This window comes from Streptomyces sp. NPDC051740 (assembly GCF_044453165.1).
Taxonomy (GTDB): domain Bacteria; phylum Actinomycetota; class Actinomycetes; order Streptomycetales; family Streptomycetaceae; genus Streptomyces; species Streptomyces atrovirens.
The window spans coordinates 57,672-107,228 of sequence record NZ_JBITCL010000024.1 but is presented as its reverse complement, the minus strand read 5'-3'; the positions used below and the strand labels follow the sequence as shown (position 1 = coordinate 107,228).

The following is a 49,557-nucleotide window of genomic DNA, read 5'->3' as shown; positions in this document are numbered from 1 at the left end:
CACCCCCCAGGTCATCGACTTCGACAGGGGGACACAGTCATGCCGGGCCCGGAGGCCAGCGGCCCCATTGCGGAGCCGCGAAGAACATAACGGGGAGGCGGGGGCCGCCCGTGGGTCCGGTCGGCCGGGGACGCAGGGCCCCGCCCACGGAACCCGCCAGTGCTCAGGAGGCACACGACGCCGCGAACCCCCGGAACGAATGCCGACCGGAAACCGACGGCCCCGCCCACGGAACCCGCCAGTGCTCAGGAGGCACACGACGCCGCGAACCCCCGGAGCGGGTCAGGAGTCGGTGAAGGTCTCGCCCCGTTCGGCCTTGCGCAGCAGCAGTTCGGGCGGGGCGAAGCGCTCGCCGTGCTTCGCGGCCAGCTCACGCGCGCGGGCCACGAAGCCGGGCAGGCCGCCCTCGTAGCCGTTGATGTACTGCAGCACGCCGCCCGTCCACGGCGGGAAGCCGATGCCGAGCAGCGAGCCGATGTTGGCGTCCGCCACCGAGACCAGCACGCCCTCCTCCAGGCAGCGCACCGAGTCCAGCGCCTCGACGAAGAGCATCCGCTCCACCATCTCGGTCAGGTCGGCGGGCTGCTTCGCGGGGTCCGTGAAGTGCTCGCGCAGCCCCGGCCAGAGCCCGGCGCGCCTGCCGTCGACGTAGTCGTAGAAGCCCGCGCCGCCGGACCGTCCGGGGCGGCCGAACTCGTCGATCATGCGGTCCACCACCGCGTCCGCGGGGTGCGGCTCCCAGGAGCGGCCCGACGCCTCGGCCGCGCGGCGGGTCTCCTCGCGGATACTGCGCGGGAGGGTGAGGGTGAGTTCGTCCATCAGGCCGAGGACCTTGGCCGGGTAGCCGGCCCGGGCGGCGGCCTGCTCGACGGAGGCGGGTTCGATGCCCTCGCCGACCATGGCGACGCCCTCGTCGATGAAGCGGCCGATGACCCGGGAGGTGAAGAAGCCGCGCGAGTCGTTGACCACGATCGGCGTCTTGCGGATCTGCCGCACCAGGTCGAAGGCGCGCGCCAGCGCCTCGTCCCCCGTCTTCTCGCCCCTGACGATCTCCACCAGCGGCATCCTGTCGACCGGCGAGAAGAAGTGCAGGCCGACGAAGTCCTGTGGCCGCTGCACCCCTTTGGCGAGGACGGTGATGGGCAGGGTGGAGGTGTTGGAGCACAGCAGCGCGTCGGGGGCGACGACCTCCTGTATCTCCTGGAACACCTTGTGCTTGAGGCCGGTGTCCTCGAAGACCGCCTCGATCACCGCGTCGCAGCCGGCCAGGTCCCGGACGTCGGCGGTCGGGGTGATGCGGGCCAGCAGGGCGTCGGCCTTCTCCCGCGTGGTGCGACCGCGCGACACGGCCTTGGCGCACAGCTTCTCCGAGTAGCCCTTGCCCTTGGCCGCCGCCTGTGCCGACACGTCCTTCAGCACGACGTCGATCCCCGCCAGCGCGCAGGAGTGGGCGATGCCCGCGCCCATCATGCCCGCGCCGAGCACGGCCACCCTGGTCACCCTGCGCGGCTCGACGCCCCGGGGACGGCCGGCGCCGGAGTTCACGGCCCCCAGGTCGAAGAAGTACGCCTGGATCATGTTCCTGGTGATCTGCCCGGTGACCAGTTCCGTCAGGTACCCGGCTTCCACCACGAAGGCCGTCTCCACGTCCACCTGGGAGCTCTCCACGGCCGCCGCGAGGATGTTGCGCGGGGCCGGGTACGGGGCGCCGCCCGTCTTCTTCTTCAACATCGCCGGAAGGGCGGGGAGTTGGGCTGCCAGCTGCGGATTCGAGGGGGTGCCGCCGGGGATGCGGTACCCGGGGGCGTCCCAGCGCTGCGCGGACTCGGGGTGGGCGTCGACGAACGCCCGCGCCTTGGCGAGGAGTTCGTCCGGACCGGCGGCGATCTCGTCGACCAGGCCGGCCTCCAGGGCGCGCGCCGGCCCGTACCGGGTGCCCTCCAGGAGGACCTTCCGCAGGGCGTCCGCCACACCGAACATACGGACCGTGCGGGTCACTCCCCCGCCGCCGGGCAGCAGCCCCAGGGTGACTTCGGGAAGCCCGACACGGACGGCCGGGCCGTCCAGCAGCACGCGGTGGTGGCAGGCCAGGGTGATCTCGTAACCGCCGCCCAGGGCCGCGCCGTTGATCGCGGCGACGACCGGCTTGCCCAGTGTCTCCAGGACGCGCAACGAGCGCTTGACGCGCATCCCGGCCTCGAAGGAGGCCTCCGCGGTCCCGGGAGTGACGGAGATCAGGTCGCGCAGGTCGCCTCCGGCGAAGAAGCTCTTCTTGGCGGAGGTGACGATGACGCCCCGGACGGTGTCGCGGCGTTCCGCCAGCCGCGCCGCGACGGCGTCCAGCGAGTCGATGAACGCGGCGTTCATGGTGTTGGCGGACTGGTCCGGGTCGTCGAGGACGAGGGTGACCACGTGGTCGTCGGACTCTTCCCAGCGGATGGTGGTGCTCTCGGTCATGAGGAAGTCTCCGTGAGTGAGGTGGCGGGTCGCTGGGATTCAGAGGCGTTCGACGACGGTGGCGATGCCCATGCCGCCGCCGACGCACAGGGTGGCCAGCCCGTACCGCAGGTCGCGGCGGACCAGTTCGTCCACGAGGGTGCCGAGGATCATCGCGCCGGTCGCGCCGAGCGGGTGCCCCATGGCGATGGCGCCGCCGTTGACGTTGACCCGGTCCGGGCTCAGCCCCATGTCCCTGACGTAGCGCAGGACGACGGCGGCGAACGCCTCGTTGATCTCGACCAGGTCGATGTCGTCGACGGTCAGGCCGGCCTTGGCGAGCGCCTTGCGGGAGGCGGGCGCGGGCCCGGTCAGCATGATGGTGGGGTCGGCCCCGGAGACCGCGGCGGAGACGATCCGGGCCCGCGGGGTCAGGCCGTGCCGCCCGCCGGCCTCCTCGCTGCCGATGGTGACGAGCGCGGCGCCGTCGACGATGCCGGAGGAGTTGCCCGCGTGGTGGACGTGGTCGATCCGCTCCACCCAGTGGTACTTCTGCAGCGCCACCGCGTCGAAGCCGGCCAGTTCGCCGATGTCCGCGAAGGACGACTTCAGCCTGCCCAGCGATTCGGCCGTCGTGCCGGGCCGCATGTGCTCGTCCCGGTCGAGGACCAGCCGCCCGCTCCGGTCCCGCACGGGGACGACGGAGCGGTCGAAGCGTCCTTCCTTCCATGCGGCGGCGGCCCGCTCCTGGGAGAGCGCGGCATAGGAGTCCACGTCGTGCCGGGAGAAGCCCTCCAGGGTGGCGATCAGGTCGGCGCCGACGCCCTGGGGGACGAAGCCGGTGTCGTGGTTGGTCCGCGGGTCCAGCGCCCAGGCGCCGCCGTCACTGCCCATCGGGACCCGCGACATGGACTCCACGCCGCCCGCCAGGACCAGGTCCTCCCAGCCCGAACGGACCTTCGCCGCCGCCATGTTGACGGCTTCGAGACCGGACGCGCAGAAGCGGTTCTCCTGGACGCCCGCCACCGTCTCCGGCAGACCCGCGAGGACGGCGGCGGTGCGGGCGATGTCCGCGCCCTGGTCGCCCAGGGGGCTGACCACACCGAGGACGATGTCGTCGATCGCCGCCGGGTCGAGGGCCGGGAAGCGGCGGAGGATCTCGTGGATCAGGCCGACGACCAGGTCGACCGGCTTGGTGCCGTGCAGGGCCCCGCCTGCCTTGCCGCGACCGCGCGGGGTGCGGATCGCGTCGTACACGTACGCTTCGGTGCTCACCTTGGGTGCCTTCCGGGTCGAATCTGAAGGAGCCGCGAACGCGACACGGGTGTGGTCGGGGAGGTCGGCCGGCGCTCAAGCGAGCAGGGAGCGGCCGATGATCTCCTTCATGATCTCGGTGGTGCCGCCGTAGATGGTCTGGATGCGGCCGTCGACGAACGCCTTGGCGACCCGGTACTCGGTCATGTAGCCGTATCCGCCGTGGAGTTGCAGACAGCGGTCGGCGATCCGCTTCTGCAGTTCGGTGGCCCACCACTTGGCCATCGAGGCGTGTACGGCGTCGAGTTCGCCCCGGCTGTGTTCGGTGACGCAGCGATCGAGGAAGGTGCGGGTGACCGCGGTCTCGGTGGCCATCTCGGCGATCTCGAAGCGGATGTGCTGCAGTTTGGCCAGCGGCCTCCCGAACGCCTCGCGTTCCTTCACGTACCGCGTGGTGACGTCCAGGATCTCCTCGGCCGCGGCGGCGGCGCCGACCGCGATGGCCAGCCGTTCCTGGGCGAGGTTGCCCATGAGGTGGGTGAAGGCCCGGTTCTCCTCGCCCAGCAGGTTCTCCTTGGGGACGCGTACGTCGTCGAAGAACAACTCGGCGGTGTCCTGGGCCTTCTGGCCGATCTTCTCGAGGTTGCGGCCCCGTTCGAAGCCCTCCGTGCCGCGCTCGACGACGAGCAGGCTCTGCCCGCCGCTGCCGCCCTCGGGGGTGGTGCGGGCGACCACGACGACGAGGTCGGCGAGAATGCCGTTGGAGATGAAGGTCTTCGCGCCGTTGAGCAGGTAGTGGTCGCCCCGGTCGGTGGCGGTGGTGCGGATGCCCTGGAGGTCGGAGCCGGCGCCGGGTTCCGTCATGGCGATGGCGGTGACGAGGTCGCCGGAGACGAATCCGGGCAGCCAGCGGCGTTTCTGCTCCTCGGTGGCGAGCCGGGTCAGATAGGGGCCGACGATGTCGTTGTGCAGGCTCAGGGCGAGCCCGGAGGCACCCGCGCGGGCGAACTCCTCGATGAGGACGGCGCTGTACCGGAAGTCGTCGGTCCCGCCGCCGCCGTACTCCTCGCCGACGGCCATGCCCAGCAGGCCCTGGCGGCCCGCCGAGCGCCACACCTCGCGGTCGACGACGCCGTCCTTCTCCCAGCGTTCGTGGTGCGGGGCCACCTCCTTGGCGAGGAAGGCGCGGACGGTCTCGCGGAAGGCCTCGTGGTCGGGGCCGTACAGATCGCGTTCCAGGGTCACAGCCAACTCCTCACGTGCTCGATCAGCCGGGCGGGATCGGGGCCGACGGGGGTGACGTCGAGCATGGTCACGCCCGCCTCGCGGAACGCCTCGACGCGGTCGCGGACGTAGCCCTCGGGGCCGGCCAGGCAGAGGAGCTCCAGCAGTTCGGCCGGTACGGCGGCCTCCGCGTCCTTCTTGCGGCCCGCGAGGTAGTGCTCCTGGATCGTGGCGGCGGCGGACTCGTAGCCGTAGGAGCAGACCAGGTCGTGGTAGAAGTTGCGGCCGGGTGCGCCCATGCCGCCGACGTAGAGGGCGACGGTGGGGCGCATCAGGTCACGGACGGCCTCGGCGTCGTCGCCGATGGCCAGCGGGCCGCCCGCCACGACCGAGAGCGGGCCGAGCGCGGGGTCGCGCCGTGCGGTGCCCTCGGCGAGCGGTCCGCCCCAGACCTTGGCGGCGTGTTCGGGGACGTAGAGGAACGGCAGCCAGCCGTCGGCGAGTTCGGCGGTCATGCGGACGTTGGCCGGGCCGAGCGCGGCGACGTACACGGGGACGGTGTCGCGGACCGGGTGGTTCAGCAGTTTCAGCGGTTTGCCGAGGGTGCCGCCCTTCTCGGCCGGCAGGGGCAGGTCGGTGATGCCGTGGTGCTCGATCACCTCGCGCCGCCAGATCCGCCGGGACAGCTCGATCACCTCGCGGGTGCGGCCCAGCGGGCGGTCGTAGCGGCGGCCGTGCCAGCCCTCGACGACCTGGGGTCCGGAGGCGCCGACGCCGAGGATCGCGCGTCCGCCGGTGAGGGCGTCGAGTCCGGCCGCGGTCTGGGCGATCAGCGCGGGGCTGCGGGAGTAGACGTTGAGGATCGCCGAGCCGATCCGCATCCGCTCGGTCTTCGCGGCGAGGTATCCCATGACCGTCGGGGAGTCGAAGCCGTAGGCCTCGGCCACCCAGACGGCGTCGAGCCCCGCGGACTCCAGGGCGGCGGCCCGGTCCGCGGCGGCGCGCGGGTCGCCCGCGTACGTCAGGGGTGAGGAGAGTTCCATCAGCGGTGGTCCTCGATCAGTTCGGGTACGTCCCAGTCACGGGCCACGTCGGTGGTGTGCGCGCCGGGGGCGGCCGGGGGGAGGCGGAGGGTGCCGGGGGTGTCGGAGAAGCGGGGGGCGGGGGCGGGCTGGGTGATGCCGTACGCCTCCGTGTAGGTGCCGCGTCCGGTCAGGTGCCGGTGACCGGCCGCCTCGTGCAGCGAGAGCACGGGCGCGACGCAGGCGTCGGTGCCTTCGAAGAGGGCCGTCCACTCCGCACGGGTGGCGGTCCTGAACCGGGCGGTGAACACGGCGCGCAGCTCGGGCCAGTTGCGCGGGTCGGCGCGGTCCGGCAGGTCCTCGCCGTCCAGGCCGAGCAGGGAGACGAACACCGTGTAGAACTGCGGTTCCAGGGCGCCGACCGCCATCCAGCCGCCGTCGGCGGTCTCGTAGACGCCGTAGTGGGGGCAGCCGCCGTCGAGCAGGTTGTGACCGCGGGCGTCCTGCCAAGTGCCCTCGGCGAGCATGCCCCAGAACATGGCCGTGAGGTGTGCGGTGCCGTCCACGATCGCGGCATCCACCACCTGGCCGCGGCCGGTGGCGCGGGCGGTGAGCAGCGCGGCGAGGACGCCGGTGGTGAGGTAGAGGGAGCCGCCCGCGTAGTCGCCGAGCAGGTTGACGGGGACGGCGGGTGGTCCGTCCGGCGTGCCGATCATGGACAGGGCGCCGGCGGTGGCGATGTAGCCGATGTCGTGTCCGGCCAGGGAGGAGAGGGGCCCCCGCTGGCCCCAGCCGGTCATCCGGCCGTACACCAGCGCGGGGTTGTCGGCCATGCACTCCTCGGGGCCGACCCCGAGCCGCTCCGCCACACCGGGCCGGTACCCCTCCACCAGGATCTCGGCGCGCGCCGCCAGCGCCCGTACCGTTCCCGGTCCTTCGGGTGACTTGAGGTCGACCAGGACGGAGCGCTTGTTGCGGTTGGTCACGTCACGGGCGGGATCGCCGCCGAGCGGCGAGGGACCGGGGCGGTCCACGCGCACCACGTCGGCGCCCAGGTCGGCGAGGAGCATCGCGGCGAACGGACCGGGGCCGATCCCCGCCAGTTCGACCACGCGCACGCCGTCCAGCGGGCCCGCCGTGCGGCGGCCGGGTGGGTCGGGAGGGTGCTGGCTCATGGGTTCCTCTCTCGGTGCGCGGTGGGCTCGCCGCCGCTCGACCGGGACCTTACTGAGCGTTCGCTAAGAACGTAGGAGAGTGCGGACAGTCGGTCAACTACCTTGACTGCGGGAGTTTTTACGGCCCCGCACCGGGGAAGCGACATCGAGCCGGACGCCGGTCTCCCCGTTTTCCTGATCGATCGCTAAGCTGCCGGAAGGAGATGACGCGGACTCACGGCCGTACGATGTCGCCGATCGCCGCCCGTCTTGAGGAGAGTCGTTGAGCACCGAGCCGAGCCAGGACACCACGCCCTCGACGGAGCACTGGCGCTCCTACGGACCGCTCGACCTGCACCCGATCCTGGTCCACGCCATGGAGGCCTTCAACGAGCACGGCTACCACGGCACTTCGGTCCGGGACATCGCCGGCCGGGTCGGCGTCACCGTGCCCGCGCTGTACTACCACTACGAGAACAAGCAGGCGCTGCTGGCCACGCTCCTCGAGACCTCCATCAAGGACGTCCTGGACCGCTGCCGGACCGCGGCCGGGGAGGCCGGGGACGATCCGCTGGCCCGGTTCTGCGGCATGGTCGAGTCGATCGTGCTCTACATGGCCCACCGCCAGCAACTGGCCTTCCTGGACACCGAGATCCGCAGCCTGGAGCCGCAGAACCGGGCCCGCTACGTCGCCCTGCGCGACTATCTCCAGCACATGCTGCTGGACACGGTCGAGGCGGGCCGTGCCCGCGGCGTGTTCACCACGCCGGTCCCGGCCGACGCGGTGCGTGCGGTGCTCATCATGTGCCAGGGGGTCGCCAACTGGTTCCGCGAGGACGGCCCGCTCACCGCGGAGGAGGTCGCCGAACGCCATGTGCTGCTGAGCCTCGGCACCGTGGGCCACCCCGGCGCGGTCACCGGCGACCCCGCCCTCGCACTCCCGCGGCACTTCTCCCCCGCGCGGACCCGGGCCTCCCGGGGTCCGGCTCCGCGCGCCTCCCGGTGACGCGGCACGGCACCGCCGTACGGCACCGCCGGCCACATCCCCACGTTCCACCCCCATGGTTCCAGCACCGACGAGAGGACAGCCCACATGGACGTGCTCGAGGCCCGCGCCCGGTTCCAGGAGCTCCGGGAGAAGGACGGCCCGGTCGACCCCTCCGAACTCGACGAGATCTGGGCGGCGTTGGCGACCGTCCGCCCCGAGGAGATCCTCGGTGAGTGGAAGGGCGGCGAGTTCGACACCGGCCACCCCCTCAACGGCACGCTGGCGAAGGCCGGCTGGTACGGCAAGACGTTCGCCGCCGTCCACGACGCCAAGCCGCTGATCTGCCGGAACGAGAAGGGCGAGCTGTACTCCAACCGTGAGCTCGGCATGGGCGAGGCCAGCCTGTGGACCGTCGAGTTCCGCGGCGAGTCGACGGCCACCATGGTCTACGACGGCCGGCCGGTCCTCGACCACTTCAAGCGGGTGGACGACACCACACTGATGGGGATCATGAACGCCAAGGGCGTCCCCGCCGAAGGCCCCTTCTACTACTTCTTCCTCCATCGCGCCCCCGATGCCCCGCACGGGGCTCCCCGTGCCGAAGAGGGCTCGTGAGGCGTGTCCGCGCCGCGGTCACCGAGGCGCCGGGTGCCCCGTTCACCGTCCGGGACGCGGACCTCGAGGACCCGCGGCCGCACGAGGTGCTGGTGCGGATGGCCGCGGTCGGCGTCTGCCACACCGACCTGGGGATGCGGGACACCTGGCCCCGGCACCTCACCCCGATGGTCTTCGGCCACGAGGGCGCCGGCCGGGTCGAGGCGGTGGGCGCGGAGGTGACCGGTCTCGTACCGGGGGACCATGTCTGCCTCACCTTCGCCAGTTGCGGCGCCTGCGAGCAGTGCGCGGCGGGCCATCCGGCCTACTGCCACACCGCGCGGGCCCGGAACTTCTCCGGTGGACGCGACGACGGCACCACCCCGCTCTCCCTCGACGGCGCACCGCTGCACGCCGGCTTCTTCGGCCAGTCCAGCTTCGCCACGTACGCCGTCGTCCACGAACGCGGCGTGGTCAAGGTGCCCTCCGGCCTGCCGGCCGTGGTCGCCGCGCCGCTGGGCTGCGGCGGCCAGACGGGCGCGGGCACCGTGCTCAACCGGCTGCGCCCCGGACCGGGCTCCTCGCTGGTCGTCCTGGGCGCGGGCGGGGTCGGGCTGAGCGCGCTGATGGCCGCGGTGGCCGTGGGCTGCGACCCGGTGGTGGCCGTCGACCCGGTCGCCTCCCGCCGCGCCCTGGCCACCGGACTGGGCGCCAAGGCGGCCCTGGCCCCCGGGGACGGCCTGACGGCGGCGCTGCGCGACCTCACCGGCGGCGGCGCGCACCACGTCGTCGAGACCACCGGCCGTCCGGAGATGGCCCGCCGGGCCGTCGGCGCGCTGCGCCCGCGCGGCGAACTCGCCCTCCTCGGCCTCGGCGGTGAGGTGACGTTCGACGTGACGGTCCTGCTCGCCAAGGGCGTCCGCGTCCACGGGGTGATCGAGGGGGACTCCGACCCCGGCCGCTTCATCCCCGAGCTGATCGGCCTGCACGGGCGCGGCCTCTTCCCGGTCGAGCGGCTGGTCACCACGTTCCCGTTCGAGGACATCGGCGCGGCCGTGGCCGCCATGGGGGACGGCAGCGTGGTCAAGCCGGTGCTCACCTTCGCCTGAACCTTCACCTGGCCGGCCGCTCCCGCACCGGGAGCGGCGGTGCCGGACCGTGTGCCCGCTCGCGTCCTGTCGGTCCGCTCCGAGGGAGCCCGGCCCGCTGACGGTGTGTGATTGACTGATCGGCATGGCTCCCGCCTCCCCGCCCGCCCGTTCGGCCGCGACCGCCCCGGCCGCGGCCACCCGGCCCCGCAACCGCAAGCAGCTCATCGTCGAAGCGGCCGGGCGGGTTTTCAGCGAGCGCGGCTACCACAAGGCGTCCATGGAGGAGGTCGCCGCCGGTGTGGGGATCACCGCGACCGCTCTGTACCGGCACTTCCCGAACAAGTACGCGCTGTTCGCCGCGTGCGCCCACGTCATGGTGGACGGGTTGGTCGCCGCGCTCGACGAGGTGCCGTCCGGGGCGTCCCTGACGGACGTGCTCACCGCCGTCACCCGGGTCACCGTCGCTCATCGCGCGTCGGGCGGCGTGTACCGGTGGGAGGCCCGGTACCTCGACCGTGAGGACCGCCGGCGTCTCGCGGTGAAGTTCGGCCGTCTCGTCGAGCGGGTCGACGAGGCGGTGCAGCACGAGCGCCCGCTGCCCGACGAGCGGCTGCGGGCCATGGCGGCCCTCGGTGCGATCGGGTCCATCACGATGCACCGCACCTCCATCGCCGGGCGCCGGGCCGAGGAGCTGCTGCTGGCGTCCGCGCTGCGCGTGGCCGCGACCGATCCGGCGGCGGGCCGGCCGGGCACGCGCCCCGTCGAGCTGCCCGCCCGGCCGGTGCCGCGCACACGGCGCGCGGAGATCCTCGCGGCCTCCGTCCCGCTGTTCGCCCGGGACGGATTCGCCAACGTCACGAACGGACAGATCGCTCAGGCGGTGGGGCTCACCCCGTCCGCGCTCTACCGGCATTACCCCGGCAAGATCGACATCCTGGCGGCGGCGTGCCTCCAGGCGGCGGGGCTGCTGGCCCAGGGTGTGGAGCGGAGTCTGCACGAGGTGGCCGGCCCGCACGACGCCGTCGTCATGCTGGCGGCGACGTATGTGGCCTACAGCTTCGAGTACACCGAACTCAACAGCGTCGCCGAGGCCGAGCTCGCCGGCCTGCCGGCCGACCTGCGACGGCCCCTGCTCCTCGCCCAGCGGGAACACATCGCCGTCTGGGAGCAGCAGTTGCGGCTGGTCCGTCCGGAGCTGGACCCGCGCCAGGCCAGGGTACTGGTGCACGCGGGGTTCGGTGTGGTGGTCGAGGCGGGACGCAGACTGCGGTGGCGGGACAGCCCCGGCCGTCGTGCGGCCGTGACCGCTCTGGTCGTGGGCGCTCTGGGTCTCTGAACGGCCGCCGGAACCCGGCAGCGGCGGGGCTCCGCGCCGGGAGGCGCCTCGTGCGGGAGTCACCCTGATGCCCGCCCCTCGGTCCGTCTGCCGCGGGGCGGGCGCGGGCGGGACCGGTTCGGCGGCTCAGCCCGCCCTGTTCCCGGTGGGGATCGTGATGGGGGTGGTGGTCCCGGAGGAGCCCTTGTTGAGGAACAGCATGGCCAGGGCGCGCACGAACTGGTCGAACATGTAGAAGGTGCCGGGCATGACGGGCGACAGCCCCTCACGGAACAGGATGAACGCCGGCCACGCGGTGCGGACCAGGGCCGCCGCCGCGTAGTCGCGCTTCAGTCCCAGCCAGTCGCCGACCTCGTCGCTGAGGACGTAGCGCACGAACTCGTTCAGGAACCCGCGCGTGACGCCGAGGTCGATCTGCGCGGTCAGGCCGAGCAGTTCCTCGGCCAGCTTGATGCCCTCGGTCGACGGGGTGAGGATCGGGGTGAGCACCTGCGCCGACTGCTTCTCGGCGGCCGCCCAGGTCTTGGGGATGTGCTCGTACGGCACACCGAGCAGGTGGACGGCGACCTGCCACGAGTGCAGGAACGCCTCCTGGTCCGCTGCCGGGTACGGGATTCTCCAGTCGAGCAGCTTCCGGTGCACGTAGGTGCCCAGGCTGTGGAAGGTGACGAGGATGTCGGCGGCGCTGATCGGGACGGTCTCGTCGGCGACCGCCCGCCAGTGCGGCGACTGCGGCAGCAGGTGGCGTACCGCGGCGTGCACCACGCGCGTCTTGTTGGCGGTGACGACGAACTGTCCCGTCGGCTCGAAGGCTCCCAGCTGGGACAGGTCGTAGCCGAACGTGAACGTCTTGGCCGCGCGGTCCTGCATGTCGGCGCCGCCCGCGGACCAGTAGACGCTCTTGGCCTCGCGCGGGATCACGGTGCTCATGATGCCGCTGCCGAGGCCGTACAGCATGAAGAGGTACGTGTCCCGGCGCCGGTTGAAGTCGGCGGCGCGGGCCAGTTTGGCGGGGTCGGCCCAGGAGGGCAGCCGGTTGACCTGCCGCAGGTACGCGGCGAATTCGGCCGGCAGGCCGCCGGGCAGCGGGTCGTCGTTGTTCACCCAGGACGCCCATGCGGTGTTGATCGCCGGAACGTGTCCGTCGTCGAGCATCGAAGCCATCAGGGGGTCCGCCGCGTCGTCCCAGATCCACTCCGGACCGGTTCCCGCGGCGGCCCCCGTCACCGAGCCCTCCGACGCCCATGCCCGGACGGGGTTCGCCACACCCACGAGGCCGAGTGCGACACCTAGTGACAGGGCCTTTCGCCTGCTGAGGTTCTCCATTGACTTACCTGCTTCCCTGATGGGCCAGATGGTTCCAGATGCCTTCGCAGACCTGCCGGTTGCGCGACCGATGCGTGAGGGATCTCGTCGCACAGATGTGATTTTCGATTAACATAGCGAGGTGTGTCGCTGTCGGCAATGGTCATGACAGAAGGCTCGTCACCGATGTCGGCCCACGGCCCGCCGGCTCCTCTCCGACGCGACGTCAGGAGGCGCCGCGCGGGCTCGGCGAGCGGGTCGAGGTCGCCTGCGGCGGCGCCCCGGCCGCGCCGGATCGGGCCGGCGGGCCGGGGCGCCGTCGCCTTGCCGAGTCGGCCGTCAGTGGCCGGCGGTGACGCCGGAGAGTTCGTTCGTGCTCTTCGGCAGGGTCACCGACGCCAGTTTCTCACCGGTCTCGATGTCGACGGCGTGGAGTCCCCGCTCGCCCGGTTCGGAGACGTACGCGGTGTGGCCGCGGACGAAGAGGGTGGGCCGGGGCTGCTGCCAGTCCAGCGGTTCCTGCCACGCGTCGACGACGGGGATCTCCTTCTCCACCTCGCCGGTCCCGGGGTCGATGACGTGGAGGGTGCCGTTCGTGCCGAGGACGAGCGCCTCGCCGTGCGGTCCGCGTCCGAGTGAGCGGAAGGAGTAACTGGTGCCGAGGTCGACCAGGCGCAGCTTCGCGGTCCTGGTGTCGATGAGGGAGATACGGGTGGGCCGCTCCAGTTCGGCCTCGGGGTCGGTCTTGTAGTCGCCCAGGAGGACCGGCGAGGCGTCGCTGCCCGCCTGGTTGCCGATGCGGCCGTAGTCGTCGGGGGCGTCCACCTTGGTGAACTCGCCGTCCTTGTAGATCAGGACGCCGTCCTCGCAGCCGACGGCGACGGCCTCGCCCTGGGCCGCGGCCTCGCCGTGGACGCCGGGGCAGCTCTCGTTGCGCGCGATCTCCTTGTCGTTCTTGTCCAGCACCAGCGCGCCGGTGCGCTTCTCCTCGGTGCCGAGGGTGGTGAGGAGTTCACCGCTGGCCAGTTCGATGGCGACGCCGTGGTGTGCCTCGGCGGAGGTGTAGGTGCGCCCCTCCGGCTTCTTGCCGCTGCTCAGGTCGGCGGGGTCGAAGACGTTGACCTCTCCGGTGCCGTCGGTGAAGAGCGCCGTCCTGCCGGCGTGCCGTACGACGTGTCCGGGCTTGGCCCCCTCGTAGGTGATGCCGGTGAGGGTCTGCCCGGCGGCGTCGAGGACGCGGAAGCCCGCGTCGGTGGAGACGATGACGTGGTCGTCGTCCCCGGCGGGGTTGACCCGGTTGAAGCCGGGCAGCTCGATGGTCCTGGTGAGTTCGAGGCTCTCGCCGTCCAGGATGTACAGGCCCCCGTCGAAGGTGGCGACCAGCGGGTCCTTGACGTCGCCGGCGGGTGTGGCGCCGGGCGTCGCCTTCGCCGCCTTCGTGTCGGACGAGGCGCCGTCCCCTCCCCCGCAGGCGGTCAGGACCGCGGACACCGCGAGGGCGAGGGCCGTACCGGAGACGGCTCTGCCGCGTATCGACTTGTTCACTGTGTGTGTTCCCTTCCGGCCGCGCGGGCGCGGCGTCGGTGTGGTGGGTGGGTGGGTGGGTGATGGGTGATGGGTGATGGGTGGTGTCGGCCGGTCGTGCCGGCCCGGCACGACGGTGCGGGTTCAGCCGGTGGTCAGGCCGTCGGTCATGGCCTCGGTGTTGGCGCGCATCATCCGCAGGTAGGTGTCGGCGCCCCCGCCCTTCCCGGTCAGCGACTCGGAGTGGAGCTCGACGACGCGTACCTCGCCGCCGAGTTCCGTGCGCAGGACCTCGGCCAGGCGGGTGGGCCGGGAGGAGTCGGCGAAGACGGTGCGCACGCCCGCTTCGCGCATGGCCTCGGTGAGCGAGCGCAGGTCGGAGGAGCTGGGTGAGGCCAGGGTGGTGCCGCTGGGGATGACCGCGCCGATCACCCGGAAGCCGAAGCGGTCGGCGAGGTAGCCGAAGACGTGGTGGTTGGTCACCAGGGCGCGCCGGTCCTCGGGTATGCCGTCGAAGGACTTCTCCATCCAGGTGGTGAGGCCGGCGAGTCGTGCGTCGTAGCGCCCGGCGTTGTCCCGGACCGCCTCCTCGTCGACGCCGTCCACGTTCTCGATCACCTGGTCGGCGATCAGACCGGCGGCTTCGCGCACGCGGTCGGGGTCGGTCCAGAAGTGCGGGTCGGGCTGCCCGGCCTCCTCCTCGGGACCTCCGTCGGCCTGCTTCCGGAAGGTGAGCGGGTCCACCGCCCTGCCGGCCTCGAAGGTGGCGACGCCGGACTCGTGGGCGGCCTCCACGTGCCGCAGTACGTTCTCCTCCAGGCCCAGGCCGTTGAAGACCACCAGGTCGGCGCGTTCCAGTTCGGCGGCCTGCACGGCCGACAGGCCGAAGGAGTGCGGGTCGGCGTTGGGCTTCATCAGTACGGTGACCTCGGCCTCGTCGCCGACGACCTCGCGGGTGATGTCGCCCAGGATGTTGGTCGTCACCACGACCCGGGGCCGCTCGTCGCCGCTCGTGCAGGCGGTGGCCGTACTCGCGCAGACGAGGGCGGTCAGGACCGCCAGGAGGCGGCGCGGCCGCGGAACGGTTCGCCTCGGTGTCGTCATCGTCCGGTCTCCACCATCAGCGCGGGCTTCATGTCCAGGTCGAAGGTGCGGGCGACGCGCAGGCCGTCGTTGTAGTCGATCTCGTGCACGCGGCTGCCTTCCGGGTCGTTGAGGTAGGCGCGGCTGCGGTCGACCTCGATCACGGGTCCGCGTCCGCCACCGCCCGCCCGCGGGTTTCCGGTCAGGAGCCGCCCGGTCCGGGCGACCTGCTCGCCGGTGGCGGTGTCGTAGCCGTGCAGTGCTCCGTCGGTCTCCAGGACGAGCAGCGGGGAGCCCTCTCCGGCGGTGTTGGCCGCGACGACCGGGCCGGTCTCCACGCGGGTCCACGTGCGTTCGGTGACGTCCAGCACCCACACGGCCCGGTCCCCGGCCGGTGCGGTGAGGGTGTCGCTGCCCGCGCGGTGGCGGAAGGACGACGCCCGTTCCCCCGCGGGCAGGTCGCGGCCGTACGGGATCCTCTCGGCCGTGAAGTCCCCGTCGTCCTCGCGGACCAGCAGGGCGCCGTCGGCGCAGCCGAAGACGACGCCGCGCCGGGTGACGGCGTCGCCCGCCGGGTCCTCGCAGGTGGTGTCCGGGGACTCCACGCGCCCGCCCTCACGGTCGTACACCGCGACCTTCGGCGTGCCGCCCTGCCCGTCGCCGGTGAGGGTCAGCAGGTGTTCCGCGTACGGCACCACCGTCCCGGCGTGGGTTCCGGGGAGCGTGCGGGGGGAGCCGACGCGGCCCTCCTCCAGGTCGGCCCGGCGGTGGACCGTGGCCCGGCCGTCCTCACCGGTCACCGCGGTGACGGCCGCGTCGCCGCGCACCCGCGCGCCCGAGCCCGCCGGGAACCTGCCGGCGTCGCGTATCGCGGCGCGGTAGTAGTGCACGTGGTCGCCGTGGTCCACCGTCCAGGTGCCGGCGTCGAGGACGCGGGTGCCGTCCGGGGTGTGGAAGTAGCCGAACCGGCCGTCCGTGGTGAGTTCCGTGGTGCCCGTCGTCCGGGACTCCTCGTGTGCCCCGCCGGTGATCAGGTCCAGTACACGGGTGTCTCCGGTGGCCGGGTCGTTGAGCACCAGCCGTGACTGCTGCTCGGCTGCCTCCTGTGCTCCTTCGACGTACCCGTGCGGGGTGGCGGAGGCCGTGGAGCCCGCTTCCGGGGAGGACGTGCCGTCGTCCTGCCCCGCGCAGCCCGCGGTGAGCAGCACGAGGGCCACGAACGCGGCCGGCACCCCGGCAGTAACGTTTTTTCGGACGAACAAGGACATCGCCTCTCAGGTCTTTCTCAGTCGGTCGCCGGCCGGGTGGGTGCGGCGGTGGCGGATGCCGGATCCCAGGTGGGAGAGGAAGAACAGGCTCACGGCCAGGGCGGAGACGGTCGCGCCGGCGGCGGTGCCCAGGTGCCAGGACAGCAGCAGGCCGCAGAAGGTGGCGGTCACGCCGAGCAGCGCCGCGAGGACCATCACGCCCCGCACACCGCGCGCCCAGGGCAGCGCGGCCGCCGGCGGAGCGATGAGCAGGCCCAGCACCAGCAGCGTCCCCACGATGTGGAAGGAGGCGACGATGGCCAGCGCCAGCAGGCCGAGCAGCACCGCATGGGCCAGACGCGGACGCAGTCCGAGGGTGCGGGCCTTGCGCGGGTCGAACGCCAGGGCCAGGAAGGCACGGTGGCCGAGGACCGAGACGGCCAGGGCCAGCACGAGGGCCACGCCCAGCAGCGCCAGGTCCTGTTCGCGCACGGCGAGGACGTCACCGAAGAGGAAGCCTGTCAGGTCCACCGCGAAGGACTGCGACCGCGACACGATGATGACGCCGAGCGACAGCATCCCCACGAACAGCAGCCCGATACCGGTGTCCTGGGACAGCCGCGGGGTGCGGCCGAGGGCGGTGACACCGGCCGTCATGACCGCCGCGCTCAGCAGCGCCCCCACCATCGGGTTGCCGCCCAGCAGCGCGGCGAGCGCCACTCCGGGCAACAGCCCGTGCGACATGGCGTCACCGAGGAAGGCCATCCCCCTCAGCACCACCCATGTGCCCGCCAGGGCGCAGATCGCCGACACCAGAATCCCGCCCCACAAGGCGCGTTGCACGAAGGTCGCCTCGAAAGGGGCTGTCAACCACTCCATGCGAGCACACTACAATGAAAATCATGTTCAAAAAATCCGGCCTCCCCTCCACCGCCCCCGAGGACACGACGACCCGCATCCGCTTCACCGAGCTGTCCGCGGGCTACGCCGGCCCTCCGGTGCTCCACCGACTCACCGGTGAAATAACGGCGTTGGCCACCACAGCGCTCATCGGCCCGAACGGCAGCGGGAAGTCCACCCTGCTCGGCGTCCTGGCCGGAGTGATCCGGCCCACAGCGGGCGAGCTGCACCACGCCGGCAGCCGGCCACCGGCGTTCGTCCCCCAGCGCGGCGCGGTCGGTGACGCACTGCCGTTGACGGTCCGGCAGACCGTGGAAATGGGGCGCTGGGGCGAACGCGGCCCGTGGCGCCGGCTGACCCGGCGGGACCGTGCCACCGTGGACGCGGTCATGGACCGCATGGGCATCGCCGGTCTGGCCGCCCGTCAGCTCGGGGACCTGTCCGGCGGACAGAGGCAGCGCGCCCTCATCGCCCAGGGGCTCGCCCAGGAGTCGGACCTGCTCCTGCTCGACGAGCCGACCACCGGGCTCGACCCCGAGGCCAGGGAGCGCATCGCGACGCTGCTGACGGAGCTGGTCGCCGACGGCGTGACCGTCGTCCACGCCACGCACGACCTGGACGCCGCCCGCGCGGCCGACGCCTGCCTCCTGCTGCGCGAGGGGCGTCTGGCGGGACAGGGACACCCCGACCTGATCCTCACCCCGTCGACGCTCGCCGGCACCTGGCAGCCGGGCGGAACCGCCTGATGCGCGCGTCCCGGCGCCCATCGCGCATGAAAACCGCTGTCGCATGCTGACGGTGTCTCCCGTACGACCGTTCCGAACCGAGAGGAACCGCCCATGGCCGTGCCCAAGCGCGAGATGTCCCGCAGCGGCACCCGTCACCGCCGCGCCCGGTGGAAGGCGAGCACTCCGAACCCGGTACCCGTCACGGTGAGCGGCGTGACCCACCGGGTGCCACAGCACCTCGTGCCCGCCTGCCGGCGGGGGCTGTCGCGTCCCGAGGACTGAGACCGGCGCCCGGCCGGGCCTGTGCGCGGCCTTCTCCGGTCCGGGCGTGGTGCCGTCCGTGCCCGCTCCGGCGGTGCCCGGACGGCACCCATGAACGACGGAAGACACATTCGTGCGCGGAACGGCCCGCGGCGAGTGGCGCACCGCCCCGCGGCGAGCCGCGGTCCTCGAAGCCCCGCGCGGCTGGGACGACTTCGTCCCGGCGCAGAGCCCGCACGCGGCTCCGGCCGCGGACGGCACGGCGGTGGGGCTGACCACCGTCTGCCGCACGCTCCGGTCGCCGGAAGCGGCCGGGCAGGTCGACGTGGTGCGCGACAGCGGCGGCGAGCGTTTCCACCGGACCAGGCCGGACGAGGGCCACCGCCACCACCTCGTCTGCCGGGTGTGCGGCCTCAGCCCGGCCGTCGGCTCCGGGGAGGTCGAGGAGCGGGTGGCGGGGCTCGCACGCGACGTCGGGTTCCACGCCGTGGACCACACCGTCGAACTCACGGGCGTGTGCGACGGCTGCCGGCCCGGGACCGTCGGATCACCGAACAGGCTGGTGACCGGCCGGGGCACGGACGCGTGATCCGTGGAGCCGGTTCCCCGGTTACGGTCCTGCTGCCCGGGCCGCCGGAGCACCGCGCCCCCGGCCGGGCAGCACGTCGCCGACCGCCGTCGGCACGAGTGGTGCGCCGACGGACAGCACGGCCGTGCGCCCGGCCGCGTCGGCGTGATCGGCACCCGCGCGGGTGCCCGGCCGCACCGCCCGCCGGGGCGGCGTTCGTCCCGCCGGGTGGGCGGGACGAACACCGTTCGCCGGCAGGGTTCAGCTCTGTCGGGAACCGTAGGGAAGCAGGGCCATCTCGCGCGCGTTCTTGACGGCCCGCGCTATCTGCCGCTGCTGCCGGCGTGTCACATGGGTCACCCGGCGGCTGCGGATCTTCCCCCGGTCGGAGATGAACCCGCGCAGCAGATCGGTGTCCTTGTAGTCGACGTAGGTGATGCCGGCGGTGTCCAGCGGGTTGGCGCGTTTCGCGGTGCGCCGGTCGGTGCTCGTGCGTCGGGGCATGACGGGATCGTTCCTTTCTTCGCACACCGTGCGGTGCGTACGCGGCTTCAGGACACCGGGTCGAGCAAGTCGTCGAACACGTGCGGAAGTTGTTCCCAACGGTTCCGGCCCGCCGCGTATTCGTCATCGGTGAGCAGGCACGAGTCGAGGAGGGCGTGCGGGTTGTCGCGGTCCAGGCCGGGAGCGGTGAAGGTGAGGTACTGGCGGCGGTCGCCGTGTTCCGGGTGCCAGTCCACCGAGGTGGCGACGCGGCGCTCCGCGGGCACCATCTCCCAGGCGGCGTCGGGCAGGGCCGCCAGCCAGGGACCGGCCGACTCCACGCACAGCGCGCCGCCCGCGGCGTCCCAGGAGAGCAGGGTGTCGGGGCGGTCCGCCAGCCAGAACCGCCCACGGCTGCGCGCGGCGGCGCAGGTCAGGTCCTCCAGCGCCGCGTAGAGGCGCTGTGGGTGGAAGGGCCGCTCGTGCCGCCAGACGAAGGTGCTCACACCGTGCTCGTCGCATTCCTGCGGCAGCAGCGCGCACGCGGGATGCACGCGGGCGGTGGCCGCTTCGGGGTCGAAGCCCGCCAGCAGGGCGGTGCCCAGGGCCCCGCTTCCCGCGGTCACCTTGCGCGCGCCGGGCGTGAGCTGGGCGAGCAGCGCGCGGTCGCCGTCGTCGGCGATCCCGTCGTCCTCGACGACGGCGATCACTGTGGGGTATTCCAGTTGCCGGGCGAAGGTGTCGGCGACTGTGCGCCGGTCGGCCGGGGCGGCGGCGAGGCCCACGTCGGCGAGGTCGTCGCCGTTGGTCAGGTACGGCAGGACCAGGGCGGGGTCGACCACGGTGGCCACCCCGGTCAGTGCCAGCGGCGCGCCCTCGGACGCGATGACCGGGGTCATGCCGTGGGGTTCGACGGAGTCCCACAGTTCCACGACGGCCAGCCGGTGAGCGCCCGTTTCCGCGAGCCGTGTCAGTTCCGGGACGAGGTCCTCGCGCAGCGCGCAGCACGCGCAGTCGTTCACCAGGGGCGCGTCCCCGCTGTCGAGCAGGCCGTCGGCGTCCCGCACGGTCCGGTGCACCGAACCGTCGACGGCGGACGTCAGATCGTGGTGCAGGGCGACCGCGCCGGGCACCGCGCGCAGAATCTCGTCGACGGCCGCCCGGCGGGCGTCGGCGTGGAGTCCGGCGACGATCGCGACCGGCAGCCGTGCCCGGCCCCCGCTCACTGTCCGCTCCGTTCGCGTCCGTAGCGCCGCTCGAAGCGCTCGACCCGGCCCGCGGTGTCCAGGACGCGCTGGGTGCCGGTGTAGAAGGGGTGGCTCGCCGAGGAGATCTCGACGTCGATGACCGGGTAGGTGTTGCCGTCCTCCCACTCGACGGTCCGGTCGCTGGTGGCCGTCGACCGGGTGAGGAAGGCGAAGCCGGCGGCCCGGTCGCGGAAGACGACGGGGCGGTACGGGGGGTGGATTCCGGGCTTCACGGTACTCAGCGCTCCTCACGGAAGTCGACGTGGCGCCCGGCGACCGGGTCGTACTTGCGCAGCGTCAGGCGGTCGGGGTCGTTGCGGCGGTTCTTGCGGGTCACGTAGGTGTAGCCGGTGCCGGCGGTGGACCTCATCTTGATGATCGGACGCAGTTCGTTACGGGCCATGGACCGCACTGTACACGGTATTGAATTTCATTTTCATCTAGCTGTTAGTGTGCTGCCATCGATCGACATCGAAAAGGAGGACCTTTGTCCGCTCACTGCCAACTCACCGGCCGACAGCCCGGCTTCGGGCATCAGATCTCGCACTCCCACCGGCGGAGCAAGCGCCGCTTCGACCCGAACATCCAGCGCAAGCGCTACTGGCTGCCGAGCGAAGGCCGCCATGTCCGGCTCACGCTCTCCGCCAAGGGCGTCAAGACGGTCGACACGATCGGTGTCGAGGCGGCGGTCGCGCGCATCCGCGCCCGGGGAGGGAAGGTCTGATGGCGAAGAAGAGCAAGATCGCGAAGAACGAGCGGCGACGGCTCGTCGTGGCCCGCCACGCCGAGCGCCGCGCCGAGCTGAAGGCGGTCATCTCGTCCGTCCGGACGTCCGACGAGGAACGCGCCGCCGCCCAGCGGGAACTGCGCCGGCAGCCCCGCGACGCCAGCGCCACCCGCGTACGCAACCGCGACTCCGTGGACGGCCGCCCCCGCGGTCATCTGCGCGCCTTCGGTCTGTCCCGCATCCGTCTGCGCGAGATGGCGCACGCGGGCGAGCTTCCGGGGGTGACCAAGAGCAGTTGGTGATCCGAGCCCGGCCCGTGCCCGGTGTGCGGTGCCGGGTGGTTCAGTGGTCGTCCCAGTGCCCCTCGTGGGCGGCGTGCCGATGGCCGTCGTGCACATAGTCGACATGGTCGTCATGGGGCACGGCGACATGGCCGCAGCCGGTTCCGTGCTGGTGTCCGTGGCCCTCGTGCGGCCGGTGCCCGGTGGTCACGCACTCGTCGATGTGCCCGTCATGTGCGCGGTGGATGTGTCCGTCGTGCACATAGTCGACGTGGTCGCCGTGTGGGACGGCGACGTGGCCGCAGCTCTCCTGGTGCCGGTGGTCGTGGCCCTCGTGGGTGCGATGCTCGGTGGCGGACGTCATGACGTGCTCCCGGTGCGGACGGTGACGGGTGGCCGCCCGTTCGACGGCCGCTGCCGCGCCACCGAATCAACATAAAATGCGGCCCGCGACCGTGCACGCGGAGAACAGGGGCGTCGGATGCCGGCGTGGTGGCGGGCCGCCCACACCGCCGGGGCTTCGCCGTAGTGGACGCGGACCTGCCGCGCCGTCCGGGCCGGTTCGTCGCGGGCGGTGACCAGGGCGTCATGGAACATACGGGCCGTCGTCCCGGCGACGGCGTCCGGTACTCGCCGCAGTGTGCCGATCACCCCGGAGAGCCCTGCGAGCAGGAACACGGAGGTGAGGTGGATCGCCTCGTCCACGAGGGCGCGGGGCGCGTGTGTCGTCCCGCACGCCGAGAGGTACGCGAGGCGGCCTCAGCCGCCTCGGCGCGCGGCGATCCCGGCGAACGTCAGGTCGAGGTCCGGCGGCGGGAAGCGGCCGGTGCCCGGGTCGTCCGCGGCCGGCCACGGGTCCGGGCGGCGGGACCGTGGTGGACGTCGTCCGGCCCTCCCCGGCGAACACCTCCGGCGAGGGTCGCGCGCTTGACCTGAAGCGGACTTGAGGTTCTACGTTCGTTCGCAGCCGCGGGGACCGGCCGGCGGTGTCTTCCGAGGAGGTTCGTCATGGCCGAGCGCACAGCCGGCACCGGGATTCCCGACCGTTACCGTTATGCCGTGGTCCCGCACATCATGGTCGACGACGCCGCCGCGGCGATCGACTTCTACCAGCGGGCGTTCGGCGCCCGTGAGGACTTCAGGATCGACGCTCCCGGCGGCGGGATCCTGCACGCCGAGATCACCGTCGGGCGGTCGGCGCTGATGCTGGGCGACGCGAGCACGGACGAGGCGGAGGCCGGGGCCTTCGCCGCGCCGGCCTCGCTCGGCGGGGGCACCTCCGTCACGCTGCACGTCTTCGTGCCGGACGTCGACGCTCTGGCGGAGCGCGCGGAGGCGGCCGGCGCCGAGATCCTCCAGCCGCCGACCGACATGTTCCACGGCGACCGCACCGTCGTCCTCAAGGATCCCTCGGGCCACATGTGGGTCTTCCTGACTCACCTGGAGGACGTCTCGGAGGAGGAGCTGCGGCGACGCCTGGCCGCCGCCGGGTGACCGCTCGCGGTGGGCACGGCCGTACGGAGGTCGTGGGTGCCGGGGGCGAGCGGTGTGGAGCGTCCGCCCACGACGAGGGCGGCCTCCACGCCGTGCGGGATGTCGACGCGGATCGCCGCCGTGCCGCCGGTGACGGTCCAGTCGACGCGGACCTGGCCGTACGGCGTCCACACCCCGGCCTCGGCGTGGTCCAGGCGTCCGGCGAGATCGGGTTCGATCACCACGGACCGGAAGCCGGGCGCGGTGGCCCGGATCCCGGCCAGGCGCCGGTAGAGCACGTCGTCCACACAGCCGAAGGCGTAGTGGTTGAGGGAGACGGCGCGGACGGAGCCGTCCGGCGCGATCGCGTCCCACGCCTCCCAGACGGTGGTGGCGCCGCGGTCGACCTCGTAGAGCCAGGAGGGGCACCGGTCCTGCCAGAGCAGCCGCCGGGCGAGTTCCGCGTGGCCGGAGTCCCAGAGCACGTCGAGGAGGTACGGGACGGAGAGGAAGCCGGTGTCGAGCCGGTCGCCGCGTGCGGTGATGAGGTCGACGAGGTGTCCGACGAGAAGGGGACGCCGCTCGTCCGGCACCATGTCGAAGGCGAGGGCCAGGACGTAGGGGCCCTGCAGTGCGACGGGCAGCCGGCCCTCGGCGTCGACGTACTCGGCGGCGAAGGCGGCGCGCACGCGTGCGGCCCGCTCACGGAGGCCGGCGGCGAGGCCGGTCCGGCCGAGTGCGTCGGCCGAGCGGGCGGTGACCGTGAGCGTCTGTGCCTGGAACATCGGCGCGACGAGTTCGGCGGTCAGCCGCGGAGCGGTGCCGATGGCCTCGTGCAGGGGCCGTCCTTCCAGCGTGCTCGGCGTGAGCCAGTCGCCGAAGTGCTCACCGGCGTTGTACAGGAGCGCCTGGCGGCGTTGCCGCTCCGGTGTGAGGGGGACGTCGCGCAGCCGCTCGGGCAGTTCGGCGGCGGCCGTGCACTGGTGGTCGGCCCAGCGCAGCGCGGCGTCGAGCGTGTCGGCGAGGACGCGCCGGTCGCCGTAGCGCTCGTAGAGCACCCAGGGCACGAGGGCGATGGCGTCGCTCCAGCCCGCGCAGGCCACGATGGAACCGAACCCGCTCTGGGACTCGGCCAGTTCGTCGTCGTAGGCGGAGCGCGGTGAGGTGATGGGGACGCGTCCGTCGGCGTACTGGTCCGCTCGGAGGTTGTCCAGCCACCGGGTCAGGAACGGTGCCACGAGGGCGTTGTTCGACGCCGACGGGGCGAAGACCTGGATGTCCCCGGTCCAGCCCGCCCGTTCGCGCTGCGGGCAGTCCATGGGGATCGAGAGGAAGTTGGCGCGCTGGCTCCACAGCACGTTGCGGTGCAGCCGGTCCAGGCGTTCGTCGGAGAGCCGCAGCGATCCCGTCTGCCGCAGGTCGCTGGAGAGCACCACCGCCACGAGGTCGCCGGGGTCGGGGGGAGCGTCGACGCCCCGTACGCGGACGTGGCGGAAACCGTGGAAGGTGAAGGCGGGTTCCCAGACCTCGGTGGGCAGTCCGGCGGCGACGTAGGTGTCGCACTGGTCCTTGTTGATGCCCTCGATGTTGCGGAACCACCGCCCGTCCGCGTCCAGGGTCTCGGTGTGTTCGAGCGTGACGACGTCCCCCTCGCGGGGTGCGCGCAGTGTCAGCCGGACGCGTCCGGCGATCACCTGGCCGAAGTCGACGATCCAGCCGCCGCCGGGGTCGGCGGTGACGGAGAGCGCGGGCAGTTCGCCGACGCGGCGGACGGGTTCCCCGGCGAAGGGGACGAGGACCGCGGGGTCCGCGGTCTCGGTGCCGACCGGGGTCCAGGCGGTGTCGTCGAAGGCGGGCCGGCTCCACCCGGGGTCGTGGAGGCGCGCGTCGAAGCGTTCGCCGATGAAGAGGTCCGCGTGGGTCCACGGCCCGTCCGCCGCGACCACGTCGCCGTCGGAGGAGATCCGGTGCCGCCGCCCGTCCGCGGTCTCGACGTGCAGCTGCCAGATCGCTCCGGTGGCGGTCCCGAACTGGGCGCTCGATCCGGTGAGTCCGATGCGCCCGGCCCACCAGCCGTCCGCGAGGGCGACCCCCAGGACGTGGTCGCCGGCGCCGAGCAGGTCCGTCACGTCGTAGCACTGCACGCTGACGCGGGAGGCGTAGCTGTCGAAGCCCGGTGCGAGCACCTCGTCCCCGACGGCCGCGCCGTCGATCTCGGCGGTGTAGACGCCCCGTGCGGTGATGAACAGGCGGGCCCGCGCGGCCGGGGTGTCCAGGGTGAAGCGCTGTCGGAGCAGCCGGACCGGGAACAGGCGCTCGCCGGGGTCGCGTTCGGGGCGGTTCCCCTTGATCCAGTCGAGCAGCGTCCACCGCTCCACCTCCGTGGGGCGCGTCCGCGGGAGGACCCACCGGGCCGTCCAGTCGGCCGCGTCGAGCAGTCCGGTCCCGAAGCGGTCGTGGGCCCAGTCGCTCACCACTCCGTCCTGGTCCCACACCCGCACGCGCCACTCGTAGTCGGTGTCGGACCGGACGCGGAGACCGGGTACCTCGACGAGATGGCTCTCCCGGCCCGGTGTCCGGCCGGTGCGTGCCACGAGGCCGCCGCCGGTGCGGACCTCGATCTCGTAGGCGGACTGGGTCCGTCCGGGCAGCCAGGACAGGCGCGGGACCGGTGTCGCCACGGCGAGCGGGGCGGGCTGGTATTCGACGGTCAGGCCGGTGACAGGTGCGGCGGCCACGGGTGCTCCCTTCACGAGTCTCCCGCCGGACGACGAGAACGAAAACCGAAGGTACTCGGGTTTCGACAAAAAACCAACGCGTTCGGTTTTCATCGGAGGCGGGTCCGGCCTACGCTGTCGGCCATGGGCAGATCGGGATCACGCGGCAGTTACGCGGTCGGGCGCGAGCGCCGTGAGCGCATCGTCGAGGCCGCCACCGAGCGGTTCTCCACCAACGGATACGCGGGTACCTCCCTGGCGCGCGTCGCCCAGGACGCCGGGGTCTCCACGACCGGTCTGATGCACCACTTCCCGACGAAACAGCATCTGCTGCTGGCGGTGGCGGAGCACCGCTTCGACGTCGCGGCCGCGATCGTGGACTCCTCCCCCGGCGCGGACGGCGACGCGTTGGTCGAGGCGCTGCTCTCGATCACCCGGCGGTTCGTCTCCGAGCCGGGTCTGATCGAACTCTTCGTCGCGCTGAGCGCCGAGGCCGCCGACCCGGCCGGCGCCGCGCACGCGCTCTTCGCCGCCCGTTACGAGCGCACGGTCCGCGAACTCGGCGCCCGGTTCGAGGAGTGCGCCCGCGCCGGGTTCTTCCGGTCGGACCTCGACCACGAGGCCGTCGCGCGGGAGTGCGTCGCCGTCTCGGACGGCCTTCAGCTCCAGTGGGTGCTCTCCGGCGGACGCACCGATCTGCTCGCCGGGGTCCGGGCGCACCTCGAACGGCTCGTCCGGGACCTGCGTCCGCCGGCCGCCGTCACCGCCGGGTGAGGGCGGTCCGGGTTCACCCGCCGTCCGTGCGGCGGCGGATGAAGTCCACGGTGCGGGTGAAGCAGTCCTCGACGTCCGTGTCGGTCAGGCCCACCCAGAGGTGGTCGCCGCCGTCGAGGAGGCGCAGATCGGGTTCGCGGCCCGCCGCCCGCAGGGCTTCGGCGAGGCGGACGGACTGCCGGGCGGGGATCAGGACGTCGTCGGTGCCGTGCAGGATCAGGAAGGGCGGCGCCTGGGGGCCGACATGGGTGACCGGGCTGGCGTCGCGGGCCGCGTCGGTCCGCTCCGCCGGGGCGCCGCCGAGCAGCAGGGCCTCGAAGGTGGCCGGGTCGTGGGCGTCGTAGGCGCCCTCGGGATGGTCCTCGGCGAGTGCCGGCAGATCGGTGGGGGCGTACCAGGTGACGCAGCCGGAGACGGTGCCGGCGGGCCGGGTGAGGGCGGTCAGGGCGGCGAGGTGTCCGCCGGCCGACTCGCCCCACAGGACGGTCCGCGCGCTGTCCAGGCCGAGGTCGGCGGCGCGGGTGCGCAGCCAGGTGAGGCAGGCGGCCAGGTCGTCGGTCTGGGCGGGGTGGGGGGCCTCGCCGCTGAGGCGGTAGTCGGGGCAGGCGACGGCGAACCCGGCCCGGACGAGCCGGGCGAAGGGGCCGGGGTCCCAGTGACGGAAGCGGGGGCCGAGGTCGTCGCGCAGGCCCGTGCGCCAGGCGCCGCCGTGGACGAAGACCACGACCGGGACGGGGCCTGGGGTGTCCTCGGGAAGCCACAGGTCGACGGTCAGCGGGCGGCTGCCCTCGGGGACCGCGTAGACGGCGCCGCGCAGCAGCCGTACGCCGTCGGCGGGGTGCGCGGGGTGCGGCAGGGGCAGCGCGGCCGGGTCGGGCGGGGCCAGCAGGTGGAAGGGGAACGTCACGGTGGGTGCCTTACGTCAGCGGGCCGTACGGGGCAGGATGCGGCGGGCGTTGGCGGTGGTGAGCGCGCGCCAGCCGGTCGCGCCGTCGGGTGCCGGGGCGGCGTCCAGGCCGGCGACGTGGGCCTCCACCCCGGCGGCGGGGGTCCAGCAGTGGTCGCTGCCGTACAGGAGGCGGTCGGAGCCGACGAGGTTCAGCAGGGCGGGCAGCTGGCGGGGCAGCGCGGGTCCGGCGAGGTCGTAGTGGAGGCGGCGGAGCTGTTCGACGGCGCCGGGGGCCTCGGTGCCCTCGGGCATGAACATCCTCATGAAGCCGTCGATGCGGTCGGCCAGCACCGGCAGGGCGCCGCCGCAGTGCGGCACGATCACCGTGAGGTCGCGGTGGCGGTCCAGCGTCCCGGCCATGAGCAGGTCGGTGACGGCGCGGGCGGTGTCGAAGATGAACTCGATCATCGGGCGGGGGCGTCCGAGGGCGGACCGCTCCCAGCACACCGGGGACGTGGGGTGCAGGAAGACGACGGCACCGCGCCGGCCGAGCTCGGCCCACACGGGCTCCAGGTCCGGGTCGCCGAGGTAGGTTCCGTGGGTGTTGGTCTCCAGGACCACCCCGTCGGCGTGCAGGGTGTCGTAGGCGTACGCGATCTCCTCCAGCGCGCCCTCGACGTCCGGGAGGGGCAGCGAGGCGAACAGGCCGAAGCGGCCCGGGTGGTCGCGTACGGCCTGGGCGCCGGCCTCGTTGACCTCACGGGCCAGGCGGCGGGCGGCGGTGTCGTCGCCGAAGTGGACGCCCGGCGAGGAGATCGAGAGCATCGAGGTCTCGATACCGCAGCGGTCCATCAGCTCCAGGTGCGCGGCCGCCGACCAGGTGGGCCAGGCGGGGACCCCGTCGGGGAGTTCGTGTCCGGCCTCGCGGGCCCGGCGGACGTAGGAGTCGGTGAGGAAGTGGGCGTGGACGTCGAGGTATCCGGGGGTGTCAGGGGACACGGGGGGGGGTTCCTTCTTCTGCGGCGGACGGATCTTCTGCGGCGGACGGAGGAGGAGCGGGACGGCGCCGGGTCAGGCGGTGGCGTACGGCGGTGGCGGCGCGTTCGCCGAGCACGATGCCGGCCAGCCCGGTCAGGCCGAGGAGCGGCGGGGCGGGTGAGGTGACATCCAGTGCCCAGTACAGCGCGCCCATGAGCAGACCGGCGGCGAAGGAGAGGCCGGCCTTGCGGAGGAAGCCGCGCGTGGCACCGGCGGCGCTCACAGGGTCTCCAGCACGGCCTGGCCCAGCAGCATGCCCAGCAGTCCGGCCAGCGCGACGGGGGGCGGGGCGGGCGACTCGGTCCGCACCAGCACGTAGGCCACGCCGACCAGCGCTCCGGCGAGCAGTGCCTTCAGGTACGGCATGGACCGCTCAGCTTCCGGTGCGCCACTTGTGGTCGGGCAGGAAGTTCACGTCGTACCGCTGCGGCACGGTGCCGAACTTGTGCGGCTCGGGGACGAACGGCTTCCGGGGCAGGCCGAGTTCGTCGGTGGGGGTGCCGAGGTTCTCGAAGAACCGCTCGAAGGTGCCGCCCGGTCCCGCGGCCACGCCGACGATCCGGCTGTGGTGGCGTTCGATGCGGTAGGCGTGCGGGCAGTTCTTGGGCACGAACCCGAAGTCGCCCGCGGTGAGCAGCTTCTCGTACTGCTCGCCCTCGAGGTCCTCGACGAACAGCCGTACCGCGCCGTCGGTGATGTAGAAGACCTCGTAGGTGTCCGGGTGGGAGTGGGCGGGGATGATGTCGCCCTTCGGGCCCTCGCAGGTGAAGAAGTTGAAGGTGTTCTCGGTCTGCTCGCCGCCGGCGTAGACGGTGAACAGGTCGGTGAACAGGTGGGCGCGGTCGCCCTTGCCCTTCTCGATGAAGTACGGCTTGCCCGGCTCGGGCGGGATGTGGGAACGCTCGCGGTAGCGGGTGGCGAACTCGATGGTCATGGTGGTCCTTTCCGTTGGAGAAGTTGAAGAAAGAAGAAAAAGGGACTCGGCCGGGACGTCGGGGCCCGCCCCGTGCTCGTCGCGGCCCGTCTTCCTCAAGCTAGACCGGCGGGGAGGGGCGGTCCTGCGTACACTCGGGCACGCGATGAAGGAAAACGGACAGTTCCCCGTGGGCCGCGGTCCGGCCGGCGTCCCGGCTCTGTCGTACCGCCCGAGTCCCGGCAGGCCGCCGGGCCTGGAGGTCCTCGACCTGCCGGGACTCGCCGCCCGCGCCGAGGAGCGGGGGCTGCCCCTCACGGTGCCCGGACGTCCGGCCTTCCACGTGGTCGTCGCGGCCCGCGGGGGGCGGCTGGAGTGCTCGGTGGACTTCACCCCGTACCTCCTCACGCCGGGCGACTGGCTGTGGGTGTGGCCCGGACAGGTGCTGCAGTTCCCCGACGGGCACCGGGGCTGCGACGCCACCGTCCTGGTCTTCCCCACCGGCTTCCCCAGCGCCGCGACGGACGCGCTGATCCGGGACGGCGCGCACGTCCCGTACCGCCTCGTCACGCCGGACGAGCCGCGGCAGGCGGCCCTGCTGCGGCTCCTGGACGCCCTGGTCGAGGAGCACGCCGCGCTGTCCGACCTGCCGCTGGAGGCGTACGTCGAGACGGTGCGGAACCTGCTGTCGGTGATCCTGATCCGGCTCGTCCACCTCGCCGACCCGCGACGGCGGGGGCGTTCCGGCGGCGGCGAGCCGTTCCGGCTGTTCCGCGAGGCCGTCGAGGAGGACTTCCGCCGGACCCACCGGGTGGAGGACTACGCCGCCCGGCTCGGCTACAGTCCGCGCACCCTGACCCGGGCCACCCTGGCCGCCCTCGGCTGCGGCGCCAAGCGCTACATCGACGACCGGGTGCTGCTGGAGGCCAAACGTCTGCTGATCCACAGCTCGCTGCCGCCCGCCGCCATCAGCGAACGGATCGGGTTCACCTACCCGACGGTCTTCAGCGCCTTCTTCCGTCAGCACACCGGCATGACGCCGACCGGGTTCCGGTCGCTGACGAAGCCCTGAAGGCGCGGGGTCAGCCGCCGGCGGGGCTCTCCTCGGGGTCGCGCAGCCGCGGGATGAAGACGGAGAGCACCAGGGCCACGACCGTGACCGCGGCACCGAGCCAGAAGATCCCGGAGTAACCGGCGTCGAGGTAGAAGGCGGTGCCGTCGACGGTGGTGCTGCTCGCGCCGAGGACGGCGTAGGCGCCTGCGGTCACGACGGCGCCGAACAGGCTGATGAGCATGTTGAGCATGCCGCTGCCCAGCCCCTGCTCGTCGGGCGAGACCACGCCGATCACCAGGACCGGCGCCACCGAGACGACGACGCCGGCGCCGACGTTGGCGACGCAGGAGGTGACGATGAGCTGGAGTTCGTCGCCGTGGAAGAAGCCCACGAGGGTGTAGCCGACGGCCATGACCGCCAGGCCCGCGCACCACACCCGGCGCGCGTCGAAGCGGCGCAGGTAGCGGCTGACCAGCATGCCGGTGCCGAACATCACCAGGTTCCAGCTCACGCTGACGACGGCGTTGTGGTGGGCGGTCCAGCCGAGCCCGTCCGACACGCCCGGAATGGCGGGGTAGAGGGCGAGCAGGATGGCGAGGCCCGGCATGGTGAAGGCGACCGTCTGGCCGAGACCGCCGGCCGTCAGCGCCAGGGCGACCGGGCGGCGGCTGAGGACCTTCAGGTCCAGGATGGGGTGGGCGCTGGAGCGTTCGACGAACAGGAAGGCGATCAGCGCGGCGGCGCCCGCTCCGAGCCAGCCCAGGGTCCGCGCGTCCGCCCAGCCCCAGCTCTGCCCCTGGCCGAGGGCGTAGACCACGGCCGTCAGGCCGCCGCCGAGGACCAGGCCGCCGAGCCAGTCGAGACGGGCCCCGAAGGCGTGCCGGGGGGTCTCCGGGACCAGCAGTGCGATCAGCGCGAAGGCGACCGCGGTGGCGACGGCGAGGAACCACAGGACCCCGCGGTACCCCCAGGCGTCGATCAGCCATCCCGCCAGGAACGGCGAGACGATGGCCACCAGGCCGACGCTGCTGCCCATGATGCCGCTCGCCTGCTTCACCAGCCGGGCCGGGAAGACGTCCCGTACGGCGGCGAACGACAGGGCGCCGAAGGGCCCGTAGAACCCGGCGATCGCCCGGCCGGCGAGGACGAGCCAGAAGCTGCCGGCCAGCGCGGCCAGCAGTTCGCCGAGGGCGCCCAGGGCCGTCATCGCGAGCATGACGCGCCGCTTGCCGTACAGGTCTCCCAGCTTGATCACGAAGGGGGTGAGCAGGGTCGACACCAGGGTGAGGGTCAGGCCGAACCACACCACCTGGGTGGTGTGGAACGCCTGGGCGACGCCCGCGGTGGCGTTGGCCCCGAGGATGCCGCCCGCGGCGAGCAGCTGGGTCGGCCAGGCGAGTGCGATGAGGATCAGGACCAGGCGGGGTGTCCACCGCCCGTCCGCGGGGTCGCGGGGTGCGTGGTCGACCGTGGGGCTTGATGACGGCGTCGTCATGCCAGCCCTCCTTTCACGGAGGTGCCGAAGGAAGGGGGAGCATGTGGGGGAAGGGCTGAGGACGGGCTGCCGTCACGCGTGGTTCACGGGGATGTGACAGCGCGGCAACCTGTCGTCGCGTGGCTCGATGATGACCCGAACACCTAGTGGCCGCTAGGTTTCGAGAGTGTGGCCCACCTCACACAGCACGCCCACAGCCGGTACGGCCGGCCGCCGTCCCGCGCCCCGCCGGTACTGTTCTGGCATGGCGACACCCAGGGGGCCTCGCGGCCACTACACGGCGGGCCGGGCGCGGCGCACGCAGATTCTGGAGGCCGCCCTGCTGCGCTTCGGCAGGGACGGCTACCGCAAGACCTCCCTCGCCCGCGTCGCGCGGGACGCCGAGATCACCGACGCCGGGCTGCTGCACCACTTCCGCGACAAGCAGCAGTTGCTGCTCGCGGTCGTCGAGTACTGGCACGAGCGCATGGACGTGCGCTGGGAGCGCGTCTCCGACTCGGTGCGGGACGCCTTCCGCTGCCACCTGGAGGACACGGCCGAGACACTCGGCATGCCCGGCATGGTGGAGCTGGCGGTCGTGCTGACCGCCGAGGCCACCGCGCCCGACCATCCGGCCCACGACCACTTCACCACCTGGCAGGAGAAGGGCGTCGCGGAGCTCGCCGACCGGCTGCGGGCCGGCAGCGGCAGCGGGGAGCTGCTTCCCGGGCTGGACCACGAGGGCATCGCCCGCGAGTGCGTCGCCATGGACGCGGGTCTGCAGCAGCAGTGGCTGGCCTCGGGGCGCTCCTTCGACCTGATCGCGGTCATGCGCGCCCACCTCGACCGCCTGCTGCGGGACATCTCCAGGGACGGGCAGGGGCTGTAGGGGCCCCTTCGGAGCCACCCGGCCTCCAGCGGCGCCCCTGTTTGTCATGAGCATGACTTATGGGCCCGAGCACCCCCTCCCGCGTGCCGCAGGTCACACACTCGAACACCTAGTAATCACTAGGTATTGACTGCATGATCGTGCCTGCTCCCCCGTCACCACCGAGAAGGGCGCCATGAACCACCACTGGACCGCACGCGTCGTCAGTCCCCGCGTCCCCGCGCCCGCCGAGGGGCCCCGCCCGGCCGCGCTGCTGCGGAGCGAGTTCACCGCGCGGACCGCCGTACGGTCGGCCCGGCTCCTGGTCACCGCCCTCGGCGTCTACGAACTGGAGCTCAACGGCACCACCGTGGGCGACCACGTGCTGGCCCCCGGCTGGACGAGCTACCGCCACCGCCACCGCTACCAGTCCTTCGACGTCACCGCCCTGGTCCGTGCGGGCCGCAACGCCTGGGGCGCCCAGCTGGCCGACGGCTGGTACCGGGGCCTGCTCGGGTTCAACGGCGGCACCCGGGACGTCTACGGCGAGCGCACCGGGCTCCTCGCCGAACTGCGCCTGGAGTACGCCGACGGCACCACCGAGACCGTCACCACCGGGGACGGCTGGCGCTGGAGCCCCGGGCCCGTCCTCGCCGCCGGTCTGTACGAGGGCGAGGAGTACGACGCCCGCCGGGAGCGGGCCGGCTTCAGCGAAGCCGGCTTCGACGACTCGGCGTGGCAGCCGGCCGACGTCGTCGACTTCGACACCACCGTCCTCTTCCCGGCCGACAGCCCGCCCGTGCGCCGCATCGAGCACCTCGCGCCCGTCGCGGTCACCACCTCGCCCACCGGGCGCACGGTCCTCGACTTCGGCCAGAACCTCGTCGGACGGCTGCGCATCCGGGTCCGCGGCGAGGCCGGCCGGACGGTGACCCTCCGCCACGCGGAGGTCCTGGAGGACGGCGAACTCTGCACGCGTCCGCTGCGGCACGCGCTCGCCACCGACCGCTACGTCCTGCGCGGCGACCCGGCGGGCGAGGAGTGGGAGCCCCGCTTCACCTTCCACGGCTTCCGCTACGCCGACGTCGAGGGCTGGCCCGGCGGCCTCGACCCGGCCGACGTCACGGCCGTGGTCGTCCACAGCGACCTGCGCCGCACGGGCTGGTTCTCCTGCTCGGACGCCTCCCTGAACAGGCTGCACGAGAACGTGGTGTGGGGGATGCGCGGCAACTTCGTCGACGTGCCCACCGACTGCCCGCAGCGCGACGAACGGCTCGGCTGGACCGGCGACGTCCAGGTCTTCGCCCCCACCGCCGCCTTCCTCCACGACGTCCGTGACTTCCTGCGCTCCTGGCTGCGCGACCTCGCCGCCGACCAGAGCGCCGACGAGCGCGGGGTGCCGCCGGTGTTCAGCCCCGACATCCCGGTGATCACCCCGGTGCCGATCCCGCCCGGCAACCCGCCGATGGCCGGCTGGTGCGACGCGGCCGTCGTCGTGCCCTGGGTGCTGTACGAGCGCTACGGCGACACGGAGGTGCTGCGCGCCCAGTACCCGTCGATGCGCGCCTGGGTCGACGCCGTCGACCGCCTGGCCGGGCCGGACCGGATCTGGGGCGAGGGGTTCCAGTTCGGCGACTGGCTGGACCCGACCGCCCCGGCGGACGACCCCGGCCGCGCGATGACGTCGTCCGCCCTGGTCGCCACGGCGTACTTCGCGCACTCCGCGCGGCTGCTGGCGCGGACCGCGGAGGTCCTGGACGACCACGACGAAGCCGCCCGCCACCACGCCCTGGCCGACGCGGTCCGTGACGCCTTCCTCGCCCGCTTCCACGCCGGCGGCGGACGCCTGACGGAGGAGACGCAGACCGCCTACGCCCTCGCCCTGTGCTTCCGGCTGCTCGAGGACGACGCCGAGCGCGCCGAGGCCGGACGCCGGCTGGCCGCCCTGGTGGCCGGGCGCGGCCACCGCGTCGGCACCGGTTTCCTCGGCACTCCCCTGGTGTGCGACGCGCTGGCCGGCACCGGACACGTGGACACCGCCTACCGGCTGCTGACGCAGCGGGCGTGCCCGTCCTGGCTGTACCAGGTCGACATGGGCGCCACCACCGTGTGGGAACGCTGGGACAGCATGCTTCCCGACGGCAGCGTCAATCCCGGCGAGATGACCTCGTTCAACCACTACGCGCTCGGCGCGGTCGCCGACTGGATGCACCGCACCGTGGCCGGTCTCGCTCCCGCCGAGCCGGGCTACCGGCGGCTGCTGGTCCGTCCCCGTCCCGGCGGCGGCCTGACCTGGGCGCGGGCCGAGCACGAGACGCCGTACGGCCGGGCCGGGGCCGGGTGGAGCCGGGAGGGCGACCGGCTGCGCGTCGACGTCGTCGTGCCGCTCCACGTCACCGCGCTGGTCGATCTCCCCGGCGCTGAGCCCGTGGAGGCCGGACCCGGCCGGCACACCTTCTACTCGCCGTTCCCCGCGACCGCGCGGTGACGCCCGTACGCCCCACCCACCGTCGTACCTGAACCAGCGCAAGGAACACACACATGACCCACACCAGCCTGCCCGACACCTTCCTGTGGGGCGTCGCCACCGCGGGACACCAGAACGAGGGCGACAACAGCGCCAGCGACACCTGGTTCCTGGAGCACACGACGCCCTCGCTGTTCCGTGAGCCGAGCGGTCCGGCGTGCCGCGGTTACCAGCGGTGGGAGACGGACCTCGACCTGGCCGCCGGGCTCGGGCTCAACGCCTTCCGGTTCTCCGTCGAATGGGCCCGCGTCGAACCCGGGCGCGGTGTCGTCTCCGCCGAGGCCCTCGACCACTACGAGCGCAAGGTCGACGGCTGTCTCGAACGCGGTCTCGCCCCCGTCGTGACGTTCAGCCACTTCACCGCCCCGCACTGGTTCGCCGCGGCCGGTTCCTGGACCGCCGCCGACGCCCCCGCCCGCTTCGCCGAGCAGTGCGACCGCGTCATGGCGCGCTTCGGCGACCGCCTCGCCTACGCCGTCACCCTCAACGAGCCCAACCTGGAACAGCTGCTGCAGGCGGGCGCGAAACTCCCGGCCGAGGCCGAGGTGGTCAAGACGCGGATGCTCGAAGCCGCCGCGCACGCCGCCGGGAGCGACACCTACGCCAGTGCGAACGTCATCCCGGCCCACCGGCAGGACGAGTTCCAGGACGCGTTCACGCGGGCGCACCGGGCCGCCCGTGACGCGATCAAGGCCCGCCGCGGCGACCTGCCCGTCGGTGTCTCCATCGCCATCGCCGACGAGGTGGCCCTCCCCGGCGGTGAGGGACGCCGGGACGCCAAGCGCGCCGCCGTCTACGACCACTGGCTGCGCGAGGCACGCAACGACGACTTCATCGGCGTGCAGAACTACGAGCGGATCGTCCACGGCCCCGACGGCGAGGTGACGCCCGCCGGTGAGCGCAACGGGATGGGCACCGTCATCGAGCCGGCCTCCCTCGCGGGCGCCGTGCGCTACGCCCACGAGGTGTCCGGGGTGCCGGTCCTCGTCACCGAACACGGCATCCAGACCCCGGACGACGCACAGCGCGCCGCCTTCGTCCCCGCCGCCGTCGAACACCTCTCGGCCGAGGTGCGCGCGGGGACGCCCGTCCTCGGGTACTGCCACTGGACGCTCATGGACAACTTCGAGTGGATCTTCGGATACGGCGCCCAGCTCGGGCTCCACGAGGTCGACCGCGACACCTTCGAGCGCCGCCCGAAGCCGAGCGCGAAGGCGTACGCGGACGTGGTGCGACGTCATCGGGGTCCGCGCGTGTGACCCGGTGCCCCGGCCGGCTCAGCGGCGCAGGGCGGTCTCGCTCTCCATGTGCGACAGCTTCTCGGGGTTGCGGACCGCGTAGAGGCCGGTGATGCGGCCGTCGTCGACGCGCACCGCGAGGACGGTGTCGAGCACGCCGTCGAGCCCGACGATCAGCGCGGGGCGGCCGTTGACCTCCGCCGGCCGCAGCGACACCTCGGCGGTGAGCCTGCCCAGTCCGCCCCGCAGCAGGCGGGCCACCTTGTCGGCCCCCACGACGGGCTTGAGGACGGCCTGCCTGACGCCGCCGCCGTCGCCCAGGAGGACGACGTCCGGCGCGAGGACGTCGAGCAGGCCCTGCAGATCGCCCGTCTCGACCGCCCGCCGGAAGGCGTCGAGGGCGTCCCGTGTCTCGGCCGGTGACACGGCCCCGCGCGGCCGGCGTGCCGCGACGTGCGCCCGTGCCCGGTGCGCGATCTGGCGCACCGCGGCCGGGCTCTTGTCGACGGCTCCGGCGATCTCGTCGTACTCGAGGCCGAACACCTCGCGCAGCACGAACACCGCCCGCTCGGTGGGGGCGAGCGTCTCCAGCACCAGCAGCATCGCCATCGAGACGCTCTCGGCGAGTTCGACGTCCTCGGCCACATCGGGTGCGGTGAGCAGCGGTTCGGGGAGCCAGGAACCGACGTAGGACTCCTTGCGGCGGCCGAGCGTACGCAGCCTGCTCAGCGCCTGCCGGGTGGTGATCCGTACGAGGTACGCCCGCCGGTCCCGCACCGCGGCGAGGTCGACGCCCGCCCAGCGCAGCCAGGTCTCCTGCAGCACGTCCTCGGCGTCGGCGGCCGAGCCGAGCATCTCGTAGGCGACGGTGAACAGCAGGTTGCGGTGGGCGACGAACGCCTCGGTCGCCGCGCCCGTGTCCTCTGTTTCCTCGCTCTTCACCGGCTGCTCCCGCTCAGTCGCTTCCCACGGTTCCATGCGCACAGGACGCCGGCCGCCTCGATTCTGTGACATGTGCGGAGGGGGCCCGCCCGGGACCGGCCGTCCGCCCCGGCGTCCGGTCGCGTTCCGGCCGGGAGGCCGGGCCGGCCGGGGGGAGTCCCTGCCGGTCCCGTCGAAGGTCAGCTCGTGGGGAAGTCGTCAGGGGTGCTGATCCGGCTCTTGAGCAGCGCACCGGACTCGGTCAGCACGCCGCTGCCGTTGTAGTCGGTGCCGTCACAGGTGCCGGGCCTGAACGCCGCACTGCCCTCGTCGGCGTCGGAGTAGGTCCAGTTCGCGTAGCTGATCTTCAGCTGGTCGAGCAGGTCCAGCCAGGCCGTGCTGCTCGCCCGGTCCACCGCTCCACCGCCGGTGGCGCTCACCGTGCCGAACTCGGAGACGAACAGCGGGAGCCGGGAGGCCGCCCGGCTCACCGCGGCACGGTAGTTGTCCTTGTGACTCGCGGCGTAGAAGTGGAACGCGTACATGATGTTGGTGGCGTCGACGGGGTTGTCGACGACCTCGCTCTCGCTGGAGCCGTCCGAGACGCCCAGCGAGGACCAGCCGCGGGTGCCGACGATGACGACGGCGTCCGGGTCGGCGGCCCGGATCACCGGAATGACCTGCTCGGCGTAGCTCTTGACAGCCGTCCAGCTCACGCCGTTGGGCTCGTTGGCGATCTCGTAGATCACGTTGTTCTTGCCGGCGTTGCGGGCGGCGACGGAGGCGAAGAACGTCTTCGCCCGGTCGAGGTTGAAGTTCGGGTCGCCCGGCGTGAGGGTGTGGAAGTCGATCACGGCGTACATGCCACGGGCCTCGGCCATGTCGACGAGGCTGTTCACGCGGTTGGTGAAGCCCGCGGGGTCGGTCTCGTAACCGTCCTCCTGCACGTACATGGCGATGCGCAGCAGGTCCGACCGCCAGTCCTCCGCGAGCGCGTCCAGGGACGCGGTGTTGTAGCACTGGCTGAACCACTGGATGCCGTGGGTGCTCATGCCGCGCAGCTGGATGGGGCGGTCGTGCTGATTGCACAGGTTCACTCCGCAGACGTGCAGCTGTCCGTTGATGTCCACGGGGGTGCCGTCGTCCGGGGTGGGCGGGGGTTCTTCGACGGAGCCCGTACAGGCGACGCCGTTGAGCGTGAACGCCGTGGGCCGCGGGTTGGCGCCCGTGAAGGAGCCGGTGAATCCCACGTCGACGGTCGCGCCGGTGGCCAGTGTGCGGTTCCAGTCGGCAGCGGCGGCGGTGACCGTGGGGCCGGACTGCGACCAGGTGGCGTTCCAGCCCTGGACGACCTTCTGCCCGGCGTCCGGCATGGTGAACCCGAGCGTCCACCCGGAGACGGGGGCGCCCAGGTTGGTGATCTTCACTCCGGCCTGGAAGCCGCCCTGCCACTGACTGGCCACCGTGTAGTCGACCCTGCAGCCGGTGGCGGCCACCGCCCGCGGACCGGACAGTGCCGTGAGGCCCAGGACCGTCGCACAGGTCGCCAGTAAGGCCAAAAAGCGTTTCACAGCGTTCCTCCTCGTGCGATGCGAACTCGTGCGATGCGAACTCGTGCGATACGAACTCGTGCGATGACTCGCGTCATGCGAGCACAGCGTGGTGCTGCGCGATGGGAGCGCTCCCAAAGCCCATCGGCCCGAGACCGTACACCGACGCGCCGACGCGCGATAGCCATGGGACAGCCGAAGAATGCCGCGGCGCGGGTGGCCGCCGCTCATACGGAGGCGTCCGGATCCGCCGACGCGAACGGTGGCGCACGTCACACTTCCCTCCTGTCACAGGGAGCGGGTCGCCGGCATCTCGTGTTCGGACCAGCTCAACACCGCGAATGAGCACGAGTGAGGACGAAACCATGGATACCCGGTTCAACCTGTTCGAGAACGAGCTCGCCGCCAGGTTCGCCAAGCGGTTCGCCGGCGCGGCCCTGGTGATCCACGACTCGCCGCTGCCGAAGTCCACCCAGGAGCTGGTGTCGCTGCGCGCCAGCCAGATCAACGGCTGCGGCCACTGCGTCGACATGCACGTCAAGGAGGCCGCGGCCGCCGGTGAGAGCGCGGTCCGGCTCCACCTGGTCGCCACCTGGCGCGAGTCCACCGTGTTCACCGAGGCCGAGCGGGCGGCACTGGCCCTCGCCGAGGAGGGCACCCGCCTCGCCGACGCCTCCGAGGGCGTCTCCGACGAGACCTGGGCCCGGGTACGCAAGCACTACGACGACGACCGGACCGCCGCGCTGGTCACCCTGGTCGCCCTGATCAACGCGGCCAACCGGCTCGCGGTGATCACCCACCAGAAGGGCGGCTCGTACGAGGCGGGCATGTTCGCGGCGGCGGTCGGGAGCTGACCGGAGGACGCCCCGGGCCGGTCCGGGACCGTGCGATCCGGGCCGGTCGCCCGATCGGCACGCCGCAGGACGCGCGACACCTGTCCGTCCTCGCCGGCGGCCGCACGAGCCGCACCCCGTGCGGATCTCCCGTCACGGCACCTCGTGGCGCACGAGCGCCTCGGCGAAGGGCTCACCGGTACGGCGGGCGTACGCCATCCGCTCCCGCACCTCCCGCAGTGTGCGTGGACGGTACCCGGGCCCGCCGCAGCAGCTCTTGTGGAAGTGGACCCCCGCGTGCAGGAGGACGGACAGCACCCTCCAGGCCCCGGTGTCCCGGCGCGGCGGCGCCGCGAAGGCCGACCCCACGTGGATCAGCGGCTCCGCGCAGCGGGGACAGGACCGGTGCGGCCCGTCCCCGTCGTAGGGCTGCTCGTACGAGGCCCGGCAAGGCAGGCAGACACAGGAGGTCTTCGCGTGGCCCATGCCGTCGGGGTAGGCGGCGACCGGCCGGGATCTCGACCGGATTCGGCCGCCCGGACACTCCCCCACCACGTCACGGCGCACGCGCCCGGCCGGCCGGTGATCCGGTGTCCGGCCGGGCGTCCGTCCGTCAGATTGGGAAGTGCGCGTGCCCCCTGACCTGCGCCGTGACCCAGCGGGTGTCGGTGAAGGCCTCGGCGCCGGCCTGGCCGCCGAAGCGGCCGTAGCCGGAGCTCTTCACGCCGCCGAAGGGGGCCTGCGGTTCGTCGGCGATGGACTGGTCGTTGACGTGGACGATGCCGGTGCGCAGACGGCCGGCGACCTCCAGGCCCTTGGCCAGGTCCTCGGTGATGACGCCCGCGGTGAGCCCGTACGGGGTGTCGTTGGCGAGCGCGACGGCCTCGTCGGCGTCGTCGACGACGTGGACGACGGTCGCCGGGCCGAAGATCTCGTCGTAGTAGATCTTCATCTCCTTGGTGACCCCGGTGAGGACGACCGGGCGGATCAGGGTGCCCGGTTCCTCGATCTCGCCGGTGCCCGCGGCCAGTTCGGCGCCGTGGGAGACCGCGTCCGCGACGAGTGACGCGACCCGGCGGGCGGCGGCCTCGTTCACGACGGGGCCGACGGCCGTCGCCGGGTCGCTCGGGTCGCCGCAGGGCAGTGCCCGGACGCGGGCGGCGAACTTGGCGGTGAACTCGTCGGCGACCGAGCGGTGGACGATGACCCGGTCCACGCACATGCAGATCTGGCCCGCGTTCATGAAGGAGCCGAAGACCGCGGCGTCCACCGCGTAGTCGACGTCCGCGTCCTCCAGTACCAGCAGGGGGTTCTTGCCGCCGAGTTCGAGGACGGCGGGCTTGAGGTGCTGGGCGGCCTGGACGCCGATGGTGCGGCCGACCTCCGTGGAGCCGGTGAAGTTGACCATCCGCACCCGGGGGTCGGCGATCAGCGCGGAGACCACCTCGGCCGCGTCGGCGCGGTCGTTGGTGACGACGTTGAGCACGCCCGCGGGCAGCCCCGCCTCGTGCAGGACGTCGGAGATCAGCAGGCCGCAGGCGATCGGCGCGTCCTCGCTGGGCTTCATCACCACGGTGTTGCCCATCGCGATCGGCAACGCCACCGCGCGGACACCGAGGATGACGGGCGCGTTCCACGGCGAGATCGCGGCGATCACCCCCTTGGGCACCCGTACCTGCGTGGAGTGGACGCCGTCGGCGTCGGTGGCGAGGACCTGGCCGGCCGGGCGGCTGACCTCGGCCGCCGCCTCCAGCAGGATGTCGGCGGCCAGGTGGGCGTTGAAGCCCGCCCAGGGTGCGACGCCGCCGACCTCCGTGGCCATCAGCCGTACGACCTCCTCGGCGCGCTCGGCCATCAGCCGCGCGGCGCGCAGGAGGATCCGGCGGCGTTCGGCCGGCTTGGTCGCGGCCCACGCCTCGAACGCGGCGTCGGCGGCGTCCACGGCACGGCGTACGTCGTCCGGGGTGCCCGCGGCGACCTCCGCGCAGACGGCGCCGGTCCAGGGGTCGGTGTCGGTCGCGGTGCGGCCGGAGGAGGCGGGGACCTCCTGGCCGTTGATGATCAGTCCTCGGGAGACGGACACGAGATGCTCCTGTACGGGGTTGTGAGGGCTCAGGCCTGGGCGGGCGAGGGCGAGGGCGCGGGGCCGGCGGCCCCGCGGGTTCGCAGGGCGCGGTGGGCGAGGCCGACGAGGGCCGGGGCGACCACCGGCGCGATCATGTAGTTCCAGAAGTGTTCGTACGTACCGGAGAGCAGGGCCGGGCCGAAGGCGCGCGCCGGGTTGATGCTCGCGCCGGTCACGGTGCCCAGGGCCGCGACGACCACGCCCACTCCGATGCCGATGACCGCCGGGATCAGCGCCCCCAGAGCGGGTCTGGTCATCACCAGCGCCACCGTGACGAAGACCGCGGCGAGTGCGGCGCCCTCGATGAGGAACAGTTCGACCGTACCCGTCCCGGGTGCGGGGTGCACGGCCCCGTGTCCGACCTGGCGCACGGCCCCGCCCCACACCAGTCCGGCCAGCGCGGTGCCGGCCGCGGATCCGGCGAGCTGCGCGGTGACGTACGGGAGGACGGCGCGGGACGGGAAGAGACCGCTCGACCACAGGAAGACGGTGACGCCGGGGTGCATGTGGCCCCCGGACCCGCGGCCGGGCGGCGAGTACATCAGGCCCGCGATGAGCGCGGCGACCGCGACTCCCGCGACGGCGAACAGGGTGTCCGGGTCGCCGATCGCCAGCGGCGACCCGGGGTGGGCCAGCCAGCGGATCAGGCTCACCACGGCGAAGAGAAGCACCGTGGTCAGCGCGAACTCGTACGCACTGTGCCGGACGAGATCCGCGCGGCTCTGGACGGAAGTGCTCATGGAGTCCTCATCAGGGGCAGGGGCGGCCCGGCGGGATGCGTCCCGCGGCACACCGGGCCACCATTTTTTCGCTGAGTGAACTTACTTTCATTGATCGAGTGCGCCGAGTGTGTGCGATCGCCGAGACGGCTGTCAATGGCCGGTAGCGTTCTCCTGAGGACGGGTACGGCCGCATGCGCCGGAAGCCGACATACGGGAGGAAATGCCATGGCGCCGGGCGTCTCGAAGGCAGCAGCGCCGACGACATCCGCGCCGGCCGGCTCCCCGGCGGAGGCCGCCGGCCCGCTGGAGCGCGGGCTGGCCGTGCTGCGGATCGTGGCGGACGCCCCCCACTCCGTACGTCCGGGCGACCTCGCGCGCGCGACCGGCCTGGCGCGTTCGACCGTCGACCGGATCGCCGCGACCCTGACCCACCTCGACCATCTGCGCGCCGTGGGACGCGATCTCGTACCGGCCCCGCGCCTGATGGAGTTCGGCAACGCCTACCTGCACGCGAGCGGCATGTCCCGCGCGCTGCGGCCGAGCCTCGACCGGCTGGCCCGCGCCCTCGACGAGTCGGTCTCGGCGATCGTCCTCGACGGCTGCGACGCACGCATCGTCGGCAAGGCCGTCCCGCCCGGCCGGATGATCCCCCTGGGTTTCCGCGTCGGCGACCTGCTGCCCGCCGAGCGCTGCGCGGCCGGTGCCGTACTCGCCGCCGGATGGCGGCCCGACACATACGAGGCGTGGCGGGCCCGCCGTGCCGCCGACCCCCTGGACGAGAACTTCCCGGCCGTCCCCGCCCGCCGCACCGCCCCCGTCCCCGAGCGGACGGAGGCCGACTTCGCCGCCTGGACCGCGGCGGCCGACGCGGACGGCTGGGCGCTGGACGACCAGCTGGTCGCCCCGGGCCTGGTCGCACTGGCGGTCCCGGTACGCGACCCCGACGGCCGGCCCGTCTGCGCGATCAGCGTGCTGGCGCACACCAGCCGCCACAGCGGCGACGAACTGCGCGAACACGCGCTGGCCACGATGACTGAGGAGGCCCGGCGCACAGCGGACGAGCTGTACGGCACCTCGAAGGCGACCGCCGCACCACCCGCCGCCCCCGCCTACGCCGACGCCAAACCCGAACTGGGACCGTCCTTCCTCCAGGCACTGGCCAGGGGCCTCGCCGTCCTGACCGCGCTCGGCCGGCAGCGCGGCGGCCTCACCCTCGCCGAGGCCGCCGAGGCCTCCGGGCTCTCGTACCCCAGCACCCGCCGCAATCTCCTGACGCTCCGTCAACTGGGTTACGTGGAACAGCTCGGCCGCCGCTTCCTGCCGTCCCCGCGCGTCCTGGAGCTCGGCTACGCACGGCTGTCCACCCTCACCCTCGCCGACATCGCCCAGCCCCACCTGACCGAACTGGCAGGGTGGGTACGGGAGTCGGCCTCACTGGCGGTCCTCGACGGCACCGAGGTCCACTATGTGGCCCGGGCCGCCGCCCAGCAGATCACCAGCGCCCGGATCATGCCCGGCACACGGCTGCCCGCGTACGCCACCTCCATGGGCCGGGTCCTCCTCGCGGACCTGCCCGAGGCGGACCGGCGGGACCGGATCGACGCCTCACGCCCCCGGGCCCTGACCCCGCACACGCTCACCTCGCCCGACGCGCTCGCCGCCGCCCTGGACCGGGTCGCCGATGAGCAACACGCTCTGGTCGAGCAGGAGTTGGAGGCAGGGCTGCGCTCCCTGGCCGTCCCGGTCCGGGACCGGGACGGCCGGGCCGTCGGAGCCGTGAACATCGCCCTGCACGCCGGCCCCGAGCCACCCGGACACACCAGGGAAACCCTCCTCCCCGCGCTGCGCGCCTGCGCGGCCCGCATCGAGTCGGACCTGGCGGTCGCGTTCGCCGACGGTCCCGTACAGACGGGCTGACCGCCCCGCCGGACGGACATCCGCGCGACAGCACGCGCCGCCCGGAGATCCTCGATGCACCGACTCCTCCGCTTGACCTGAACTTCGGTTGAGGTCCTAGCGTGCGGCGGACGTGATCACCGGCCGACGGCAGGAGAAGACAGCGATGATCCTCGTGACGGGTGCCACCGGAAACGTCGGAAGCGCTTTGGTGCGGCAGTTGCACGGGTCCGGCGCCTCACCCGTGCGAGGCCTGACCCGTGACGTCACACGGGCCGCCTTCCCTGACGGAGTCGAAGCCGTCGAGGGTGACCTCGCCCGGCCCGCCTCACTGAAGTCGGCGTTGGACGGAGTGCGTTCCCTGTTCCTCGTACCGGGCATGGGTGCGGACGCGGACGTTCTCACGGCCGCCCGGCAGGCGGGTGTGGAGCACGTGGTGCTCGTGTCCTCCATAACGGTCCGGACCCATCCGCACCTGCCCGCCGCCGCCGAGAACCTGGCCGTCGAGCGGCTGCTCCGGGACAGCGGGATGAGCTGGACGATCCTGCGTCCGACACAGTTCGCGTCGAACGCCCTGTGGTGGGCGGCGTCGATCCGGGAGCACCGGTCGATCCGGGTGCCCTACGCGGACATCGGGCTTCCCGCCGTCCACCCCGCCGACATCGCGGCGGTGGCCCGGACGGCGCTGACCGGGCCAGGGCACCGCGGTCGGACGTACGCACTGACCGGACCGGCACGGATCACGCCCCGGCAGCAGGCCGAAGCCCTCGGGACGGCCCTGGGGCACGAGGTGTCCGTCGAGGAGATCAGCCGGGAGGAGGCGCACCGGCAGATGGCCCCGTTCCTGGGCGAACAGACAGCCCACGCGGTGCTCGACCTGATGGGTGGGGACGTCAACGACGAACTGCTCGAGGTGCACGACACGGTTTCGTCCGTCACAGGCTCCCCTGCCAGGCCCTTCCGGCAGTGGGCCACGGAGAACGTCGCCGCGTTCCGCTGACGGTTCGGCGGAGGCGCCGCGGTCTCCCGCGGGATGCCGGGCGGCACGTGGGTTCACTACGACGACTTCTTCCTCTTCTTGGGCTTATCTCCGAGGCCCGGCAGCGGGCGGGCGTCCCTCAGCGTGCCACCCTCCTTCTTCACCCGCGCCTTCTTCACCGGATTCACCAGCGCCTGGCGCTTCCGCTTGCGCTTCGTCACCCCGCTGTTCAGCCAGTCGCGTGCCGTCCTCATCTCCTGCCACAGCTTGGCGTGTTCGGATTTCGGCAGGGTGACTATCGAGTCCTCCGCCTGCTCGAGAAGACCCACCACGAGCCTTCTGTCCTGCCTCTCCCGTGCACCGCGCAGAGCCTCGGAAAGTGGTGTGACTTCCAGTACCGAGGCGCGGGCCTCGACATGGACGATGGTCCGCCGCACCGACGGCTCGGCTCTCTGCGCGGCGATCCGTCCGTCGGCGGTGAGCGCCAGACGCGCCGGAGCGGTGCGGGACGGCATTCCGTACACGGCGAACGCCCGGTCGGCCTCCCGCTGGCACCAGCGCTTCAACACCTGGGCCGTGGCCGGTGTCCCGCCAGCGACAGCGGCGACGACTTCCCTGATGCAGGGCGGTGGTTCGCCCTCTCCGGTTCTCAGAAGGGCCGACAGCAGCGGTGCGCCCTCTCCGCCGGCCTGTTCCACGGCGACGAGCAGGCCGACCCGGTCCTGCGGAGAGACCCCCAGCAGGTCATCGCCGGCCGTGCGGCACAGCGCCTCCCAGGTGGGCCGGGTCCGGAAGCGTGCGGCGCTCGTCAACGCTTCCCTCAGCGCACGGACCTGGTCGTCGCGTGACCTCGGCGCCGTCGCGGTGTCTGCCTCATCGAAAGGTCGCGGACCGGAGGTACGGCGTCGCAGTTCGGCTCCTGGCACCCGCAGTCCCTCGGGAGTCATGACGCAGGCCCGGAGCGGCACCCATGCGGTGCTGTTCCCAGGGTCCTCCGCCCGGAGACGGATATGTCGGGCCGCGCCGTGCGTCTCGAAGCGGAAACGAAGCAGATATCCGTACTCGTCACACAGTTCTTCCATGGTTTCCGGTTGCACCGTGCTCGGCCCGAAGACCCAGTCGAGGGTGGCCGCCTCACGCGTCAGCCGATCACGCGTGCCGGCCCACTCGGCATGAGAGAGCTTGCTGAACTGGAAGCGTACGTGCTGCCGCCCGCCGTTCCCGGTACGGAAGTCGACGGCGTCACCGGGTCCGGACCCGAGATCGCGTGAGGTGGCACGTCCTTTGATCCCGAGTCTTCCGGTCCAGGCGGCGAGGTCGTCCTTGATGAAGAGGTGGTCGGCGCTGGTGGCGCCCGTGGCCGTGCGGTGGCAGGAGGTGTGGGGCCGGTGCGCGAAGTGGCAGACCTTGTCCCGGTACAGCCGGTCGGAGAGCTCGTTGCCACAGCCGCCGAGCTGGGTTCCGCACCAGTAGGTGGAGGCACGGTGACCGCGGCGCCACCGCAGCAGTTCCTCGGCGTCCGTCGGCAGGATGATCGCGCGTCCCGAGTTCGGACCCCCGATCACCGCGGTCTGCACGAGTCTGCTGTCCGGACCACTCACTGCTTCCCCCCGGAGACTGCCCACGCCTGCCGGGGGCGACGTCACACTGATCGCTTTCGGCACCAGTATGTGGTCCTTACACTCACTTCACAAGCTGCCCTCTCTCCCCCATTTCACCTTCGTGCGGTCAGCTGCCAACTCCTGACAAGGCACCCAGAAGCACCGCGGCTTCGCGGCGGCTCAGCAGTTCATGGAAGCGCTCGTTGCGGAAGGTCCGCAGGCATGCGTAGCAGCTGCTCTCGGGACCGCATTCACAGCCGTCCATCCGGGCGACCGCCGCTTCGACGACGGCTTCGAGATGCTCGCCGATACGAATCGTGTTACCCGCGCCACCCGGTGTGGTGTCGAAAAGCAGAAGTGAGGGCATTCCGTCCGTTCCCGTATGGACCGTGCCGTCGATGTCGTCCCTGCTGATCTCCAGGTGGGTGGCCGCGCCCTCCAGCAGTGCGTAGAGACCGGAACGGAGGGTTTCCGGCGTCGCGCTGAGGGCGGTGAGCGGGTCGAGGTGGATCTGGAGGAAGTCCGTCTGGTACCGGTGCGCGAGGGAGACGACCCGGAGCGGTCCGGTGCACTGTGCGTCCTTCAGCAGATGGGGGTGTGCCGCGCCCCGGGACGCCGCTCGCGCGTGCGGACGGCCCCAGCCGCACCAGTCGCAGATCTCGTACCCGGCGCCGCCCGGCCCTTCCGAGACGACGACCATCTCACCCCGGGCACCCGCCGACCAGGCCGTGGTGTGTCCGGAGGCGAAAGCGGTGGTTCCCTCGTGGACGTCCGCGGTGTCGGTGGACATGTGGACGTCGCCGTACCAGGAGCGACGCGGCGGTGTCTGTCCCGGGCTGCGCTGGGGTCCACGTGCGGCGACGAACCCGTAGACCGGCTCGACGTAACGGCGCGGCGCGGAGGTGGACGGCGTGCCGCAGGCGGTGCAGGTGGGATCCACGGGCTCGGTGGCCTCCCCGTAACGGCCGCAGGCGTCGCACACGGTGTAGTAGCGGCTGACCAGTTCACGGTCGGGCAGGCGGTAGACGCCCGCGGACGCCCACAGACGGCCGCCCGCCACGATCTCGGCTCCCGGCGCGTACTCGTGGACGGCGGCACTGAGGTCGCGGGTGAGTTCGAGCTGCCCCGATACGGCGCCGCTGTCCTGCGGGATGCGCAGTTCGACGGTGTCCACGGGGAAGCCGTACTTGGGCAGGACGTTGCGGTTGGCCAGGACACCGAGCAGGTCACGGTGCGTCAGGTTGCGGATGACCTTCTCGTACATGTCCGCCAGCCGGTACTTGCGGGCGGCCACCGCCTGGTCGCGTCGTTCACTGTAGGCGGTGACGTCCTGGTCGAGGATCTGTCCCGCCGCCCGCAGCAACCGGTCCAGTTCACCGACCCAGGAGCCCGACTCCACGTCGATCTCGTCCTGGACGCTTGCGGGAAGCACCCGGCGGATCGAGGCCGCCACGCTCTCCGGGACGGGCGTGAGCCAGTCGCGCACGAGGTGTGCGGCGGTCTCGCCGGTGGTGTCGTCGGGCAGGAAGAACTCTCCCGCCTTACGCCAGATGCGGCCCCGTTCCTCCTTCATGGCGCGGAAGAACGCGGCGAGGGCGATCGAGTGGGCGTGGCGGCGGTCGATCCGGACGTTGTCGACGGGAACGATCGGGGCCCGGACCTCTCCGGCGATCATCCGATGGGGTTCCGCGAACCGTGCGAGGTCGTGGGGGCGTCGCTGGGCGTAGGTGAGGACGAGCGCGGCGGAGTCCGCGCGCCGACCTGCGCGTCCGGCCCGCTGCACGTAGTTGGCGGTGGAGGGCGGCATGTTGCGCAGGACGACGGCCTGCAGTTCACCCACGTCGACGCCGAGCTCGAACGTAGTGGAGCAGGAGAGGGCGTTGACCTGCCCGCGGACAAACTCGCCCTGGATCTCCGCCGCCTTCTCACCGGTCCATTGGGCCGTGTGCTCCTGGGCGCGCAGCGGAACGGGGTCGAAGGTGCGGTAGAGGCGGCGGAGATGGCCGTCCGTCTCGGTGGTCGGCTTGTACTCCTCGAGGCGGCCGGTGCAGCGCAGGGTGGGGCACACCCCGCGTACGGACACGGCGACGACACGGCGGCAGCGGTCGCAGGCGTACAGCGGCTCGCTGTCCTCGGTGACGGGCCGCAGGCGCAGCCAGGCGTGGTCGAGCCGGCGGACCGCGCCGATGCCGGCCTGGTTCTCCCCCGGCAACCAGTCGGCGAGGTGTCCGGTGGTGAGGTCGGTCCACAGCCGGCTCAGGATCTCCAGGGCGGCCCCGCGCCGGTCGCCCTGGCGCCCGAGGGCGTCGAGCACCCGCTCCAGGTAGTCGACGCGCCGGTTGGAGACGCCTGCGGCACTGGGCAGCCAGCTGATCACCTTGCGTTTGGCGTCGGACCCCTTGGAACGGACCCAGACGGGCCCGCGACGCGGGGCGAACGCCTCGTCGCCCGCGTCGACGTCCTCGGGCATGGTGAGCGCACCCTGGTTGCGCACGGTACGCAGCAACTCCTG

47 protein-coding genes and 1 pseudogene (1 of these 48 cut by a window edge) are annotated in these 49,557 nt (G+C 72.5%); 18 read left to right on the top strand and 30 right to left on the bottom strand.

What is annotated here, in order from left to right:
• Window positions 1-282 precede the first annotated feature (282 nt).
• The 5 genes from ACIA6T_RS30260 to ACIA6T_RS30240 form a co-directional block, all read right to left on the bottom strand.
• The gene (locus tag ACIA6T_RS30260) at window positions 283-2,457 is read right to left on the bottom strand and encodes a 3-hydroxyacyl-CoA dehydrogenase NAD-binding domain-containing protein (protein WP_399449686.1); all 2,175 of its coding nucleotides are present in this window, start codon (window positions 2,455-2,457) and stop codon (window positions 283-285) included.
• A gap of 39 nt (window positions 2,458-2,496) precedes the next feature.
• Window positions 2,497-3,711, bottom strand: coding sequence for an acetyl-CoA C-acetyltransferase (locus tag ACIA6T_RS30255; protein WP_399449685.1), 1,215 nt, complete (start codon window positions 3,709-3,711; stop codon window positions 2,497-2,499).
• A gap of 75 nt (window positions 3,712-3,786) precedes the next feature.
• Window positions 3,787-4,935, bottom strand: a complete 1,149-nt coding sequence (locus tag ACIA6T_RS30250; protein ID WP_399449684.1) for a long-chain specific acyl-CoA dehydrogenase — start codon at window positions 4,933-4,935, stop codon at window positions 3,787-3,789.
• Window positions 4,932-5,957, bottom strand: coding sequence for an LLM class F420-dependent oxidoreductase (locus ACIA6T_RS30245; protein WP_399449683.1), 1,026 nt, complete (start codon window positions 5,955-5,957; stop codon window positions 4,932-4,934). Before ACIA6T_RS30245 ends, ACIA6T_RS30250 begins: the two co-directional genes overlap by 4 nt.
• Window positions 5,957-7,111, bottom strand: coding sequence for a CaiB/BaiF CoA transferase family protein (locus ACIA6T_RS30240; RefSeq protein WP_399449682.1), 1,155 nt, complete (start codon window positions 7,109-7,111; stop codon window positions 5,957-5,959). Before ACIA6T_RS30240 ends, ACIA6T_RS30245 begins: the two co-directional genes overlap by 1 nt.
• 262 nt (window positions 7,112-7,373) lie before the next feature.
• Between ACIA6T_RS30240 and ACIA6T_RS30235 the strand changes: the two genes are divergently transcribed.
• From ACIA6T_RS30235 to ACIA6T_RS30220, 4 genes are all read left to right on the top strand, one after another.
• Window positions 7,374-8,096: a TetR/AcrR family transcriptional regulator gene (locus tag ACIA6T_RS30235; protein WP_385194165.1), complete on the top strand. Its 723-nt coding sequence runs from the start codon at window positions 7,374-7,376 to the stop codon at window positions 8,094-8,096.
• Between the two features lie 87 nt (window positions 8,097-8,183).
• The gene (locus tag ACIA6T_RS30230) at window positions 8,184-8,693 is read left to right on the top strand and encodes a DUF4334 domain-containing protein (protein WP_399449681.1); all 510 of its coding nucleotides are present in this window, start codon (window positions 8,184-8,186) and stop codon (window positions 8,691-8,693) included.
• Entirely contained in the window at window positions 8,690-9,781 is a 1,092-nt protein-coding gene (locus ACIA6T_RS30225; RefSeq protein WP_399449680.1) for an NAD(P)-dependent alcohol dehydrogenase, read from the top strand. The genes ACIA6T_RS30230 and ACIA6T_RS30225 overlap by 4 nt, the downstream gene beginning before the upstream one ends.
• A gap of 124 nt (window positions 9,782-9,905) precedes the next feature.
• A complete protein-coding gene (locus ACIA6T_RS30220) occupies window positions 9,906-11,099 on the top strand; it encodes a TetR/AcrR family transcriptional regulator (RefSeq protein WP_399449679.1) in 1,194 nt (397 codons plus the stop codon).
• Window positions 11,100-11,225: 126 nt separating this feature from the next.
• Here ACIA6T_RS30220 and ACIA6T_RS30215 read toward each other — a convergent pair whose 3' ends face one another.
• From ACIA6T_RS30215 to aztB, 5 genes are all read right to left on the bottom strand, one after another.
• Window positions 11,226-12,425, bottom strand: coding sequence for an oxygenase MpaB family protein (locus ACIA6T_RS30215; RefSeq protein WP_399449678.1), 1,200 nt, complete (start codon window positions 12,423-12,425; stop codon window positions 11,226-11,228).
• A 318-nt stretch (window positions 12,426-12,743) separates the two neighbouring features.
• The gene (gene aztD / locus ACIA6T_RS30210; protein WP_399449677.1) at window positions 12,744-13,949 is read right to left on the bottom strand and encodes a zinc metallochaperone AztD; all 1,206 of its coding nucleotides are present in this window, start codon (window positions 13,947-13,949) and stop codon (window positions 12,744-12,746) included.
• 123 nt (window positions 13,950-14,072) lie between these two features.
• Window positions 14,073-15,032 carry a zinc ABC transporter substrate-binding protein AztC gene (aztC, locus tag ACIA6T_RS30205; RefSeq protein ID WP_399449676.1) on the bottom strand — a complete coding sequence of 320 codons (960 nt, stop codon included), beginning with the start codon at window positions 15,030-15,032 and terminating at the stop codon, window positions 14,073-14,075.
• Window positions 15,029-16,279, bottom strand: coding sequence for a hypothetical protein (locus ACIA6T_RS30200; protein ID WP_399449675.1), 1,251 nt, complete (start codon window positions 16,277-16,279; stop codon window positions 15,029-15,031). Before ACIA6T_RS30200 ends, aztC begins: the two co-directional genes overlap by 4 nt.
• Before the next feature lie 6 nt (window positions 16,280-16,285).
• Window positions 16,286-17,137, bottom strand: coding sequence for a zinc ABC transporter permease AztB (aztB, locus tag ACIA6T_RS30195; protein ID WP_399449674.1), 852 nt, complete (start codon window positions 17,135-17,137; stop codon window positions 16,286-16,288).
• 14 nt (window positions 17,138-17,151) lie between these two features.
• Between aztB and aztA the strand changes: the two genes are divergently transcribed.
• From aztA to ACIA6T_RS30180, 3 genes are all read left to right on the top strand, one after another.
• On the top strand, window positions 17,152-17,904 hold the full coding sequence (aztA, locus tag ACIA6T_RS30190) for a zinc ABC transporter ATP-binding protein AztA (protein WP_399449673.1): 753 nt from the start codon (window positions 17,152-17,154) through the stop codon (window positions 17,902-17,904).
• A 93-nt stretch (window positions 17,905-17,997) separates the two neighbouring features.
• A complete protein-coding gene (gene rpmF / locus ACIA6T_RS30185) occupies window positions 17,998-18,168 on the top strand; it encodes a 50S ribosomal protein L32 (RefSeq protein WP_399449672.1) in 171 nt (56 codons plus the stop codon).
• A 112-nt stretch (window positions 18,169-18,280) separates the two neighbouring features.
• On the top strand, window positions 18,281-18,736 hold the full coding sequence (locus tag ACIA6T_RS30180; protein ID WP_399449671.1) for a Fur family transcriptional regulator: 456 nt from the start codon (window positions 18,281-18,283) through the stop codon (window positions 18,734-18,736).
• Between the two features lie 240 nt (window positions 18,737-18,976).
• On the opposite strand, the gene rpsR is transcribed toward ACIA6T_RS30180, so the two are convergent.
• From rpsR to rpmG, 4 genes are read right to left on the bottom strand one after another with little or no spacing between them, the layout of a single operon-like run.
• Window positions 18,977-19,219: a 30S ribosomal protein S18 gene (gene rpsR, locus ACIA6T_RS30175; RefSeq protein ID WP_399449670.1), complete on the bottom strand. Its 243-nt coding sequence runs from the start codon at window positions 19,217-19,219 to the stop codon at window positions 18,977-18,979.
• A gap of 47 nt (window positions 19,220-19,266) precedes the next feature.
• Window positions 19,267-20,424 carry a CobW family GTP-binding protein gene (locus tag ACIA6T_RS30170; protein ID WP_399449669.1) on the bottom strand — a complete coding sequence of 386 codons (1,158 nt, stop codon included), beginning with the start codon at window positions 20,422-20,424 and terminating at the stop codon, window positions 19,267-19,269.
• Window positions 20,421-20,678: a type B 50S ribosomal protein L31 gene (locus ACIA6T_RS30165; RefSeq protein ID WP_399449668.1), complete on the bottom strand. Its 258-nt coding sequence runs from the start codon at window positions 20,676-20,678 to the stop codon at window positions 20,421-20,423. Before ACIA6T_RS30165 ends, ACIA6T_RS30170 begins: the two co-directional genes overlap by 4 nt.
• Window positions 20,679-20,683: 5 nt before the next feature.
• Window positions 20,684-20,848: a 50S ribosomal protein L33 gene (rpmG, locus tag ACIA6T_RS30160; protein WP_399449667.1), complete on the bottom strand. Its 165-nt coding sequence runs from the start codon at window positions 20,846-20,848 to the stop codon at window positions 20,684-20,686.
• An 84-nt stretch (window positions 20,849-20,932) separates the two neighbouring features.
• Between rpmG and rpmB the strand changes: the two genes are divergently transcribed.
• Window positions 20,933-21,169: a 50S ribosomal protein L28 gene (gene rpmB, locus ACIA6T_RS30155; RefSeq protein WP_399449666.1), complete on the top strand. Its 237-nt coding sequence runs from the start codon at window positions 20,933-20,935 to the stop codon at window positions 21,167-21,169.
• Window positions 21,169-21,474, top strand: a complete 306-nt coding sequence (gene rpsN, locus ACIA6T_RS30150; protein WP_399449665.1) for a 30S ribosomal protein S14 — start codon at window positions 21,169-21,171, stop codon at window positions 21,472-21,474. Before rpmB ends, rpsN begins: the two co-directional genes overlap by 1 nt.
• A 40-nt stretch (window positions 21,475-21,514) precedes the next feature.
• Here the strand turns inward: rpsN and ACIA6T_RS30145 are convergent, their stop codons facing one another.
• Both ACIA6T_RS30145 and ACIA6T_RS30140 read right to left on the bottom strand, forming a co-directional pair.
• Window positions 21,515-21,817, bottom strand: coding sequence for a hypothetical protein (locus ACIA6T_RS30145; protein ID WP_399449664.1), 303 nt, complete (start codon window positions 21,815-21,817; stop codon window positions 21,515-21,517).
• Window positions 21,814-22,197 (bottom strand): annotated as a pseudogene (locus tag ACIA6T_RS30140) (CHAT domain-containing protein); the annotation flags it as partial. The gene ACIA6T_RS30145 and the pseudogene ACIA6T_RS30140, both read right to left, overlap by 4 nt.
• Before the next feature lie 264 nt (window positions 22,198-22,461).
• Between ACIA6T_RS30140 and ACIA6T_RS30135 the strand changes: the two are divergent.
• Window positions 22,462-22,947, top strand: a complete 486-nt coding sequence (locus ACIA6T_RS30135) for a VOC family protein (protein WP_399449663.1) — start codon at window positions 22,462-22,464, stop codon at window positions 22,945-22,947.
• Here ACIA6T_RS30135 and ACIA6T_RS30130 read toward each other — a convergent pair.
• On the bottom strand, window positions 22,890-25,664 hold the full coding sequence (locus tag ACIA6T_RS30130; RefSeq protein ID WP_399449662.1) for a family 78 glycoside hydrolase catalytic domain: 2,775 nt from the start codon (window positions 25,662-25,664) through the stop codon (window positions 22,890-22,892). The two genes, ACIA6T_RS30135 and ACIA6T_RS30130, sit on opposite strands and share 58 nt — an antisense overlap.
• Before the next feature lie 123 nt (window positions 25,665-25,787).
• Here ACIA6T_RS30130 and ACIA6T_RS30125 point away from each other — a divergent pair, with 123 nt between their 5' ends.
• Complete coding sequence (locus ACIA6T_RS30125) at window positions 25,788-26,417, top strand: TetR/AcrR family transcriptional regulator (RefSeq protein WP_399449661.1); 630 nt, start codon at window positions 25,788-25,790, stop codon at window positions 26,415-26,417.
• A 13-nt stretch (window positions 26,418-26,430) separates the two neighbouring features.
• On the opposite strand, the gene ACIA6T_RS30120 is transcribed toward ACIA6T_RS30125, so the two are convergent.
• Genes ACIA6T_RS30120 through ACIA6T_RS30100 form a run of 5 tightly spaced genes read right to left on the bottom strand, consistent with a single transcriptional unit; the run spans window position 26,431 to window position 29,278 of the window.
• On the bottom strand, window positions 26,431-27,324 hold the full coding sequence (locus ACIA6T_RS30120; protein ID WP_399449659.1) for an alpha/beta fold hydrolase: 894 nt from the start codon (window positions 27,322-27,324) through the stop codon (window positions 26,431-26,433).
• 15 nt (window positions 27,325-27,339) lie between these two features.
• On the bottom strand, window positions 27,340-28,305 hold the full coding sequence (locus ACIA6T_RS30115; protein WP_399449658.1) for an amidohydrolase family protein: 966 nt from the start codon (window positions 28,303-28,305) through the stop codon (window positions 27,340-27,342).
• On the bottom strand, window positions 28,295-28,567 hold the full coding sequence (locus tag ACIA6T_RS30110; RefSeq protein WP_399449657.1) for a XapX domain-containing protein: 273 nt from the start codon (window positions 28,565-28,567) through the stop codon (window positions 28,295-28,297). The genes ACIA6T_RS30115 and ACIA6T_RS30110 overlap by 11 nt, the downstream gene beginning before the upstream one ends.
• Entirely contained in the window at window positions 28,564-28,710 is a 147-nt protein-coding gene (locus tag ACIA6T_RS30105) for a DUF1427 family protein (protein ID WP_078914118.1), read from the bottom strand. The genes ACIA6T_RS30110 and ACIA6T_RS30105 overlap by 4 nt, the downstream gene beginning before the upstream one ends.
• 7 nt (window positions 28,711-28,717) lie before the next feature.
• Window positions 28,718-29,278, bottom strand: coding sequence for a quercetin 2,3-dioxygenase (locus ACIA6T_RS30100; protein ID WP_073937941.1), 561 nt, complete (start codon window positions 29,276-29,278; stop codon window positions 28,718-28,720).
• Between the two features lie 145 nt (window positions 29,279-29,423).
• On the opposite strand from ACIA6T_RS30100, the gene ACIA6T_RS30095 reads away from it, so the two are divergent.
• Window positions 29,424-30,329: a helix-turn-helix domain-containing protein gene (locus ACIA6T_RS30095; protein WP_399449656.1), complete on the top strand. Its 906-nt coding sequence runs from the start codon at window positions 29,424-29,426 to the stop codon at window positions 30,327-30,329.
• A gap of 10 nt (window positions 30,330-30,339) precedes the next feature.
• On the opposite strand, the gene ACIA6T_RS30090 is transcribed toward ACIA6T_RS30095, so the two are convergent.
• Window positions 30,340-31,806 (bottom strand): MFS transporter, encoded by a 1,467-nt coding sequence (locus ACIA6T_RS30090; protein ID WP_399449655.1) that lies wholly within the window; start codon window positions 31,804-31,806, stop codon window positions 30,340-30,342.
• Between the two features lie 244 nt (window positions 31,807-32,050).
• Between ACIA6T_RS30090 and ACIA6T_RS30085 the strand changes: the two genes are divergently transcribed.
• The 3 genes from ACIA6T_RS30085 (at window position 32,051) to ACIA6T_RS30075 (ending at window position 36,439) form a co-directional block, all read left to right on the top strand.
• Window positions 32,051-32,674: a TetR family transcriptional regulator gene (locus tag ACIA6T_RS30085; protein ID WP_399449653.1), complete on the top strand. Its 624-nt coding sequence runs from the start codon at window positions 32,051-32,053 to the stop codon at window positions 32,672-32,674.
• A gap of 175 nt (window positions 32,675-32,849) precedes the next feature.
• The gene (locus ACIA6T_RS30080; protein WP_399449652.1) at window positions 32,850-35,141 is read left to right on the top strand and encodes a family 78 glycoside hydrolase catalytic domain; all 2,292 of its coding nucleotides are present in this window, start codon (window positions 32,850-32,852) and stop codon (window positions 35,139-35,141) included.
• Between the two features lie 53 nt (window positions 35,142-35,194).
• Entirely contained in the window at window positions 35,195-36,439 is a 1,245-nt protein-coding gene (locus ACIA6T_RS30075) for a family 1 glycosylhydrolase (RefSeq protein ID WP_399449651.1), read from the top strand.
• An 18-nt stretch (window positions 36,440-36,457) separates the two neighbouring features.
• On the opposite strand, the gene ACIA6T_RS30070 is transcribed toward ACIA6T_RS30075, so the two are convergent.
• Together ACIA6T_RS30070 and ACIA6T_RS30065 are read right to left on the bottom strand one after the other, a co-directional pair.
• Entirely contained in the window at window positions 36,458-37,396 is a 939-nt protein-coding gene (locus ACIA6T_RS30070) for an RNA polymerase sigma-70 factor (RefSeq protein WP_399449650.1), read from the bottom strand.
• A gap of 143 nt (window positions 37,397-37,539) precedes the next feature.
• Window positions 37,540-38,910, bottom strand: coding sequence for a cellulase family glycosylhydrolase (locus ACIA6T_RS30065; RefSeq protein WP_399449649.1), 1,371 nt, complete (start codon window positions 38,908-38,910; stop codon window positions 37,540-37,542).
• A gap of 344 nt (window positions 38,911-39,254) precedes the next feature.
• Here ACIA6T_RS30065 and ACIA6T_RS30060 point away from each other — a divergent pair, with 344 nt between their 5' ends.
• Complete coding sequence (locus tag ACIA6T_RS30060) at window positions 39,255-39,743, top strand: carboxymuconolactone decarboxylase family protein (protein WP_399449648.1); 489 nt, start codon at window positions 39,255-39,257, stop codon at window positions 39,741-39,743.
• 132 nt (window positions 39,744-39,875) lie between these two features.
• Here ACIA6T_RS30060 and ACIA6T_RS30055 read toward each other — a convergent pair whose 3' ends face one another.
• From ACIA6T_RS30055 to ACIA6T_RS30045, 3 genes are all read right to left on the bottom strand, one after another.
• Window positions 39,876-40,208, bottom strand: a complete 333-nt coding sequence (locus tag ACIA6T_RS30055) for a deoxyxylulose-5-phosphate synthase (RefSeq protein ID WP_399449647.1) — start codon at window positions 40,206-40,208, stop codon at window positions 39,876-39,878.
• Window positions 40,209-40,335: 127 nt separating this feature from the next.
• Entirely contained in the window at window positions 40,336-41,805 is a 1,470-nt protein-coding gene (locus tag ACIA6T_RS30050; protein WP_399449646.1) for an aldehyde dehydrogenase family protein, read from the bottom strand.
• 29 nt (window positions 41,806-41,834) lie between these two features.
• Window positions 41,835-42,587, bottom strand: coding sequence for an aquaporin (locus tag ACIA6T_RS30045; RefSeq protein ID WP_399449645.1), 753 nt, complete (start codon window positions 42,585-42,587; stop codon window positions 41,835-41,837).
• Window positions 42,588-42,794: 207 nt separating this feature from the next.
• Between ACIA6T_RS30045 and ACIA6T_RS30040 the strand changes: the two genes are divergently transcribed.
• Window positions 42,795-44,486 (top strand): IclR family transcriptional regulator C-terminal domain-containing protein, encoded by a 1,692-nt coding sequence (locus ACIA6T_RS30040; protein ID WP_399449644.1) that lies wholly within the window; start codon window positions 42,795-42,797, stop codon window positions 44,484-44,486.
• A gap of 145 nt (window positions 44,487-44,631) precedes the next feature.
• Window positions 44,632-45,465 (top strand): NAD(P)H-binding protein, encoded by an 834-nt coding sequence (locus tag ACIA6T_RS30035; protein WP_399449687.1) that lies wholly within the window; start codon window positions 44,632-44,634, stop codon window positions 45,463-45,465.
• A gap of 56 nt (window positions 45,466-45,521) precedes the next feature.
• On the opposite strand, the gene ACIA6T_RS30030 is transcribed toward ACIA6T_RS30035, so the two are convergent.
• Together ACIA6T_RS30030 and ACIA6T_RS30025 are read right to left on the bottom strand one after the other, a co-directional pair.
• Window positions 45,522-47,021, bottom strand: coding sequence for a hypothetical protein (locus ACIA6T_RS30030; protein WP_399449643.1), 1,500 nt, complete (start codon window positions 47,019-47,021; stop codon window positions 45,522-45,524).
• Window positions 47,022-47,172: 151 nt separating this feature from the next.
• Window positions 47,173-49,557 carry the 3' portion of a DEAD/DEAH box helicase gene (locus ACIA6T_RS30025; protein WP_399449642.1) on the bottom strand. Its footprint extends 2,310 nt past the window's final position, so the window shows 2,385 of its 4,695 coding nt (coding positions 2,311-4,695); the start codon falls outside the window, past its right edge — the gene reads right to left on this strand; the stop codon is at window positions 47,173-47,175.

Bases quoted from the DNA above. Each gene is read 5' to 3' on its own strand.
- rpmG (WP_399449667.1), bottom strand. From the start codon at position 20,848: ATGGCCCGTAACGAACTGCGTCCGATCATCAAGATGAGGTCCACCGCC.
- ACIA6T_RS30040 (WP_399449644.1), top strand. From the start codon at position 42,795: ATGGCGCCGGGCGTCTCGAAGGCAGCAGCGCCGACGACATCCGCGCCG.
- ACIA6T_RS30125 (WP_399449661.1), top strand. From the start codon at position 25,788: ATGGGCAGATCGGGATCACGCGGCAGTTACGCGGTCGGGCGCGAGCGC.
- ACIA6T_RS30090 (WP_399449655.1), bottom strand. From the start codon at position 31,806: ATGACGACGCCGTCATCAAGCCCCACGGTCGACCACGCACCCCGCGAC.
- ACIA6T_RS30240 (WP_399449682.1), bottom strand. From the start codon at position 7,111: ATGAGCCAGCACCCTCCCGACCCACCCGGCCGCCGCACGGCGGGCCCG.
- ACIA6T_RS30145 (WP_399449664.1), bottom strand. From the start codon at position 21,817: ATGACGTCCGCCACCGAGCATCGCACCCACGAGGGCCACGACCACCGG.
- ACIA6T_RS30245 (WP_399449683.1), bottom strand. From the start codon at position 5,957: ATGGAACTCTCCTCACCCCTGACGTACGCGGGCGACCCGCGCGCCGCC.
- aztB (WP_399449674.1), bottom strand. From the start codon at position 17,137: ATGGAGTGGTTGACAGCCCCTTTCGAGGCGACCTTCGTGCAACGCGCC.
- ACIA6T_RS30075 (WP_399449651.1), top strand. From the start codon at position 35,195: ATGACCCACACCAGCCTGCCCGACACCTTCCTGTGGGGCGTCGCCACC.
- ACIA6T_RS30080 (WP_399449652.1), top strand. From the start codon at position 32,850: ATGAACCACCACTGGACCGCACGCGTCGTCAGTCCCCGCGTCCCCGCG.
- ACIA6T_RS30045 (WP_399449645.1), bottom strand. From the start codon at position 42,587: ATGAGCACTTCCGTCCAGAGCCGCGCGGATCTCGTCCGGCACAGTGCG.
- ACIA6T_RS30100 (WP_073937941.1), bottom strand. From the start codon at position 29,278: ATGACCATCGAGTTCGCCACCCGCTACCGCGAGCGTTCCCACATCCCG.
- ACIA6T_RS30085 (WP_399449653.1), top strand. From the start codon at position 32,051: ATGGCGACACCCAGGGGGCCTCGCGGCCACTACACGGCGGGCCGGGCG.
- ACIA6T_RS30035 (WP_399449687.1), top strand. From the start codon at position 44,632: ATGATCCTCGTGACGGGTGCCACCGGAAACGTCGGAAGCGCTTTGGTG.
- ACIA6T_RS30060 (WP_399449648.1), top strand. From the start codon at position 39,255: ATGGATACCCGGTTCAACCTGTTCGAGAACGAGCTCGCCGCCAGGTTC.
- aztC (WP_399449676.1), bottom strand. From the start codon at position 15,032: ATGACGACACCGAGGCGAACCGTTCCGCGGCCGCGCCGCCTCCTGGCG.
- aztA (WP_399449673.1), top strand. From the start codon at position 17,152: ATGAAAATCATGTTCAAAAAATCCGGCCTCCCCTCCACCGCCCCCGAG.
- ACIA6T_RS30220 (WP_399449679.1), top strand. From the start codon at position 9,906: ATGGCTCCCGCCTCCCCGCCCGCCCGTTCGGCCGCGACCGCCCCGGCC.
- ACIA6T_RS30200 (WP_399449675.1), bottom strand. From the start codon at position 16,279: ATGTCCTTGTTCGTCCGAAAAAACGTTACTGCCGGGGTGCCGGCCGCG.
- ACIA6T_RS30070 (WP_399449650.1), bottom strand. From the start codon at position 37,396: ATGGAACCGTGGGAAGCGACTGAGCGGGAGCAGCCGGTGAAGAGCGAG.
- rpsN (WP_399449665.1), top strand. From the start codon at position 21,169: ATGGCGAAGAAGAGCAAGATCGCGAAGAACGAGCGGCGACGGCTCGTC.
- rpmF (WP_399449672.1), top strand. From the start codon at position 17,998: ATGGCCGTGCCCAAGCGCGAGATGTCCCGCAGCGGCACCCGTCACCGC.
- ACIA6T_RS30105 (WP_078914118.1), bottom strand. From the start codon at position 28,710: ATGCCGTACCTGAAGGCACTGCTCGCCGGAGCGCTGGTCGGCGTGGCC.
- ACIA6T_RS30095 (WP_399449656.1), top strand. From the start codon at position 29,424: ATGAAGGAAAACGGACAGTTCCCCGTGGGCCGCGGTCCGGCCGGCGTC.
- ACIA6T_RS30135 (WP_399449663.1), top strand. From the start codon at position 22,462: ATGGCCGAGCGCACAGCCGGCACCGGGATTCCCGACCGTTACCGTTAT.
- ACIA6T_RS30260 (WP_399449686.1), bottom strand. From the start codon at position 2,457: ATGACCGAGAGCACCACCATCCGCTGGGAAGAGTCCGACGACCACGTG.
- ACIA6T_RS30215 (WP_399449678.1), bottom strand. From the start codon at position 12,425: ATGGAGAACCTCAGCAGGCGAAAGGCCCTGTCACTAGGTGTCGCACTC.
- ACIA6T_RS30055 (WP_399449647.1), bottom strand. From the start codon at position 40,208: ATGGGCCACGCGAAGACCTCCTGTGTCTGCCTGCCTTGCCGGGCCTCG.
- rpsR (WP_399449670.1), bottom strand. From the start codon at position 19,219: ATGCCCCGACGCACGAGCACCGACCGGCGCACCGCGAAACGCGCCAAC.
- ACIA6T_RS30230 (WP_399449681.1), top strand. From the start codon at position 8,184: ATGGACGTGCTCGAGGCCCGCGCCCGGTTCCAGGAGCTCCGGGAGAAG.